We start from the raw sequence: 41,283 nt of genomic DNA on the forward strand, positions 1-41,283 counted from the left end.
AAGAATATGTGAAAAATCTAAAGTTTCCTTTGCCTTCTTTAGATGAACAAAAGAGAATTGCTGATGAACTTGACCGTGAGCTAACAGAAATTGATGAACTCATTTCAGACCAGCAGTGCCTGCTCAATCTGACTACCGAAAAATTTAATGCTGAGATTCGTAGTCTAACGTATCCTGAAGGCATTGAAACAGTTCCATTAAAGCGATTTGCTGACATTACATTAGGCAAAATGATTACACCTTCAGATAAAGGTGGCATGGAGGTAGCGCCATATATCAGAGCAGCCAATATCCAGCCTGGCGGTGTTTTCACCTATCAGTCGGATCAAAAGAAGATGTGGTTTTCTTCTGACGAGTTATCTTACTTGGATTTAAAAAAGGGCGATGTTCTGGTTGTCGAGGGAGGAGCTGGCTTTGGCCGCAGTGCTGTACTGGAAGAAGATTTACCAGGTTGGGGTTTCCAGAACTCCATTAACCGAGTACGTGTGAATAATGACTTAGCTGATGCACATTTTATTGATTTTTGCATCCGGGCACAGTTGCTATCTGGCGAGCTTGAGAAGCTGACAAATCAATCCACAATTCCTCATTTAACGGCAGAGAAATTAAATCTAATTCAAATTCCAAATATCGAAGTGGGTCAACAAACAGAGTTCGCAAACGAACTTTTCATCCTCAACCACAGAAATTCAATCCTAATAGCCGAAATGAAAAACCTTATTTCAATTTTACTTGAATTAAAACAATCAAAAATTATTTCGCTCTTAAATTGATTTCAATCCTCAAACTCCAATCCAGGAAGAATATAAATCTTGAAAAATAATATAAACACCCCTAAGAAAATAATAAATAATCCCTTAAATATCCCGCTACAAAGGTTGAATATCAGTACTCAAAACATCCATCACCTTACTTACACTGGAAAATTTCACTGGGGCGAAGAAAGCACAACATCCGCATTATTAGCTTCGATTTATGGAGACGAGTATGGAATTGATGGATTTTGCACACAGTGTGGAACACATTTAAAAAAATGTCAAAATGGATACAAATCTCCACTTAAAATTAGCGGAAGGATTGCTTCTTTTAATAAAAAACAAGAAAGCAGGTATTCAGGAAGTGATTTCCTACTATCTTTTAAAGATGGTAAGCAAAAAATAACATTCAACTTTCAAGCTAAATCGATAGCACTTAACAAAAATATGGACAAAGCTGCATGGGATAAAATTTTTTATATATATAAAAAGAATTCAGGGTTTCATCAATATAACACTTTATTAAAGTATAGTAGGAAACATGGTTTTGAACCTTTCTATATTTTTTACACAGAAAAAAATAACCCGCACTTAACCTGTGATACAAAGTGTAAAATTGCTGGGCATAACGGGCCGCATGATACTTTTTCATTAGTTATTCCTGCTCAAACATTACGCAATATCTATAATAAATGGTCTACTCAAAGTTCAGTAAATGGCACATTTATGGATATCGTTGCAAAAGAGTCAGTTCCACTACCATGTCTTTTTAAACATCATTTTTCACAAAAAAATTTAGTTAACTCATTACATAAAAACATTAAACTGTTTTTTCCGGATCTGGAAACTAGGGTGCACTCGATTGGAAATTCTGATTACCCTGGCACAATAATCGACGAAGAAGTTCCCCATCTACAAATAGAACAACCTCTTATACACGCAGCGAAAACCAAAATTGAAACTTTTTCAAAGGTTGAACAACAAGAAATAAAACAAATTTCAAACCGAGAATTTGTCTCCTTGATCCTTGAAACTCTGAACTACAACGAATTTACAACATTTCAAGATATTGCCAAAACTATAAAACATTTTATAGGCGGAGATATTAAAGCCAATGCTGTTAGCAAAATTATCAAATCCAAATATATTTACGCAAATAAAGCAGTAAAAGTTGTCTCACAAAAACAATTAAATGTAGGGCATTCAGTTGATGTCTCTGGGAATTTTGATAGCCATTTTGGATACAATAATCGAGAAGAAGTTCTCAAGGAGTTCTATCCTGAAATTGAAGTTCTTAACAATCACGTTTCAATTGACGGTGAAACCGGTGTAAAATATATTGCAGACGATGCATTGATTGCTAATGTTAATAGATTGATGAAAGTTTCAATTGAGGAAAATGGGGAACGACTACCATCGTAGAACGATTTTCAAATTACAGGAAAGGAATTGATATATGTTTGAACGACCAGTAGATTATCCCTGTGCTATCGCTGATCAAACTGACGAAGGTATGTACGCAGCTCTTGATTGGGTACTTGAACGAAAGAAAGATAATGAAGAAGTTACTTTATGGGTAGTTCAAAAAAGAATTCTTGGAAACAACGAATTTTTAAAAGAACTGTCAAGGTATGAAGGTCGGGGTCTTAAAATTGTCGTCAAAGACCCGATTTATCAAGCTAATGGCCCAGTTCTTTCCATGTATCCAGACATTAAAAATTTATCCTATTCTACAGGAGCAAGAGGAATAACAGCACTAGCAGTTGTTCAGTGGGCAGATAAATTGGATACATGGGCACATGAAGTTAATGCAGAAGTCATACATACATTTGAGTCTGAAAGCGACAGGTTTTCGATTTATTACGAAGAGGAGCCTGAATTAACGCCAGAAATTATTCAGGGACTTAAGCATATTACGTCAGCAATTAATCATAACAACACGATTGCAGCTTCTGGTTATGATAAAGATTCCACGATAAGAGTACTGCTTCAATTAAAGGATGATGGGCATGAACTCCCTCCGAATCGTATGGCTGAATGGGCTATTGCTAATGGATGGTTGAGGGATAATCCAAAAGAATTAATAAACTGGGTACGCAAAATTAATTCAGGTGTTCGTCCACGAATATCAAGATATTAGAGGATTTTATTTTTCAATAGAATTGAACTGTTTTCTACGCAAAATATGCACTCACGTCTGTCTAAAAATCTGCAAGCCAGAATCCCGAAAAGAATCTCTTAAGTCAATTTTTTGCATTCCCGCAGTAAATGCGAGTATTAGTCTCTATTTTTATAATCTATCCGTTCAGGAGCCCTAGCCCATGCCCCGCACCCACCTCGAACGTCCTCTCCAGCAAGACATCTGCGCCCACCTGGCCGCTCACGGGTGGCAGCACTCCCCCAGCTCAGACGGCTACGACCCCGTAAACGCGCTCTACCCGCAGGACCTCTTTACCTGGCTAGAGATAAGCGACCCCGTAGCCTACCGCTCCCTGGTAAACCCAGATGAACCCGCATCCGCCCAAGCCGCCGCGCAGGAACGCATCATCACCGCCCTCACCAAAAAGCTCAGCCTGCCAGAAGAAAACGGCGGTGGCCCCCTCAACACCCTCCGCAAAGGCTTCCGCGTGCTCGGTGCCCGCCGCGACTTCAAGCTCCTAGCACCCCCACCCCAAGACAACCGCAACCCAGAAGTCGCCAAGCTCTACCAGGCCAATATCCTGCGCGTTGTCGAAGAAGTCCGCTACGACCCCCACAACCAGCTCAGCCGTATCGACCTCGTCCTCTTTGTTAACGGGCTGCCCATAGCCACCATCGAAATCAAGTCCGAGTACGCCCAAACCCTGGCCCACGCCACCCGGCAATATCGCGAAGACCGCGACCCCAAAACCTCCCCGCTCTTACAAGAACACCGTGGCGCCCTGGTCCACTTCGCCCTCACCCAAGACGAAATCGCCATGACCACCCGTCTGGCCGGAAAATCCACCGTCTTTCTCCCCTTCAACCGAGGGCACAAAGGCGGCGCTGGCAACCCACCGGTAGAAGGCGACCTGGCCACCAGCTACTTCTGGCATGAAATCCTGGACCGCGACACCTGGCTGACAATCCTCACCAAGTTCATCTACACCAACCACCAAAAAGTCAAAGATCCGCTCACCGGGCGCACCCTCACCAAAGCCTCAACCCGTTTCCCCCGCTACCACCAGTGGCGAGCCGTCACCAGGCTCCTTGCCGCCGCACGAGCCGAAGGCGCAGGCAACAAGTACCTGGTTCAGCACTCGGCAGGCTCCGGCAAAACTGACTCCATTGCCTGGCTGGCCCACCAGCTCTCTAACCTGCACTCAGCCACCGGCGAGCGCGTTTTCGACTCCATCATCGTGATTGCCGACCGGCAGGTACTCGACAGGCAACTGCAAGATGCCATTGACCAGCTGGTCACTATTCCCGGTGTCTTCATGCCCGTTACACGTGGTAATGGGGAATCCAAATCTAAGCAACTGGTGGAAGCGCTGACCAGCGGCACCCCTATTATCGGTGTGACCCTGCAAACCTTCCCCTTTGCTATGGAAGAAATGACCAAGGAAGGTAGCCAACTAGCGGGGCGCCGCTTTGCCGTTATTGCGGATGAGGCTCATTCCTCCCAGTCAGGTGAGGCCACCGATTCTATTAAGAAAATGCTCAACACGGAGGTTTCTGTTGAGTTTGAAGAGGGCGATTCGGAGGCTGACCAGGAGGCCATGACCCGCATGGCTCAGCGTGTGGTGGGGTCAGGTGAACAGGTTTCCTTCTTTGCCTTTACGGCAACGCCCAAAGAGAAGACGCTTGAGGTGTTTGGCCGCCGCCCGGCTGACGGTGGCGCGCACGTGCCCTTTGACCTCTACTCCATGAAGCAGGCCATTGAAGAGGGCTTCATTCTTGATGTTCTTCAGAACTACACCACCTACGATATGGCCGCGCGTATCGCCCAGCGCAACGAGTCCACCGGGGCCGATGACGAAATTGATATTCGCAAGGGTACCCGCGCACTCATTGACTTTGTTGACCTGCACCCCACCAATGTGGCCTCTAAGGTCGCTGTGATTCTGGAACACTACCAGGGCACAGTACAGAAGGAGCTCGGCGGCAAGGCTAAAGCAATGGTTGTTACCAGCTCCCGGGTAGCAGCCGTCAAGTACCAGCGTGCCTTCCAAAAAGCTATTGCAGAGAAAAAGCTACCGCTCAAAACCCTGGTCGCTTTCTCCGGCGAACTACCAGACCCAGACATTCGCCCTCTCAACAATGATGCTCCTGTGCCCACCGTAACCGAGGCCAGCATGAACCCGGAGCTACGCGGGCAAGACCTGGCGGCCTTCTTCAACCAGCCCGACCAGAACATCCTGGTGGTCGCCAACAAGTACCAGACCGGCTTTGACCAGCCGCTCCTGGTTGCCATGTACGTGGACAAAAAGCTCTCCGGCATCACCGCCGTGCAAACTCTCTCCCGGCTCAACCGCCGAGCCGAAGGCAAGCAGAACACCTATGTCCTCGACTTTGTAAATGACCCCAAACAGATTCTTGAAGCCTTCGCAACCTATTACGAGGACGCCACCATTGAGACTGAATCCGACCTCAGTCTGATCGATAGCCAGATCGATAAACTAGAGGCCACCGGAATCTATACCACGGCTGATGTTGAGCAGTTCTGGCTAAAGTGGTGCAAGCCCGGTGCCCGCCAGGCCTCCTATGACTCTCTGTTGGCCGTGCCGGTAGACCGTTTCAAGCGGCGCTGGTTCAACGCCCAGCAGGATGCCAAATCCCCCGGTAGCAGTGCTGACGCCGCCGCTGAACTTGAGGTTCTATTGGAGTTCCGGGCTACCCTGCAACAGTATGTGAAGTCTTACGCTTTCTTCTCGCAGATTTTCAATTTCGGGAACCCCTACTACGAGAAGCTATCGGCTTTTGCGGATTTGCTCGCCCGCCGTCTGCGCGGCTTCACCCTGGACGCGGCCTCCCCCGACGTTCTCGATATCGACGATATCGTGCTCACCCACTATAAACTCGAAAAGATGAAAGAGAACCAGAACCTGGGGCTTTCATCAGCCCCCAAGGTAGGGCTACGAGGTATGACCGAGGCCGGTCTAGCCACCATCAAGGAACGGGAATCAAAAGCTAGGTCAGCCTTGATTGACCTGGTCAATGATTACTTTAAGGGCTTGAGCCTCTCGGACGAGTACCAGGTTGCTTTCGCCACGACCTTTGTAGCTGAGGCATCCAGGGACGAGGGCCTGCGCCAGAGCGCCGCCGCTAACACCAAGGACGACTTCGCCCATTCCAAGAAGGCCCGCAACGGCCTAGCCACCATGCTCTGGTCCTACGGCTCCGACACCAACGAGCTGCTGGATTTTGTGCGCAAAATGCCGGCTGATAAGTTCATGAGCCTCATGTTGGATCTGGGCCTCTACGAGCGCCTGCGCGACCAGGCAACCGGCCAGGACGGCGGGGCTCAGCTCACCGTGGTCTAAGCCCCGGTAGCCCCTGCTGAGCACTTAGAGCAGTTGCTCCGCAAGTTCCACATCTACCACCAGGTCGGTGATAGCCCCGGTGGTCAGTGCCCCACGCAGGGCGGCGGCTCGGTGTTTGCCGGCAGCGGCGCAGACCCTGCGCCCAATTTTTGCCAGCTCGGCCGGGGTCGGGCCGCTTGCCCGCCGGTTGACGTCAAGGTCGGCCCAGGTGCCGTCCTGACGCACCATCACGGTACACACGTCCCCCACAATCCCCTGTGCCCGCAGGTCCGCTAATTGCTGGGTGTCAAAGTAACGGCCGGCGTAGACGTGGGAGGGAATGGCCCCGCCAAAGGCGCCCACCCCAAAAAGTGCCACATCCGCCTTACGTTGAACGGCCAGCACGCCGCGAATACTGCGCTCGCGCCACATGGCGGCCTTGGTGTCGGCAAAATCAAAGAAGGCCGGGACCGGGAAGTGAACCATCTGCGCCCCGTAGGCCGCTGAAACCTGCCCCAAAATGGCGCCGGAATAGGGGATGCCGGTGTGGCTGGCGTTACCTGCCCCGTTGAGCTGGACAACGGTCACGCCCTCTAGGTGACGTTTGGGTAGGTACTGGGCTACCTCCGTGACGGTAGAACCCCAGGCCACTCCCAAGGTGGTGCCCGCAACCATGAGAGAGTCCACCAGCTGGGCGGTAGCGATAGCCACTCGGCGCATCCTGACCTGTTCGGTGGCGTGATCGGGTGGGCGCACCACCTGCACCCGCACCCGGTAGAGGTCCGCTAGGCGTCGTTCCAGCGGGTGCCCCCGGTGGGGCTGTTCCTTGATGTGGATGGTCACCACCCCGGTGTCACGGGCGGCTTTAAGCAGACGGGACACCGTGGGCCGGGACACCCCGAGGTGGCTGGCTATAGCCGCCATGGTCTGCTGTTCGCCGTAGTAAAGCTGGGCTGCTTCAACCAGCAGATTTTCACTTTTGTTCACCATCTTTTTATTCTAAATGAAATTTTGTTCAGCTTGCTGGCTTCTGGGCAACTGTGGGCGCTCAAATGGTCTTAGACACTTTTACCGGCACCATCGTCAAAGGAAAACCTCATGACAGCCACCTTCACCACCCAATCCCAGCTGAGCGCTCAGTCCCGTAGCCAGGCTCTCGACGCCATGACCGATGAGGCCGGGGTCGATATCCTCGTCATTGGCGGGGGCGTGACCGGCGCAGGTATCGCCCTGGACGCAGCAACCCGCGGGCTTCGCACCGCCATTGTCGAAGCTGGCGACTGGGCTGCTGGAACCAGCGCCTGGTCCTCCAAACTGGTTCACGGTGGCCTGCGCTACCTCTACAACCTAGACTTCAAGCTGGTAGCCGAAGCTCTCAAAGAGCGCGGCCTGCTCCTGGAGCGCACCGCCCCCCACCTGGTCAAGGCTCAACCCTTCCTCTGGCCCCTTAAAATGCCGGTAGTGGAACGAGCATACTCGGCTGTGGGCATCGGCATGTACGACACCATGGCCTTCCTAGGGGCCGGTGGCCACCGCGCTGTACCGGCCCAGCGTCACTTCAGCAAGGAAGGAACCAAGAGGGTTTTCCCCGGTATCAAGGACTCAGCCTTTAGCGGCGCTATCCAGTTCTACGATGCCCGGGTTGATGATGCCCGCCTGGTAATCGACCTGGTTCGCACCGCCGCAGGCTACGGCGCTCTGGCTGCTTCCCGCACACAGGTAACTGCCATTGAGAAAGATGCCTCGGGCCGTGTTACCGGTGCCCAGATTGTTGACCTAGAGACCGGCCAGGAAAAGACCGTGCGTGCAGGCCACATTATTAACGCCACCGGCGTGTGGACCGAAGAAACCGAATCTATGGCCACCTCAAACAAGGGCTTGGAAGTCCTAGCCTCTAAGGGCGTTCACATTATTGTTCCCCGTGAGCGTATCAAGGCCAGTAGTGGCATCTTCACCAAGACCGAGAAGTCTGTACTGTTTATCATTCCCTGGCAGCGCTACTGGATTATCGGCACCACCGACACCCCCTATACCGAGGACCGCGAGCGCCCCGTGGCAACCAAGGCCGATATCCGCTATGTGCTAGATCAAGCCAACAAGCTGATTGCAGATGAGCTGACCGAGGACGACATCATCAGCACCTACGCGGGCCTGCGCCCCCTGCTACAGCCGGTTGCCAAGAAGGGCGAGGCGGCCGCTTCTACCAAGGTCTCCCGTGAGCACACCGTCATGGAAATTGCCCCCGGCATGAGCGCGATCGCCGGTGGTAAGCTGACCACCTACCGGGTCATGGCTCAGGATGCGGTGGACTTTGCTCTAGGGCGTCGTGCCAAGAACCTGCCATCGGTGACCGAAAACATTAAGCTGGTCGGTGCCGAGGGCTATGAGGCTCTTGCCTCCCGGTCAGAGGCTTTGGCAGGCAAGAACGGTTGGGGTGCCGACCGCGTAGAGCACCTGCTGGAGCGCTATGGATCTGAGCTAGCAGATATTATTGCCCTCATTGAGCAGGATTCGTCCTGGGGCACTCCCCTGGCTGAAGCCCCCCAGTTCCTGCGGGCCGATGTGCTCCAGGCGGTGCGGGCCGAAGGTGCCCTGCACCTTGAGGACGTCCTGGTCCGCCGTATCCGCCTGGATCTGGAGGCAAAGGACCGGGGCCTGTCAGCCGCCGATGAAATTATCGAGATTATGGCGCAGGAGCTGGGCTGGGACGAGCAGACCTGCCAGCAGGAGAAAAAGCTCTATGGTGAGCGGGTCCAGGCTATTGCCGCCGCCCAGCAACTGACCACAGATTCTGAGGCAGCCGCAGAAGTTCTGGGGGCGACCCCGGTGGCTCCTCGCCAAGCGGTTGAACAAGCTCACTAGCTTTTGGCTTGAGCTAAACCACCTATTTATATCCAATCATGGGTGCAGCCCTCCGGGGTTGCGCCCACCACAATGACGTGAAAGAGGTCAATGATGAGCTCATTACTGGTAGCTGGCGCTGAGGCCACTGTCCAGGCTACTGCCCAGGCCAGCGCCCTGGTGACCGCAGAGGGTAACGCCACCTTGTTAGGCGCCTTCTTTTCGGAGATTTTAGGAACCGCAACCCTCATTTTGATGGGCGCTGGAGTCTGCGCGGCGGTCACCCTACCCAAGTCGGCGGCCAAGAACACAGACTGGCTGACTATTGCCTTTGGTTGGGGTTTTGCTGTCTTTGCGGCGGTCTACATTGGGGCGCCTTCTGGGGCCCACCTGAACCCGGCGGTCACTCTGGGCCAACTCGTGGCGGGTAATGATTTTGCCCCCGGAATCGCTCCCTCCATGAGCGCGCTACTTGTTTATGTGGCTGGCCAAATGATTGGTGCTTTCCTGGGTGCCTGGGGTGCTTACCTGGTCTACAAGAAGCACTTTGATGAGGCTGAGCCGGGAACCACCCGGGGGATTTTCTGCACCGCACCTGCCATCCGCTCCTACGGCTGGAACCTGCTAACCGAAGCCGTCGGCACCTTTGTCTTGGTGGGTTTCGTAGTGGCCTCCGGTCGCACTCCCTCGGGTCTGGGGCCTTTGGCTGTTGCCCTGATCGTTGTGGCTATTGGCCTGTCCCTGGGTACCCCCACCGGCTACGCTATCAACCCCGCCCGTGATTTAGCCCCCCGTATAGCCCATGCCCTGATGCCTATCAAGGCTAAGGACTCTAGTGACTGGGCCTACTCCTGGGTTCCTGTTGTTGGCCCCCTCCTTGGCGCTAGCCTAGCGGCCCTGATTATCCCCGCCATCCTGGCTCTCTAAAACCACCCCTATACACCCGGTAAGCCCAAAGAGGGGTTTACCCTCACAGAAAAGGTTGGACTATGTCACAGCTTCCAGAACGCAAGAAATACATCCTTTCCATCGACCAGGGAACTACCAGCTCCCGCGCCATTCTTTTCACCAAGAAGGGTGAAATTAAGAGCGTCGGTCAGCACGAGCACGAACAGATCTTCCCCAAGGCCGGCTGGGTAGAGCACAACCCCATGGAAATCTGGGAGAACGTCCGCAAAGCCGTGGGCGAGGCCATGAGCAAAGCTGAGGTCAACCATCACGAAATCGCTGCGGTAGGCATCACTAACCAGCGCGAGACCGCTGTGGTCTGGGATAAGACCACCGGTAAGCCGGTCTATAACGCTATTGTCTGGCAGGACACCCGCACCCAGAAAATCTGTGATGAACTCGGTGGTGAAGCTGGCCCCGGCAAGTACCACGACATCGTGGGCCTGAATCTGGCCACCTACTTCTCCGGCCCCAAGATCAAATGGATCCTTGATAACGTCGAAGGTGCCCGCCAAAAGGCTGAGGCAGGAGACCTGCTTTTTGGTAATACCGACACCTGGGTTCTCTGGAACCTAACGGGCGGTGTGGATGGTGGCGTGCACGTCACCGATGTCACCAATGCTTCACGCACCCTGCTCATGAACATCCGCACCCTAGAGTGGGACGAATCCATCGCAGCGGATATGGGTATCCCCCTGAGCATGCTCCCTGAGATCAAGTCATCCTCGGAAATTTACGGCTACGGCCGGGCCCAGGGCTTGCTCAACGGCACCCCCATCTCCGGTATTTTGGGTGACCAGCAGGCGGCCACCTTTGGTCAGGCTTGCTTTGAGAAAGGCATGGCTAAGAATACGTACGGCACCGGCAACTTCATGCTCATGAACACTGGCAACGAGCCTGTTATCTCTGAGAATGGCTTGCTGACCACTGTGGCCTATAAGCTGGGGGACGCCGCACCTGTCTATGCCTTGGAGGGTTCTGTAGCGGTCTCCGGTTCACTGATCCAGTGGTTGCGCGATAACCTCAAGATGATTGATGATGCCGCCGAGTCAGAGAAGCTGGCTACCAGCGTTGAGAACTCCGGCGGTGCCTACGTTGTGCCTGCTTTCTCCGGTCTTTTTGCCCCCCACTGGCGCTCAGATGCCCGTGGTGTGATTGTGGGCTTGACCCGTTACGTCAATCGGGCACATATTGTGCGTGCGGCCCTGGAGGCTACCGCCTTCCAGACCCGCGAAGTCCTGGACGCTATGAACGCCGATGCCCAGGCTGCAGGCTCCAAGGTTTCGCTGGAAGAACTGCGTGTGGACGGCGGTATGACAGCCAATGAATTCCTCATGCAGTTCCAGGCTGACCTGCTGGGTGTGCCTGTTATTCGCCCAAAGGTCATTGAAACCACTGCCCTCGGTGCGGCCTATGCCGCAGGTATTGCGGTGGGCTTTTGGGAGGGCGAACAGGACGTCATTGATAACTGGGCCGAAGATAAGCGCTGGACCCCGCAGATGGACCAGGCAGAAGTGGACCGCCAGTACCGCCTGTGGAAGAAAGCCGTCTCTAAGACCCTAGAGTGGGTAGATGAGGATGTAGAAGAGAGCTAAGAAACCGCCAGATTCCTCAACCCATTTATTTTTTTGAAGGAAGTACCTCTGCCCGCCACATATGCTGTGTGGCGGGCAGAGCTTTTAAGAATACGAGTATGACAAGATAGTTCTATGACCTACCATGCCCATACTCTGACTCCGCTGGGTCTGATGATTCTAGCCTCCGATGGTCAGGCCCTTACCGGTGCCTGGTTCATGGGTCAGGCTCACTTCCCGGCAGAAGATCAGCTGGGGCAGGAGGTTGAGATCAGTGATTGCCACTTGCTCACCAGGGCGCAGGCCCAGCTCCTTGACTACTTGGAGGGGGGCCTCACTGATTTTGATCTTCCGCTGGCTCCTGATGGCACTGACTTTCAGCTGGCGGTCTGGCAGGCTCTGAGGGATATCCCCTACGGCTACACCACTAGCTACGGTGCTATCTCTAAAATCGTGGGCCCTGGTGCTCCCGCTCAGGCCGTCGGCCAGGCGGTAAGCCGTAACCCGATTTCTATCTTTATCCCCTGTCACCGAGTGCTGTCTGCCGACGGCAAACTGACCGGGTATGCTGGCGGTTTAGAACGCAAGCAGTTCCTCCTGTCCCTGGAAGCCCCTAGCGCCCAGGAAGAGGGGCGACTCTTCTAAGGCCCCTTGGCAGGGTAAATGACCGGCACACTCAATGGTAAGGGGCTCTGTGAGCTGAGGTTCTGCCATGAGAGCCGCCCGGCGCATAGCACCCAGCACCTGCATCCTGTACCTGCACCCAGGTCAAGCTATCTTCCGTTACCGGGCAGAAAAGAACCCGCCCTCCTGGTCGGTGGGCGGGCTCTCTAGGCTCTAGGGCTTATGCTCATTAGGCTGCAGGCATGACCAGGGACAGGACATAAACCCAGATGCAGAGGATGACTAAGAAGGCTAGGGAGAACTTGATGGCTGCGTTGGTGATCTTTGACTCTTGACCGGACATGTTCACGGATGCGGCCGCAATAGCAATCGACTGCGGTGAGACAGCCTTGGCTGCTACGCCACCGGCAGTATTAGCGGCTACCAGCAGGCTGGGTGCGGCACCAATCTGAGTTGCAGTGGTGGCCTGAAGCCCAGCAAAGAGAGTGTTGTTATTGACCACAGAACCGGTAACAAATACGCCGATCCAGCCGATGACGGGTGAGAGCAGCGGGAAGATTGAACCGGCAGCGGCCAGAGCTAGCGCCAGGGCTGAGGACATGCCGCCAAAATTCATAACGTTTGCAACGGCCATGACCAGGCAGATCAAGAGGATGGGCTGCCAGAGCTGCTTCCAGGCTCCACCGAGCTCTTCAAAGGCCGCAGACCAGGAGATGTTGGAGAGAGCGATAGTAATCAGCGCTGCGATCAAGATAGCTGTGCCGGAAGCGCCCAGGAGGTTCCAGCTCCATACCGCCTTCATGGGGGTTTCTTGGGCCACGATGGGAGCGACTTGGGCGATCTGACCGTGGAGGGCAGGCATCTGAAGCGGGATAGTGGTGAAGTTCAGTGCGCCAGCTGCAGCATCAGCGGTCTTGGCCTTGACCAGCCCCTTGATGAGCGGGGTTGACCAGAGCAGAATCATCATCGAAAGAATGATGAAGGGGCTCCATGCCTTGACGATGCCAGAGAAGGTAAACCCGGTTGAGTTTTTCCCCAGTTCTTCAAGGCTCGGTGCGCCGGGTTCGCGGTAGATGTGGGCAGGTTGCCATTTCATCATGACCAGCGCCAGGACGACAAGGCCCAGCAGGTAGGGAATGATGTCAACGAGTTCAGGGCCCAGAATCACCAGAACACCAGCCTGACTTGCAGAAACAAGCAGGCCAAGACCCAGGGCTACCAGACCGGTTTCTTTAAGGCCCCGCAAGCCATCCAGCACCATCACCAGCAGGAGGGGAATGAAGATGGTAATAACTTGAAGCACCCAGACCATCATGCCGTTCAGGTCAGCCTGCGGAATACCGGATACGGTGGAGCCGGTCAGAACCGGAATACCGATAGCTCCGTAGGCACCGGAAGCTACATTGGATAGCAAGGCAACAAGACATGCCTTGACGGGGTCAAAGCCCAGGGTCACGAGCAGGGCTGCGCAGATAGCGATGGGGATGCCAAATCCGGCGGCGCCTTCTAAGAAGCCCCCAAAGCAGAAAGCGATCAGGAGGACCTGGATGCGCTGGTCAGCAGAGATAGCGGAGACTGAGCTACGAATGATTTCGAAGTTACCGGCGCGAACGGTAATGCGGTAGAGCCAGACTGCCATCAGAACGATCCAGCCGATGGGCCACATGCCGGAGAGGAAGCCGTAACCGATAGCGGAGATGGAGGCCGCAAAAGGCATACCGAAAACTAGTACGGCCAGCGCCACAGCCGATGCCAGAGAGATCAGGGCCGCGTGAAGGCCCTTGAGCTTGAAGACGGTGAGTCCCAGTAGGAAAGCGAGAATAGGGACGGATGCTAGGAGTGCTGAGAGTGCTTGATTGTTCAGTGGGTCATAGACCTGCTGCCACATGTGTATGGTTCCTTAGGTACGGGGCCTAGCCCCATGGTTGGTTTTGTGTGCTTTTTGCACGATTCCTCTTCTAAATTACCACTTAATCAAACATAAAAATTACATAAACAATGTGTGGGCTCACAGCCGTCTTAGGGTCAATAAACACTAAAGTCTATGACTGAGCTCTATCCCCGAGCAGACATGACGCTGTTCGTTTATTGCCGCTTGTCAGAGCTGCTTTGGGGTCTTTATGTCACAGCAGAGGTAAGGTTTTTTCCCTTTACACCCTAAGTCAGTGGACTTGCTTACATTTTTTCGCCTAGGCCTACCCCTCTATGTTTCAGTAGCCCGCCAATGTTGCCTCAGCCACTCCTGGCTGGTTTTCAGGCAGCAGAAGTCCCTGCCCAAGGTCTATCAGTCCGGTGCATTGCTGAACAGACAGGAGCAACCTGGTCAATTGCTGATTGGCACGTTCAGGATCACGAAAAACCTGATAGTTAAAATCTTTTAGAGGGGCAAATATATTTGCCCCTCTAAAAGACTTTATTATTACCACCATATACTAAGTTTGAACTCCAGCCCTTCTTCAGCCAGGATCTCCGCTAGTCTGATATATTCGCGGTCAATTTTTGCCCGAACTTTTTGTGATGAAAATGTAAAATGACCGTTTTCATCTTCCTTAAATTCTTTTTCGAAGTTTTCAGCCCACTCAATACACTGCTGATATATTTTTCTAGGAATTTTATTTATATATTCTTCAAATTCCTCATAGTTCGAGAATCCGTTACTGTGGTATATAGGCTCATTGAATGGAAAATATGTATGGTAGAAACTGAACTCCGGCAGATATTTTCTTTCCATGATGAGTTAGCACCTATGGTTATTTGCTGGATAGGAGGTAATGACCTTTTTATTATTTATAGAAATCATGACAGTCGGGTTGATTGTCTTTTTCTTGACCGGCGCTCCGTTGATAACCTCATACACTTCTATTGGCCTAGTGTAGCAAGGTTTTTGGCTTGGTTTTTCTGCAGAGTAAGCGGGAGATTCTAAAGAGGCTTGGGTGGCTAAAACCATGTAATCATCCCAACAACCTTCGAACCCTCCCTGCTAACTTTCCCCTAGAGATTCACGCCTTTCCCTAACATATATATCCACTATCTGAATCGCCACAATATAGGTTTATTTCCCCATCATTCTTTGATTTAAAAGTTCTAATTTTTTGTCCCCAAAGCCAGCATCACACAGGCCGATAGTTACCGGATTTAGATACACAGTTACTCCATTATCTATATCCGTCGCTGTTTCTCTTAAAGATTCACCCGATACCACTGTTTACCTTCAGGGGCTTTCAATAAGAATCTGCTATCCGTCGCCGGGAGGTTGACGCTAGAAGCTCATCTTCAGTCAATATTCTCTTCCTGAGATAAGCCGCAGGAGTCGCCCTCTTCGGCCATCCCTGTAACAAGAATACCTGTAGCATTACCTGCTAAAATTTTCCTCAATATATACATAACTTCCTTTCCTTCTAGGACTCCCTTGCCCTAGCGATTGGCTGTGTAATTTATATCATAATAAGAGTAAATACAAGAATCAACTGAATACCTAATAATTTATTGCATCAGGGGAAGCCAGCCAACCTCAAGGCCCCTTATGAATGTCGAATCTCTGCCCTCAAGGCTCGGCCCATTCACCCCGTCAGGAATGGGGGGGGCAATATCAGACAGGAGGTGACGCTAGAGCCGAACTAGGGTTCGCCGGGGTTCAGAGGCCTCCACGACCATGTCATCAAGAGTCCGCGCCAGACTTGTCGCTCGGATCCCCGGTCTAAAAACGGTGCTGTCAGTGGGCAGGTGCAGCTCACCGTGATGGACGGTAAAGTCCCGCACCCGGGTGCGGTAGGGGCTGTAGATATGCACGCTTGCTGGGATACTAGCCAGAGGCAGTCCGTGGAGTACAGCCGCAGTCTCGTGGCTGAAAATTATCCCCTGGTTCTGTAGGGCCAGAGCAAGCACACGGGCCAGGTAGCCTTGCTCACCGGTAAGTTCCTCCCAGTCGCGCCGGTGCATGTAAGCGCCCCGGGTTACCCGGCTATAGCACCCCCGTGCAATGGCTCTTTCCAGCTGGTAGCGGCTACTATAGCGGGCGCTCAGTTCACGAATAGTCAGTAGTTTCTGGGCGAGAGTTTCTAGCTGTGTCATGGCATCAAGCTAGCAAGAGCCGCTATGACTGATCGCTTCATCCATGCCTGTGGATTGGGTGAGGCAGGCTTCTACCCCTCGATTCCCTAGAAAGATAGGGGGATGCCTGAGAAGAAGGCATCCGTAAGTGGTGAAGAAGGTAGGCTCTGTGACCTAGCAATCCACAGCCAAAGAATGTGATGGGTTTTTGGTGGAAGATGGCACATACAGGGCGCATGGCTTGAAAAGTAGGCACAAAAAAGCCCCGGTTACTAGGTGTTTACCCTAGTAACCGGGGCTTTGTCTGTCGGGTTGACAGGATTTGAACCTGCGACCCCTTGACCCCCAGTCAAGTGCGCTACCAAGCTGCGCCACAACCCGATTGTCTCTGGTGAATCTTTCGATTCTCCCGAGCACTCAGATAACTATACACAAGATTATTTATCAGCGCAAAATCGAAGAAGCTCTTTGTGCCCATATTTTCGGTGTTATACATCACCCCAGGTTCTGCTGGTGCTTGCTACTGGTCAGCGACCGTGCCCATAGCATGTAGCTTCATATACCAGGCGACCAGAAACTAAGCGCAAGAGTCCTCAGACTTTGCCTGCCTCTCCCCCGCACACAAGGACGCCGGTGGCTGGAACCGCTGGCGGCCAGCTACCGGCGTCCTTGCATATAGACCAGGGAGGGCTCCCTCCCTAGCGGCGGCTCCCCTTAGCGGACTTACCGCTCTGGCGCTCCCCTAGACTGCGACGCTCACGCACACGCATGGTGATATCAATCGGTGTACCGGTGAAATCAAAGGTCTCGCGCAGACGGCGAACAATGAAACGGCGGTAGCCCGGGTCCAAGAAACCCGTGGTAAAGAGCACGAACTTGGGCGGGCGGGACGATACCTGGGTGCCGAAGAGAATGCGGGGCTGCTTACCGCCACGCAGAGGGTGCGGGTGGGCCGCAACAATCTCGCCCAGGAAGGCGTTGAGCTTACCGGTGGGAATACGGGAGTCCCAGGACTCCAATGAGCGCTCCAGGGCTGGCACCAGCTTGTCCTTATGCCAACCGGTCCTGGCGGAGATATTCACGCGCGGTGCCCAAGTCACGTGGGCTAGGTCGCGGTCAATTTCGCGCTCCAGCATTTCCCGGCGGTCCTCATCGAGAGTGTCCCACTTGTTGAAGGCCAGCACCATAGCGCGACCAGCATCAACGGCCATCTGGATAATACGGACGTCCTGTTCCGAGATAGGTTCTGAGACATCGAGCAGGACAACAGCAACCTCAGCGCGCTCAATAGCGGTCTGGGTGCGCAGGGATGCGTAGAAGTCAGCCCCCTTAGCCATGTGGACGCGGCGGCGAATACCGGCGGTATCCACAAAGCGCCAGGGGCGGCCACCTAGCTCAACGATTTCGTCAACAGGATCTCGGGTGGTACCGGCCAGGTCGTTAACCACGGCACGTTCCTCGCCAGCCAGCTTATTCAACAGGGAGGACTTGCCCACATTGGGTCGGCCGATCAGCGCAATACGTCGAGGGCCCCCCAGAGCTTCAGGCTCAGCGTACTGAGAATGCTCGGGCATGACCTCAAGCAGGGCATCCAGCAGGTCAGCTAGACCGCGCCCGTGCAAGCCAGAAACGGGATAGGGCTGGCCCATGCCCAGCGACCAGAGGTTGTGCACGTCGGGTTCCTGGTGGGCGTCGTCAATCTTGTTGGCAATCAGCAGAATGGGCTTATCCACGCGGCGGAGCATACGAACAATAGCTTCGTCGGTAGCTGAGATGCCGACCAGGGCATCAAGAACCAGCAGAACAACGTCAGCGTGAGCCACAGCGATTTCGGCCTGAGCCGCAACCTGAGCGTCAATGCCCTGAGCATCAGCTTCCCAACCACCGGTATCAACCAGAGTGAAGTCCTTACCGGACCATTCAGCCTTGTAGGAGACCCGGTCACGGGTTACGCCGGGCTTGTCCTCAACAACAGCTTCTCGGCGGCCCAGAATACGGTTGATAATGGTGGATTTGCCGACGTTGGGGCGGCCCACGATAGCTACGACGGGGTCAGCCTCACGGTCCTCGTCTTCATCGGCGTCAAAGCCCCAGGAGGCCAGCAGCTCCCGGTCTTCTTCATCCAGTGCGTAGTCTTCAAGACCGGCGAGCAGCGCTTCAGCGCGCTGGTTGGCGGTTTCATCGTCAATTTCAGCCAGGCGGTCTGATACATCATCAGCGCCGCCGGCTAGGAATTTAACCTCATAGTCGTCTTGGGGTGCGAGTTCTTCGCTCATAGGCGATACCTCCTGTGGTGGTTTCCGGCTAGCGCCGGTGCATTGGTTGATAAGTCTAGTTGATGGAGTGGCAGTAGCCAGTGGTTTAGCGGCCTAGTTGCTGGTCAACTGCGGAAATAACGGCAGCAACAGTCTCTTCAAAGTTCAGCTCGGAGGAATCCACCAGGGTGACGCCGGCAGCTGCCTGGGTAAAGCTGGTGACCTGTGCGTCCTTTGCGTCACGGGCCGAGACCTGTGCGGCTAATTGTTCTTTATTTTGGGTACCGCCAAGCTGAAGGCCCCGGCGGGCCAAACGAACTTCTTCGCTAGCGGTCAGCAGGATTCGAGCATGGGCCTCGGGAGCAACAACGGTGGTGATGTCACGGCCTTCTGCGACCATGCCAGCCGGTGCCTGGGCAATAAAACTTCGTTGCAGGTCAATCAGAATCTGGCGTACGTCCCGGTTTGAGGCAACGGCAGAAACCGCCTCGGAGATTCGTGGTTCACGGATAGCATCGCGTACATCAATACCAGCGACCTGGATCACTTCCTGATCGGGGCTGGTGCCCTGAAGGTAGGGGAAGGCACGGGCGGCATCCACCAGGGCATCCGCATCTGAGGTGTCAACCTGCTGATCCAGGCAGTACCAGGTCAGGGCGCGGTACATGGCTCCGGTGTCAAGGTAGTCCAGGCCGTAGTGGCGGGCCACCGCCTTAGACACCGAAGATTTACCGGAGCCGGAAGGGCCGTCAATAGCAATAACGAGCTTCTCAGTCATGTGTTCTCCTTTATGTGACGACTTTCCAGCCGCGGCTGGTGAGGTCTTCAATCAGTTTTTCGTGTTCGTTGGGGTTGACCGATAGCTCAGCCATACCCACCTGAGCGCCGGGTGAATGTTCCAATCTGAGGTCTTCCAGGTTGACACCCAGTTCCCCGATCTCAGCCAGTAGCCGGGCAAGGGTACCTGGGGTGTCATCTACCAGCACGGTGAGCTGGGCAAAAGCGCCGGGTGATCCCCCGTGCTTACCCGGAATACGGGCAACGCCGTGGTTGCCTTCGCTGATCAGCTGGGCAATATCGAGGCGTGAGCCTGGCTCGGTGGGAGCTTCAAGAGTGGCAATCAGTCGCTCCAGGTCTTCTCGCACACCGTAGAGGCTCTGGACGACAGGTTGGGCGTTGGCCGCAAGAATCTGCACCCACAGGCCGGGATCGGAGGCCGCAATACGGGTGGTGTCCCTCAGGCCTTGACCAGCCAGCCCCAGGGCGTAGAGCGGGGTATCTTGTAAGCGGGAAGCTAGCAGTGAGGACATCACCTGGGGCACGTGTGAAATGAGGGCGACGGTTTGGTCATGTTCTACCACGTCAAGATGGGTAATGGTAGAGCCCAGCTCGGTTGCCACCTGCTGGGCAAGCTTGACCAGTTCGGGGCGCACCAGCGGGTGCTCGCACAGAACCCAGGGGCGGGCAGAGAACAGCTCGCCACGGGCGGCCACCGGGCCGGACTTTTCACGCCCAGCCATGGGGTGGGTGCCCAGGTAACGGCTAGAATCGGCCTTAGACGCCAGAACCCGGTCCAGGATTTCAGACTTCACCGAGGCAATATCGACGACGAAAGCCTTGGGATAACGGTTCAGCGCAGAGATGACCAGTTCTGCGGTCACGTCCGGGGGCGCGGCCACCACCACCAGTTGGGGTTCAAGGTCAGAGCCACTCCCCAGCTCTTGCCCTTCCAAGGAACGCAGGGAGAGCCCCGCTCCGATATCCTCGGCTACGGCTTCGGTTGTCGGCGAAATATCGCTGAGGTAGACCGTGTAGCCGTTCAGTCGCAGGCCCAAACCCACTGAGGCTCCCAGCAGACCGGTGCCGATGACCAGCACCGGCCCGTGCAGGTGAGAGTCAAAGCTACTCATTACATACCTACCGAAGCCAGCAGTTTGCCGATTTCAACCTTGGAGAGGTTACGGACGGTACCTTGCTTCTGCGAGCCGATGTGGATAGGTCCCATTTCTACGCGCACCAGCTTCTCCACGGGGTAGCCCACCTGCTCGAACATGCGGCGGATAATACGGTTTTTACCGGAGTGAATGGTAACTTCCACCAGAACGTGTCCGGGGGTTGAGTCCACCAGCTTGAACTCGTCCACGCGGGTCACACCATCTTCAAGACGCAGACCCTTCTTCATGGCCGCACCGATACCGGGTTCCATGGGGCCCGGCACCTGAACCAGGTAGGTCTTGGGAACCTCGTAGGAGGGGTGGGTCAGCCGGTTAGCCAGTTCACCGTCGTTGGTCAGCAAGAGCAGGCCCTCGGTTTCAACGTCCAGGCGGCCCACGTGGAAGACGCGTTCGGTCATGGAGGAACGCAAGAAGTTGCTGATGTTGGGGCGACCATCGGGATCATCCATAGCGGAGACGACGCCGGAGGGCTTATTTAGCACCATGTAGACCAGCTTGTCGTTGGTCTGGATTGTCATACCGTCAACCTGAATGGTCACAGCATCGGGGTTAACACGAACGCCCAGCTCGGTCACCGGTATATCGTCAACGGTGACGCGGCCTTCTTCAATCATTTCTTCGCACACGCGGCGGGAAGCGACACCGGCCTGAGCCATAACCTTTTGCAGGCGTACGCCCTCGTGGTCGTAGAAGGGGTAGTGATCTACGGGTGCGTTCTTGGGGCGACGGGGGCGGTGGGGGCCAAAGTTTTTGGTGCCACGATTAGCCGGGCGGAATTCGCCCATTTCCTTGGCGAAGGGGGTACCTGAACGGAACCTGGGGCCTTTGCCGGTTCCTGCCTTGCGGGGGCCACCGGGCGCACCGGGCTTAGCGCCACGGGCGTTCTTAGCACCAAAGCCTTTTTTACCGGCTGCCTTGCCTTTACCTGTACCCGGGCGGCCCGCGCCGGGGCGAGCGCCGCGTGAATTTGAGTTACCACGTGATGAATTATGTCCGTATGCCATCGTCTTGTATCTTCTTTCTGTCGTGTTCTGTCTTCGCCGTTTTAGCCGGCGTTTAGGTCAATGTTGTGGTGGTCGTTTACCTCTGCCGGGTCCGGCAGATAGGGGGCTAGAGCCGGGAGCTCATCGAGCGAGTTCAGCCCCAGTTTTTCAAGCAGGGTGTCGGTGGTGATGTACTGGGTAGCTCCGGTTTCGTCGGGTACTGTTTCGGCGATTAGGCCGCGGTGGAGCAGGTTGCGCACCGCCGCATCGACCGATACCCCTCGTACCTGAGCAAGATAGGAGCGGGTTGCCGGTTGCTGGTAGGCAATCACAGCTAGGGTCTCTAGGGCCGCCCTGGTGAGTTTGGTGCTCTGGGCACCCACCACGAAGCGCCCCACCCAGGGGGAAAAGTCCTGCCGGGAGTAGAGCCGCCAGCCCCCACCCACCTGGCGCAGCTCAAAGCCGCGTGGCTCGTGGACGGTTGTCCCATCGTCGTAACCCTTGTATTCGCGGTCCAGCTCATCGAGGGCTGTTTCCACGGCTCGTTCGGAGACGATCAGTGCGGCGGAAAACTCTCGTACGCTCACCGGCACATCGGCGACCGCCAAAATCGCTTCGATAGCCGCTTTGATGCCTCCGGGTTGGAGTTCCACCCGTGAGAAACCATCGGACGAAGCAGCCAGGACGGGTTCTTGCCGGTTTTTCCTTCTAGGGCTTGGGCTAGCTGTCTGCGGCGGTAAGGCTTCTTGGTCTTGGGGGGCTTCGGGGGTGGGAGTTTTCTTCCCTTGGACCTTATCCGCATCTGTTGTACCCTCGGCAGACTCGGGTGTGCTCTCCCCCGGGTCAAAGCTCCACGAGCCTGAGGTCAGGAGCCTCAGGTCATCATCGGTAAAGTCTGCACTACCCACGGTCTAACTCCTTCCCGTCAGCTGTTTGGCTACCACATTCTGTACCGGCTAATTCTGTGCTGTCATTCTCTGTGTCGTCATTTTCTGTTCCGTCATTTTCTGTGCCGTGGTTTCCAGCGCTGTCATTTTCTGGCTGGAGTTCCAGATATATAGGCCCCAGTGTTTCGGTCTGCTCTACCTGTAGCATCCCCTCCTTGTAGAGCTCCAGCACCGCAAGAAAACGCACCACCACAATCTCTACAGATGCGGTATCACGGCACAGATCAGTAAAGCTGATAGCTCCACCGGCTTGCCCCAGCCGCTCCAGAATCAGCGCTTCTTCCGCCGCAATAGTTGTTGCGGGCCGGTAGATATGATCGGTCTGTACCGTCTCCGGGAGCGGTTCTTGTTCTTGCCCCTTATCCAGCCGTAGGGCGCCGGCCGCAATACGGGCAAACTCCTCAGGGGTCAGGTCAAAAACAAGCTCCGGCAGTACCTTGGAGAACTTGGGTTCAAGGGTCACGGTACGGGCAAAACGCTGGGCTTCACCCGAGAATTTTTCATCGAACACCGCGGCTACCTCGCGGTAGGCGCGGTACTGAAGTAGACGAGCAAAGAGGAGGTCGCGGGCTTCTAAGAGTTCCGGGCTGGCCGCGAGCACGCGTTCGGGCTGCGGGAGTAACCGGGCTGTTTTAAGTTCAAGCAGGGTTGCCGCTGTTACCAAGAATTCACTGGCGGTATTAAGGGCAGCGTCACTGCCACTCTCAAAAGCGCTGTGAATGTAGTTGAGAAATTCGTCAGTGACCCGAGCTAGAGCGATGTCGGTAATATCCAGCTTGCGCCGGGAGATCAGGGTGAGTAGAAGGTCAAAAGGTCCTTCAAAGTTGCTCAGAGCCAGGGTAAAGGGCTCGGGGGGCCGAACCTGCGCAGGAGCGCTAGGGGCCTCTTGTGTCGGTACCATCACGGCAGCGATTCTCCATCCTTGGGGTCAAACCAGGTGCGCTCTCAGCCCTGTGCGGGGTAGGGGCACTCTTTCCATTGTCCCCTGCATGTTCCCGGCTTTCAAGGCCAGAGGGCAGAAAGTAGCCAAGGGCATAGAGAACGGGGCAGGTAGGGCTCATCGCCTAGCTTGTACCTACCCCGTTCTGTCCGCAGGTAACTCTGGTTAGGGTGCGCCGCCGCGGCTGATGAGCTCACGGGCAAGCTGACGGTAGGCCTCAGCGCCGGGGTGATTCGATGCGTAGGACAGAATAGGCTCAGCCGAAACGGTCGCATCGGGGAACTTAACGGTGCGCTTGATAACCGTATCAAAGACCCTATCGCCAAAGGCATCGATAATACGCGCCAGCACTTCTTTAGAGTGCAGGGTACGGGAATCGAACATGGTGGCTAGGACGCCATCAATTTCGAGCTTGGGGTTCAGGCGATCCTGAACCTTCTCAATCGAATCCACCAGCAGGGCCACCGCACGCAGGGCAAAGAACTCACAAATCAGAGGAATAATCACACCGTGGCTTGCGGTCAGGGCGTTGACGGTGAGCAGGCCCAGCGATGGTTGGCAGTCAATAAGAATGACGTCGTAGTCCTTCTCGACCTTGCGCAGTGCGCTGGCCAGTACCTGTTCACGAGCTACTTCGTTAACCAGCTGGACTTCTGCGGCTGAGAGGTCGATGTTAGCCGGTAGCAGGTCGATGTTCTCAAAGTCGGTGCTCTGGATAACGTCGCGAATCTCAACCTTACGGTCCATCATGACGTTGTATACGGTCAGGTCTAGCTCGTGGGGGTTAGCCCCAAAGCCCGCTGAAAGTGCTCCCTGCGGGTCAAAATCAACCAGCAGAACCTTGCGTCCTGCCTCGGCCAGGGCGGCGCCCAGGTTAATGGTGGAGGTAGTTTTACCCACACCACCTTTCTGGTTCACCATGGAGATAATACGGGCAGGCCCGTGGCTCGTCAGGGGCGCGGGATCCGGGTAGATGCGCAGGGGTCGGCCTGTGGGGCCAAGCTGCTCAGCTCCTGTTTCAGTCACTGTACGTCACCTTTTGCAGTTCGGTTATAAAAGACTTTTACCTAACAGTCTACTGGCTCAAAGGAGGGCAAGCACACACGGGGGCCTCTTCCTCCACACCAAAAGGGGGAACAGTGCCCCAGGGCAGCTGATAAATAAGGTTCTTTGGTCCTGGCTCCGCACAAAAAGGGGGGGTGCCCCCAACCGCCCGTATCAGGAGGAAGTCAGGAGCACCCCAGGCTGGGCTTAGCCCTTGATGATCTTGGCTATATCGTCAAGTACGCCCATGTCTTCAATGGTTGAGGGCACCTTGTATTCCTCACCATCGGCAATTTGGCGCATGGTCTTTCTCAGAATCTTGCCGGAGCGGGTCTTAGGCAGACCCTCAACGATTTTGACATCCTTGAAGTCAGCAACAGCGCCGATGTTTTCCCGCACGCTCGCAATCAGCTGGGCAGCTAGCTCTTCTTCGGTAATATCCACCCCGGCTTTGAGAACCACGTACCCAGCGGGTCGCTGGCCTTTGAGTGGGTCAGCAATACCGATGACGGCGCACTCGGCTACTGCTGGGTGCCCGGCAAGAACCTGTTCCATGGCACCGGTGGAGAGCCTGTGCCCCGAAACATTGATCACGTCGTCGGTTCTACCCATGACAAACACGTAGCCGTCTTGGTCAACATAGCCGGAGTCACCGGTGGCGTAGTAGCCTTCGAAGGCTTCGAGGTAGGAGGCGATGTAGCGGTCATCATCGCCCCACAGGGTGGGCAAGGTGCCGGGTGGGAGCGGTAGCTTAATAGCCAGGTTGCCTTCCTCCTCCGGCCCAACCGGCTCGCCCATGGGATCGAGCACCTGCAGGTTATAGCCGGGCGAGGGCACCGAGGGGGAACCGGGCTTGAGTGGGAGCGCTTCAAGCCCGCGCGGATTAGCCGCAATCGCCCAGCCGGTTTCGGTCTGCCACCAGTTATCAATCACGGGGACACCCAGTTTCTCGGTAGCCCAGTGGTAGGTTTCAGGGTCAAGCCTTTCGCCAGCCACAAACAGAAGCTCAAGGGAGGAAATATCGTAGGATCCCAGTAGCTCTGCTTCGGGGTCAGCTTTGCGGATAGCCCTCAGTGCGGTGGGCGCGGTGAAGAGTGACTTTACCCCTGCATCCTGAATAACTCGCCAGAAGGCACCGGCGTCAGGGGTACCCACAGGCTTGCCTTCATAAAGCACGGTTGTTGCACCGGCCAGCAGGGGCCCATAGACGATGTAGGAGTGGCCCACAACCCAGCCAACGTCCGAGGCGCACCACATGACCTCTTGCTTGCCAACGTCGTAGATATTCTTCATGGTCCAGGTCAGGGCAACGGCGTGGCCGCCGTTATCGCGCACTACGCCCTTAGGAGAGCCGGTCGTTCCCGAGGTGTAAAGGATGTACAGGGGGTCAGTTGCAGTGACGGGTACCGGCCCATGCGGGCTAGCCTGCTCTGTAGCCTTTCCCCAGTCCTGCCAGGTCACGTCCGTGCCTTGCTTCTGGGCGCGTACTGCGGCATCGTCTACCGAATGTTCAAAGCCTTCGCGGGCAAAGACAAAGACCGTGTGAGGCTTAGCTTCTGCTAGTTCCAGTGCTTTTTCAACTGCCGGGATGTATTCAATGTGACGGCGGGGTTCAATGCCGCCGGATGCGGTAAGTACCACGCCGGGTTGACAGTCATTGATACGACTGGCTAGTTCGTTGGGAGCAAAGCCACCAAAGACCACGGAGTGCACAGCGCCCAGCCGTGCCACAGCCAGCATGGCCACAGCAGCTTGCGGAATCATGGGCATGTAAATGAGGACGCGGTCCCCTTGAGCTACTCCAGCCGATGCGAGCGCTCCCGCCAGCTGTTCGACCTGCTCTTTGAGCTCGGCGTAAGTGATCTGTTGGCGGGTACCCAGCATGGCTGAGTCGTAAATAATAGCGGTTTGGTCACCCTTGCCCGCTTGGACATGCCTGTCTACAGCGTTGTAGCAGGTGTTGAGTTGCCCATCGGGGAACCAGCGGTAGATAGGTTCAGCTGAGCTATCCAGGGCTGTGTGCGGAGGACTATCCCAGTGGATGGCTTGCGCTTGGGTTAACCAGAAGCCCTCTGGGTTGTCGATACTGTCGCGGTAGGTTTCACTGTAGGTTGTCACCAGGGGCACTCCTTCAGGACTGTGGGACTGTTTGTTGTGGAGGTAAGTGACTCCAACCTAGTGCTGAGGGTCACACTTAAGCAAGAGTTTGTATACAAAAAATTGCCCTAGACCCAAAAATGACACAAATATTTCGCCATAAACCATATTTTTCAAACTTTATGTATACAAAATCCCCGGCGGTGTTTTAGAGTAATCCCATCTGCACACCAGTGCTAGAAGTCATAGTTGAGCTGGAGAGGTAGCCATGAAAGCAGGCGAGCTTGCCTATCAAAGTTTGCGTAGCAACATCATGGAGGGAATGCTGGCCCCCGGCTCTGTGATTGCTGAAGTCGAGCAGTCTGAACGGCTGGGAGTCTCACGCACCCCTGTCCGGGAAGCAATTTCCCGGCTCCTTGCTGAGGGGTTAGCTGAACCTGCCCCTGGGCGGGGCGTAATTGTTGCCCCAATTTCTCTGGCCAATGTCTACTCCCTCTTTGAATTGCGGACCAGCTTGGACTGTACTGCAGCAGCCCTAGCCGCCCGCCGCGGTAACCCTCTAACTTTCCGTCGGCTTGCCAGCGCCTTTGAGCAAGCTGCCCTTGAGCTACACCAAGGCAGTAGCCAGCTGGCCGAATACTATGCACTCGTTGATGAGCTTGACAGCGCAATCGACAGGGCTGCGGATAACCGCTACCTGCACCAGGCCCAAGCCTCCCTGCGAACCCAGCTGACCCGCATCCGCAAGCTCTCCAAGGCCAACCCTATTCGGCTGGCCCAAGCAGCTGAGGAACACGCGCAGATAGCCCGGTGCATCGCCTCAGGAGATCAGCAGTTAGCCGAGGCCGCCGTCCGGCTCCACCTGGCCAAGGCTCTCTATGCCATTGAGGAGGCGGCAAACTCACAAAACCAACAGATCCAGTTCGAGCAGTCCCCGCCTCAGCCTTCGACTATCACCGCAGGATCAGCCACCACAGCCTAAAACCAAGTAACCCACTGTTGTTGAAAGGATCATTCCATGACCGTTACACACGAAGTTCGTGTCTACCGTTCCGATGAGAACCTACCCCGCGAGGACCAGCTAGCCTATAAGCTCGCCCAGCTAGCAACCGACCCTGTTGAGGTGCTCCCCGAGGTTGAAGAGATGGTCATTAACCGCATCATCGATAATGCATCGGTGGCTATCGCTTCGCTCAATCGCGGCCCCATTATCTCTGCCCGCGACCAGGCGCTCACTCACGCCCACTCCCCCAACGGTAGCGGCGCGACAATTTTTGGTGTCCCCGCCACGACCAAGGTTTCCCCCGAGTGGGCAGCCTGGGCCAACGGTGTTGCCGTGCGCGAGCTGGACTACCACGACACTTTCCTGGCTGCTGAGTATTCCCACCCCGGCGACAACATTCCGCCCATACTGGCTGTTGCCCAGCACACCGGTCGCAGCGGGTACGACCTTATTCGTGGCATCGCTACCGGCTACGAAGTTCAGGTAGACCTGGTCAAAGCAATCTGCCTGCACAAGCACAAGATTGACCACGTTGCCCACATCGGCCCCTCCGCTGCCGCAGGAATCGGTACCCTTCTGGGGCTGGATACCGAGACTATCTTCCAGGCCATTGGCCAGGGTTTGCACACCACCACCGCTACCCGCCAGTCACGTAAGGGCGAGATTTCTACCTGGAAAGCCCACGCTCCTGCTTTCGCCGGAAAAATGGCTGTTGAAGCTGTTGACCGTGCCATGCGCGGGCAGACCTCCCCGGTTCCCATTTACGAGGGTGAAGACGGCGTGATTGCCTGGATGCTAGATGGCCCCGATGCCCGTTACCAGGTTCCGCTCCCCGCACCCGGTGAGCCCAAGCGCGCTATCTTGGATACCTACACCAAGGAACACTCCGCCGAGTACCAGGCCCAGGCCTGGATCGATTTGGCTCGCAAGCTCCACAAGGAACACCCGGAACTTACCGACCCGCAAAATGTTGAGTCCATTGTTCTGCATACCTCACACCACACCCACTACGTCATTGGCTCAGGCGCTAACGACCCGCAGAAGTACGACCCCAGCGCAACCCGCGAAACCCTTGACCATTCGATTCCCTACATCTTTACCGTCATGCTCCAGGACGGCCAATGGGATCACCTAGCCTCCTACGCCCCCGAAAGGGCCCAGCGCCCCGACACCGTAGAGCTCTGGCACAAGGTCACCACCGCAGAAGATGCTGAGTGGACCCGCCGCTACCACTCCAAGGACCCGGCAGAAAAGGCCTTTGGCGGGCGTGCAGAAATCAAGCTAACCAACGGTGAAACCCTGATTGAGGAAATCGCGGTAGCCGACGCTCACCCGCTCGGAGCCCGCCCCTTCGCTCGCGCCGACTATATCAAGAAGTTCCGTACCCTAGCCGCAGGTCAAGTCTCTGAGGAGGAGCAGGACCGCTTCCTCACCGCCGTAGAAAACCTGGCCCAGCTAGGTGCCGGTGAACTTGATGCCCTCAACATCACCGCCTCCCTTGACCTTCAAACCGGTGCGAAAGGTATCTTCTAATGCTTTACTCATCGAAAACCGCCACTCAAAAACGCCAGGATTTGCGCGCCATGCTGGCAAGCAACCAGATTCGCCAGTTCCCGGGAACCTACACCCCTCTCTCAGCCCGCCTGATTGAAGAGAAGAACTTTGACGGCATCTACATCTCCGGTGCAGTGCTGGCCAATGAGCTAGGTTTTCCCGACGTCGGGCTGACCACTCTGACCGAGGTCGCTCAGAGGGCCGGGCAGATTGCCCGCGTCACCAACCTACCGGCTATCGTCGATGCTGACACCGGTTTTGGCGAACCCATGAACGTGGCCCGAACTATCCAAGAGTTCGAGGAACACGGGCTGGCCGGTTGCCATATTGAGGATCAGTTCAACCCCAAGCGGTGCGGCCACCTGGATAACAAGAACATGGTTGACCTGGAAACCGCGACCAAGCGAATCCGGGCGGCAGCCGAAGCCCGCAGGGACGAGAACTTCCTGATTATGGCCCGGACCGACCTGCGTGGCACCTCTTCACTGGCAGAGACCATCGACCGCATCAAGGCCCTGGTCGATGCCGGCGCCGATGCAATCTTCCCCGAGGCCATGAAGAACCTGGACGAGTTCAAGGCTGTCTGCGATGCCGTCCAGGTGCCGGTCTTGGCCAATATGACCGAGTTCGGGAAGAGCCAGCTCTACACCAAAGACCAGCTTGCTCAAGCCGGTATTTCTCTCATTATCTACCCGGTTACTCTGCTCCGCTCCTCACTGGGGGCCATGGAACGGGTACTGGAAACCATCGAATCCGATGGAACCCAAGAAGCCGCTGTAGACCAGATGCTCACCCGTTCGCGTCTCTACGAACTGGTCGATTACGAAGGCTACAACCACTTTGATACCGGCATCTTCAATTTCGAGGTACCCGGAAAATTTGGGGAATCAACGAACTAACCCCGCCTCAGGGCAGGGGTCGGGTAGTTTTTGCTCGGCCCCTGCCCAGACCAAACATAGTTCGGGTGCATCGTTTCACCCCATCACAAGGAGATACACCATGACTGACAAAGACGTCGCTAAGGGTCTTGCCGGTGTTGTTGCCGACTACACCGCGATCTCAAAGGTCAATGCCCAAACCAACTCCCTGCTCTATCGCGGCTACCCCGTCCAAGAACTTGCTACTCTTCCTTTTGAGCAGGTAGCCCTGCTTCTCTGGAACGGCGAGCTACCCACCGATGAACAGCTTGCAGAGTTCACCGCTTTTGAACGCTCCCACCGAGCACTGCCACCGGCCCTCAAAGCTGTTATCGATGCTCTGCCTCTGGACTGTCACCCCATGGACGTGTGCCGCACAGCCGTCTCTTTCCTGGGGGCCTGCCACCCGGAGAGCGAAGATTCAGCCCCTGAGGCTGAGCTGGGCAAAGCCTGGGAGCTTTTTGCGGTCATGCCCGCTGTGGTCTGCTACGACCAGCGCCGCCGACGAGGTCAGGAACTCCTTGAGCCCCGCGATGATCTGGACTACTGCGATAATTTCCTCTACATGGCCTTTGGCCAGGTCCCGGCCCCCGAAGTCAAAACCGCCTTCAACGTCTCGATGGTCATGTACGCCGAGCACTCTTTCAACGCTTCCACCTTCACAGCCCGCGTGATTACATCGTCCCTGGCTGATCTGCACTCAGCTGTCACCGGCGCAATCGGAGCCCTCAAGGGTCCCCTGCACGGCGGCGCTAACGAGGCAGTTCAGCACACCTTCGATGAAATCGGTGTCATTGCTGGCGAGTCCCAGGCCGCTGCCAAGGCACGTGCCAAGGAATGGATGGAGGCCGCTCTGGCCCAGAAAAAGAAGATTATGGGCTTTGGCCACCGCGTCTACAAGAACGGAGATTCCCGCGTACCCACCATGCAGAAATCGTTCTTTGACATGGTGCAGTACTATGACCGCTCAGATGTCATTGGCCTCTACCAGGGCCTGGCAGAAGCAATGGACGAGGCAAAGGGGATCAAGCCCAATCTGGACTACCCCGCTGGGCCTACCTACCATCTGATGGGCTTTGATACCCCCACCTTTACCCCCATCTTTGTGGCCTCCCGACTGACCGGGTGGACCGCCCACATTCTGGAGCAGCGAGCCGATAACTCACTGATTAGGCCGCTCTCAGCCTACCGGGGTGTCGATGAGCGCCACCTCTAAACCCGCACCATAGCCCGCCGACCTGCCCGGGAGCTAGTTATAGCGCCCGGGCAGGTGCCTTTTATCGGGCACGCGGGTGACTGGCGGCAAAAACTTCACGCAGGGTATCTGCGGTGACCTTGGTGTAGACCTGGGTGGTGGTCACGGAGGCATGCCCCAGAAGCTCTTGTACCACCCTGATATCTGCCCCGCCTTCAAGCAGGTGAGTGGCAAATGAGTGCCGCAGGGTGTGCGGTGAAATCTCGGCCCGAATTTTTACTCTTTGGGCGTGCTTCTTGAGGACCAGGTAGGCCCCCTGCCGGGTTATCCGCGCGCCGTCCCGCCCATTCAGGAACAGGGCAGGGGTGCCCTTACCCTTAGCAGCCAGGGCGGGTCTGCCGCGCACCAGGTAGTCTTCAATGGCTCTGCTTGCATAAGAGCCCACCGGCACCACCCGTTCTTTACTGCCCTTACCAAACAGGCGCACCACAGCGGGCAGGGCTGAGTCTGACTGGTTTCGGTCTATCACAACATCATCGAGGTCCACGTTGATGGCTTCGCTAATGCGGGCCCCGGTGGAGTAGAGAAACTCCAGGAGTGCCCTATCCCGTAGCCCCGCAGGCGTGGCCGGGTCAGGGCTTTCCAGTAAACGTGTAATGTCGCTCAGCGGTACCGCTTTGGGGAGCCGGGCACCCGGTGTGGGTGGCCGCACGGTAGAGGCAGCGTTAGTGGCTGTCATGGCCTCAAGCAACCAAAATTTGTGAGCGCCTCTGACAGCACTAATCACCCGGGCGATAGACCTCTGGGATAGCGGATTCCCGCCCCCAGCAGGTGGAGTGGCACAATCAGCGACAAAGTCACGCACGTGCTTTTTGGTGATGTTCTTGGGGTCGATAATTCCGACGCTATCAAGGTAAACACTGTAGCGGATTAGGTCTCGCCGGTAGGAGGCCAGCGTGTTGGCGGCCAGGCCACGCTCAATGGCCAGGTGGTTGAGGTAGGCCTCCACCGCCTGGTCGAGTGGGGTCAGCGCTTCTGGCTCCTTGCGCGTTCTTCCCCCCAGGTTGCGGGGTTGCTCCATGCCTAGAGGCCCTCTGCCGGTCGGATCTCACCGCGATAGTTAGGCTCGCGCAGGGCTGGGTGGGCGGTGAAAGGAGCATCGGTGGAGTATAGGGTTTCAAAGTTCCGCCGGGCCGCTGCATCCAGCGCCAGGATAGCATTAGTTGAGGCCGCGTTGTGGATACGTCCGGCGAGGACAGCCTCCACGGCTTGGTCCAGAGGCACCCAGCGCAGCACGATTTCTGACTCCTCGTGGACGCGGTCTTCGCGCTCTTCGGCGGGAATCTGACTCAGGTTCCGGGCCAGGTAGATGCGGCAGGTCTCCCCCATACCCCCGGGCGAGTTGTAGAACTCCATGAGGGTGTCCCACCGTTCAGCACGAAGGTCTGTTTCTTCAGCCAACTCACGGGCGGCGGCTTCAAGCGGTGGCTCACCGTCAATATCGAGCAGGCCCGCCGGGATTTCCCACAGGTTAGCCCTCACGGGATGACGGTACTGGTTAATGAGGAGCACTTCCTTAAGGTCATTGAGTGCAATCACAGCCACCGCCCCGGGGTGGAGCAAGAAGTCCCGTTCAAAGGGAGTATCGCCAGGAGTCAGTGCAATTCCTTCGCGTACAACATCCCAGACATACCCCTCAAATTTGGTCGTACGACTGGTGACATAACGGGGGTTAGCAATATCCGCAATGCCCTCCTGCCCGGCTGCGAGCGCAGCGGCATCGATCCGGTCAGCTGTTCCGATGTCATAGTTAAGGTTCTTTTGCATGGGTCTGCCCTTCTGCCGTGTTCAACCCGTTTTGTTCTCTTCAACCCTACCCGGTCGGTGGCACCGACCCAAGGGCGGGTCCAGCTGGGTTCTTTTGAAAGCAGTCCCTGGTAGCGGGATATGTTCTGCAAGGCTCAAGGCCCCGGCTATTTTCTGGGGAAAAAATAACCGGGGCCTCTTCTAGTACCTAGGCAAGAGTGGCAGTTAGGCCTTGCGTGCTTGCAGCGCCGCCTTTATCAGCCCGGAAAAGAGCGGGTGCGGCTTGGTCGGGCGTGAACGGTACTCGGGGTGAGCCTGAGTTGCGATGTAGTAGGGGTGCTCGCTAACAGGTAGTTCTACGAACTCAACCAGGGAGGAATCCGGGGAGGTACCCGAAATAACTAGACCTGCTTCTTCAAGCTGGGCGCGGTAGTCGTTGTTGACTTCGTAACGGTGGCGGTGACGTTCCGACACTTCGGTCGCACCGTAGACGCTAGCAGCCAGGGAGCCCTCAGCCAGGTGCGCAGGGTAAAGGCCCAGGCGCATGGTTCCACCCAGGTCGCCTGCACCCTCAACGTAGGCTTTCTGCTCTTCAATGGTGGCAATCAGGGGTGAGGCAGTCTCGGGGTCAAACTCGGTGGATGATGCATCGGTAATGCCCAGGACGTTGCGCGCATACTCTAGGACCATGGACTGGAGGCCTAAGCAGATACCTAGGGTGGGAATCTTGTTCTGGCGGGCATGACGCAGGGCACCGATCTTGCCATCCAGGCCACGGATACCGAAGCCACCGGGTACGAGCACAGCGTCTATGCCGCGAAGCTGATGGGCGGCGTCCTCGGGGCTTGAGCAGAGGTCTGCGGCTACCCACTTGATGTTTACCTTGGCGTCGTTAGCGAAGCCACCGGCACGCAGGGCCTCAGTCACCGACAGGTAAGCGTCGGGCAGGTCAATGTACTTACCAACCAGCGCGACGTGGACCTCGGTCTTGGGGGTGTGTACCGCGCTCAGCAGCTTATCCCACTGGGTGAAGTCAAGGGGCTGAGCTTCGATGCCCAGGTAGTCCAAGATGTAGGTGTCCAGCTTCTGGCTGTGCAGGGTCTTGGGAATGTCATAGATGCTGGGCGCATCGGCGCAGGAGATAACGGCCTCGGGTTCTACGTCGCAGGCGTTACCAATCTTGACCTTGTGCGATTCGGGAACTTCGCGTTCACAGCGCAGAATCAGGCCGTCGGGAATGATGCCCAGGCCGCGCAGGGCCGCAACAGAGTGCTGGGTGGGCTTGGTTTTTAGTTCGCCGGAGGGCCCGATAAAGGGCACCAGCGATACGTGCAGGAAGAAGACGTTACGGCGGCCCAGATCGCGGCGGACCTGGCGTGCGGCTTCGAGGAAGGGCAGCGATTCGATATCACCTACAGTGCCGCCAATTTCGGTGATGATGATGTCGGGGGCGTTCTCGTCTTCAGCAGGCAGACGCATGCGGCGTTTAATTTCGTCAGTGATGTGCGGGATAACCTGTACGGTGTCGCCCAGGTATTCGCCGCGGCGTTCCTTGGCGATCACGTGGGAGTAGACCTGGCCGGTTGTGACGTTAGCGGACTGGCTGAGATTTTCGTCTAGGAACCGCTCATAGTGACCGATATCGAGGTCGGTTTCAGCGCCGTCGTCGGTCACAAAGACTTCACCGTGCTGGAAGGGGTTCATGGTGCCGGGGTCGACGTTGAGATAGGGGTCAAGCTTCTGCATGGTCACAGAAAGACCACGGGAGCGGAGGAGCCGGCCTAGAGATGAGGCGGAAAGGCCTTTGCCGAGAGATGATGCCACGCCACCGGTCACGAAGATCTGGCGGGTGACTTTACCGTTGTTTGATGTCTGAGTATCTACCACGGAATTCCAGCTTATCACCACTTTGGCCTGAATGGTTTCGCGGGACTTATCTTTATGTAAAATCACGTTTTCCCGTTCAGGAAAATCCGCGAAAACCGCACTAAGAAGAGCGGTTAAGGCGGATATTTTGTGGCCTCTACCCTGGCTGACTGCCAGCAATCTCTCGTAGCAGTTCATTGTTCCTGCAGCTAAAGTTCTGAGGCCGGTACTCTCCTTTTAAAGCTGGCCAGCGTTCTGTAGTAGCTCGCGGGCGTGTTCTTGTGCGGCCGCCGATTGGTCGTGTCCAGAGAGCATACGGGCAAGTTCCACTACCCGCTCCTCGGACGAAAGTACCTGGACCTTAGAGAGGGAACCGTCATCGTTTTTACGCACCAGAATGTGTTGGTCGGCAAAGGCCGCGACCTGGGGCAGGTGGGTAACCACCAGTACCTGCACGTTCTTGGCAAGCATGGCAAGGCGACGGCCGATCTCGATAGCGGCTTTACCGCCCACGCCTGAGTCCACCTCGTCAAAGATAAAGGTGGGTACGGGGTCTACCTCAGAGAGTACAACTTCTAGTGCCAGCATGACACGGGAGAGCTCACCGCCCGAGGCCCCCTTACCCAGCGGCCTGGGAACAGCCTGCCGGTGGGGAGCCAGCATAAAGGTCACGGAGTCTTTGCCAAACCGGTGGAACTTCTCGGTTTCTTCTACCTGCACGACCAGTGAGGCGTTGGGCATGGCCAGAGCTGTCAGTTCTTCGCTCACCGCCAGGGCCAGCTTACGGGCGGCCTTGGACCGTAGCTCAGTGAGTTGGCTAGCCTGATTCCCCAGCGTTTCACGGAGCTGGCGGAGTTCGCTCTCCAAAGCCTCTTGGCGGGCCGGGTCATCGGTGAGAGTTGCAAGTCGGGCGCGTGATTCCTCAGCCCAGGCAAGGACCTCAGCAATATCGGCCCCATATTTGCGGGTCAGGGTTTTGAGCGCGGCACGGCGGTTCTCTACCTCGGCCAAGCGCTCGGGGCCTTCGCTATCTAACCCAGAAGTGTAGGCGGAGATTTCCTCGGCAATATCGGTGACATGAATCAGAGCCTCGTTCAAACGCCCTGCTAGCGAGGCTAAATCTGCGTCAGCTTCAGCCTCAGCGGCCAGGGCAGACCGGGCCGCATCGAGCAGTCCCAGCACATTTGGGGCATCGGCGTCTGCGTACTCACTGCCGGCCAGAGCTCTTGATGCTGTGCTTGCGGCCAGCCGCAAAGACTCCACATTGGTTAGCTTCTGGCTCTCAATTCTTAGGGCTTCGTCTTCGCCGTCGGTAGGCGCGACCGAATCGATTTCGGCAAGTGCACCTTGAAGGGTCTGAGCTTCGAGAGCACGCGCCCTGGTGTTTTCGCGGACGTCACGCAGTTCTCCGGCGGCCTTGCGGTAGCGCTCATAGTTGAGTGTATAGCTTGCTAAGAGCTTTTCCAGTTTCTTACCGGCATAAGCATCTAGGGCAGCCCGCTGTTCGGCGGCATCTTTAAGCCGTAGTTGGTCTGACTGACCATGGACCGCGACCAGGGTGTGCCCAATATCAGCCAGCGTCCCGATAGGGGCAGAAACCCCACCAACGTGAGCGCGAGAACGCCCCGTGGCGCTCACGGTTCGGGCTAGCAGTAACTCCGAGCTACCGCCGTCGAGCTCTTCGACCGCTCCCCCAGCTTCTTCTGCCAGGTGGAGGGCTCGGTGCCCCTGTGGCAGACGGATAACGGCTTCAGCCAACGCATTTTTTGCACCGTTGCGCACGCTAGAAGCATCGGAACGAGCGCCCAGAAGCATGCCGAGGGCGGTCACGACCATGGTCTTACCGGCACCGGTTTCGCCGGTGAGCACCGAGAACCCCGGTTCAAGGGGTAGGCGAGCATCGGTGATCACGCCTAAGTCACGCAGATGGATTTCTTCAATCACGGGTGTGCATCTCTTCCGGGTATAGTTACTGAGCGCTGACTTGGGGCAGTGTACTGGTGGCCGGGCCCAGGGAATGGGGGCCACGCCAGCCGGCGATAGGCAGTTCAAATTTTTTGACCAGGCGCTCCGAGAAAGGCGCCGGGTGCATACGGGCCAAACGTACCGGCTTAGCAGAGCGGGTTACTTCAACGCGGGCACCCGGGGGCAGGTCGCTGGTTCGGCGGCCGTCGCACCAGAGCACGCCCTCAGCACCGTTGGTGGATACCAGCTCCACGGCCATCATGGAGGTGGGCGCGGTAACTAGGGGGCGGGCAAAGAGCGCGTGAGCCGATAGGGGAACCATCAGCATAGCTTCAACGCTGGGCCAAACCACGGGTCCACCACCGGAGAAGGCGTAGGCGGTGGAGCCTGTTGGCGTTGCGAGCACCACGCCATCACAGCCAAATGACGAGAGTGGGCGGCGGTCCACTTCAACGACTACTTCGATCATTTTTTCGCGGTTGCCCTTTTCAACGCTGGCCTCGTTGAGGGCCCAGGTATCAAGGATCTTAGTTCGCCCGTCCCACACTTTGACGTCAATAGCCATGCGTTCTTCAACGGTGTAGGCACCGGATACGACACGTTCAATCGTCTCGGCGAGGTCTACTTCTTCGGCTTCGGCCAGGAAGCCAACATGGCCGAGGTTAACGCCGATCAGAGGAATCTGGGTATGCCGAATCATCTCGGCAGCTCGCAGAATTGAGCCATCACCGCCTAAGACCATGCCAAGCTCAATGTCTTTGAGAGCCACGCTTTCGTGGGCTACCGCTACAGGTACGGGGTTCTCCCACTTTTCAGTCAGAGCCTCTAAGTCGGCACGGTTCATTACGGGAACCAGGCCGGCTTGGTAGAGCTGGGTACAGGTTGCGCGGGCGGCATCACGGGCCTCAAGACGACCGGTGTGGGCAAAGACCAGTATCTTGCGTTCACCGGCCAGGGGCTTGGGAGCTGAGTTTGCTGTTTCCTTCACCTTTTTAGGCTAACTGACAGCCCGAGGTTTTAGGGGCTTTTAAGCCCGGCAACACACATTTTTTCGAATATTTATTCGATTCCTGGTGTCAGGTTAGTATTCTAGAGGCTTACGGCACCAGAGGAAGAACTCCACATTACCGTCCTGCCCGGGCAGAGGGCTGGTTTCTTCCCCAAGAACTTCCAGACCCACAGCTTGAGCTGAGGCGCGGACACGGGCCACTGCTTCGGCTCGCGCGGCTGGGTCTGTTACGACACCACCTTTGCCAATGCGCGCTGGTCCTACCTCAAACTGGGGTTTGACCATCAGGAGCAGGTCACCGCCAGCAGCGGTTGCTCCTGCCAGCGGCCCAAGAACCTTAGTCAGGGAAATAAAGCTGAGGTCAGATACTGTGAGGTCCACCTGCCCGCCAATATCTTCAGGGCTCATGTGGCGCACGTTCATTCCCTCATAGACGGCAACATCCGGGTGGTTACGTATCTCAGGAACAAGCTGGTCGTGGCCTACGTCCACCGCGGCAACCCACGATGCCCCCCGGCGCAGCAAAACATCGGTGAAGCCGCCGGTCGAAGCACCTGCGTCAAGGCAGCGCTTACCTACTACGGTCAGCCTGGGGAAAGCATCGAGAGCACCGGCAAGCTTGTGTCCAGCTCGGCTGACGTACTCGGTGAGCTCGCTCCTGCGGACGCTGACCGTATCAGCTTCGTGCACCTTGTGGGAGGCTTTCTGCACGGTTTGCCCGTTGACGCTAATGTGCCCGGCGTTAATCATTTTGACAGCCAGGGTGCGTGAACGGGTGATGCCTGCTTGTACCATGTACTGGTCTAGCCGCACGCTACAGTTCCTTGCTCTCTGGTGCCCCGTGCTTATCCAGCTCGTCTTGCAGGCTCTGGACCAGGCGGCTTAACCGCTCGATACGTTCGGTGGGGTCGCAGGCAAGAGTCGCGGCAAGTTCTGCCTCAAACTCAGGGTCTAGGCTCACATCGGTCGTCGAGTCTTTAGTCGAATCGGCAGATATTGTTTCGTCCTGGAGTTTAGCCACGGTGTATATCCTTGGGGGAAGTGGGTTCACTCGCATGGGGGTGCTTGGCCCACCATGCCGCGCAGGCTACTCGCCAGCTATCGAGGTCGCTCCCCTGCCCCTGCAGGTGAATTTCCTCATCTCTTGCTAGAGCGGTCCAGCCAGCGCCTCGAGCCTCAATGCCGGTTTCGGTTTCTTGAAGCTGGATATGGGGGTAGGTCTCAAAGAAGCCGTTGAGGTCTTCCAAGATATAGGTTGGGCGTTCTCCTGGGATGGCGGCCAGAATGGTCTGGAAGGTCTCAACACCGGTCATCACAACAGCGGTTGCCATACCCGCTCGGTTACCGCCTTGGATGTCAGTGTCCAGGCGGTCCCCTACTACTAGGGGCTTGTGGGCGCCGAGTTTCTGGGCAGCTGTTTCAAAGATGGGGGTCTCGGGTTTACCGGCGACCAGGGGCTTGCGTCCGGTGGCTCTTGCTACCGCTGCAACCAGTGTGCCGTTGCCGGGAGCAAAACCGCGTTCTTTAGGGATAGTGAAGTCGGTATTAGATGCCACCCAGAGCACCGAATGATCAGCAAGGGTGTAGGAGGCCTCAGCCAGGTCTTCCCAGCACATCTTGGGGTTGAAACCCTGGGCCACGGCAAGGGGTTGATCGGCCTGGCTGGTCACGGGCCTTAGACCCTCTGCAGCTACACAATCTGCTAGAGCCTGTGCACCGGTAATTAGAACCTTAGAGCCTGCCGGTAGCTGGGTAGCCAGTAGGTGAGCGGCTGCCTGGGCTGAGCTGACCACGTGATCAGCATCGGTTTTGACTCCTAGCTCAACCAGGTGGTCGGCAACTGTTTGCACGCTACGGGAGGCATTGTTGGTGACAAATGCAAGGGCGATGCCCTGCTCCTGGGCGCGGTTAAGCGCTTGGGGTGCTCCCTCAATGGCGTAGGGGCCAGCGTAAACTACGCCATCAAGGTCGGACAGGATAGCGTCGTATGCGGCTAGCAGCATTAGGCTTCGTCCTCTATGGGCGCTTCATGGTCAGCGGAGACTTGGTGGAGGTTTTCCTCTTCAGCCTCTTCTTCACTGACCACGGCTTCAGCTGTGGTGAGCCCTTCTTGAGCGTCATCAAGGCCGGCTACTGAGTCTTCTGCTTGGCTAGTTTCCTGATCGGAAGGTGCCGATTCCTGGCTCTGGGCTTCAGCGGCTTCAAGGTCTACTGAAACTTCCTCAGGTTCAAGCAAATCTTCTTCGGTGAAGATGTCAAAGATTTCGGGCTCCACGAAGTCTCCCTGGCCCAGTGCGGCCTCAGTCATGAGCGCTAGACGGGCCCAGCGGGCCGCTTCTTTGGTTCGGCCATCCTGCTGCAGCAGTTCAGCGTAAGCCTTGAATAGGCGGGGTGAGTAGTCATAGCCGCGCTTGGGGTTAAGCTCGGGAATTTCGAGTGCAGAGATAGCCTTTGAGAGTTCGCCCCGGTCAAGGTAGATACCGGAGACAACAATTGCTACCTCTGAACGTACGGCTGCGGGTACTTCCTCTTGGTTGGCCTCATCGGCCAAGGTAAGTGCCTTATCAACCCTACCCAGGGCGCGTTCGCAGTCCACTAGCAGGGCAAGGTGGTCATGAGAACCGGAGATACGGCGGTGGGTGCGGAGCTCACGCAGGGCAAGCCCAAAGTTTTCTGCTGCGTAGGCGGCAATGCCTACGACTTCGCGGACGACGCCGATACGGCCTGCTCGTTTAGAGGCAGCGATCGCGTGTTCGAGTGCGAAGTCGGGGTCAATATCGAGGTAACGCCCAACCATGACCAGGTGCTTAGCTACGGTCTCTGCGTTCTGGGCTTCGAGCTGGCGTAGAGCACGCAGAGTCCAGTTCTCTAGCTCTTTCCCGGTAACGTCTGTGTCAATCTCGGGTGCCTTCTTGGAAGGCCTGTAGTCGGTTTTTTCAGCCTCTCGGTCCTTGTAGCCTTGCTTCCTATCGCGGTCAAAGTCACGGCGGGGGCCGTTGGAGTTGCGATCTTTGGAGAATCTGTCCTTCCTTGGACCGTTGGAGTTGCGGTCGTCGTAGCGCTTTCCGCCACGCTGTGAGTCAAAGGGTTTCTTCTTCTCGCCGCGGAAGGGGCTCTCACCCTCCTGCTTGCGGTAGCCGCCTTCGGTGCGGTCTCCGTAGCTACGTTTACTGTTAGAGGAGTTCTGGGGCCTGCTCTTCTTGTATCCACCTCGGTTAGATTCTGAGTGGTTGCGTGAGTAATCAGCCAAGTGTTCTCCTCTATAGTGTTCTGTTATCAGGGCTAACTGTCTTGCCCTGTGCTGGACGCTGGCTTCTAGTTTATCGGGCTTAGTATCTACTTGCGTAGTGGGGTAGACAGGTTTGGGGTGCGTTTTCAGGCACATCCGCTGTCAAGATAGAGCTTGGGTATAGCTGGACACTGTTTTCTTATTAAACAAAAAGGGGGGGTGAGGTCACCAAACCCCACCCCCCCA

At 56.2% G+C, this 41,283-nt stretch carries 33 protein-coding genes and 1 tRNA gene (1 of these 34 running past the window's edge); 12 read left to right on the top strand and 22 right to left on the bottom strand.

Translation table 11 applies throughout. From position 1 onward, the window contains the following. The 4 genes from ACN08Y_RS09230 to ACN08Y_RS09245 form a co-directional block, all read left to right on the top strand. Positions 1-773 carry the 3' portion of a restriction endonuclease subunit S gene (locus tag ACN08Y_RS09230; protein WP_419112490.1) on the top strand. 415 nt of this gene lie to the left of the window's left edge, so only the last 773 of its 1,188 coding nucleotides appear in the window; the start codon falls outside the window, past its left edge; its stop codon occupies positions 771-773. 39 nt (positions 774-812) lie between these two features. Then, entirely contained in the window at positions 813-2,177 is a 1,365-nt protein-coding gene (locus tag ACN08Y_RS09235; protein ID WP_419112491.1) for a hypothetical protein, read from the top strand. A gap of 34 nt (positions 2,178-2,211) precedes the next feature. Beyond that, positions 2,212-2,895, top strand: coding sequence for a hypothetical protein (locus ACN08Y_RS09240; protein ID WP_419112492.1), 684 nt, complete (start codon positions 2,212-2,214; stop codon positions 2,893-2,895). Positions 2,896-3,076: 181 nt separating this feature from the next. Continuing rightward, positions 3,077-6,256, top strand: a complete 3,180-nt coding sequence (locus ACN08Y_RS09245) for a type I restriction endonuclease subunit R (RefSeq protein ID WP_419112493.1) — start codon at positions 3,077-3,079, stop codon at positions 6,254-6,256. Positions 6,257-6,280: 24 nt separating this feature from the next. On the opposite strand, the gene ACN08Y_RS09250 is transcribed toward ACN08Y_RS09245, so the two are convergent. Continuing rightward, positions 6,281-7,225 carry a sugar-binding transcriptional regulator gene (locus ACN08Y_RS09250; RefSeq protein ID WP_419110671.1) on the bottom strand — a complete coding sequence of 315 codons (945 nt, stop codon included), beginning with the start codon at positions 7,223-7,225 and terminating at the stop codon, positions 6,281-6,283. Between the two features lie 108 nt (positions 7,226-7,333). On the opposite strand from ACN08Y_RS09250, the gene ACN08Y_RS09255 reads away from it, so the two are divergent. The 4 genes from ACN08Y_RS09255 (at position 7,334) to ACN08Y_RS09270 (ending at position 12,243) form a co-directional block, all read left to right on the top strand. Further along, positions 7,334-9,097, top strand: a complete 1,764-nt coding sequence (locus tag ACN08Y_RS09255) for an FAD-dependent oxidoreductase (protein ID WP_419112494.1) — start codon at positions 7,334-7,336, stop codon at positions 9,095-9,097. Between the two features lie 93 nt (positions 9,098-9,190). Then, a complete protein-coding gene (locus tag ACN08Y_RS09260) occupies positions 9,191-10,003 on the top strand; it encodes an MIP/aquaporin family protein (RefSeq protein WP_419100118.1) in 813 nt (270 codons plus the stop codon). A 62-nt stretch (positions 10,004-10,065) separates the two neighbouring features. Next, entirely contained in the window at positions 10,066-11,619 is a 1,554-nt protein-coding gene (gene glpK, locus ACN08Y_RS09265) for a glycerol kinase GlpK (protein ID WP_419105471.1), read from the top strand. A gap of 114 nt (positions 11,620-11,733) precedes the next feature. Further along, positions 11,734-12,243, top strand: a complete 510-nt coding sequence (locus ACN08Y_RS09270; RefSeq protein ID WP_419100020.1) for a methylated-DNA--[protein]-cysteine S-methyltransferase — start codon at positions 11,734-11,736, stop codon at positions 12,241-12,243. 208 nt (positions 12,244-12,451) lie between these two features. On the opposite strand, the gene ACN08Y_RS09275 is transcribed toward ACN08Y_RS09270, so the two are convergent. The 12 genes from ACN08Y_RS09275 to ACN08Y_RS09330 all read right to left on the bottom strand — a co-directional run bounded on the left by ACN08Y_RS09275 (position 12,452) and on the right by ACN08Y_RS09330 (position 26,517). After that, positions 12,452-14,110 (bottom strand): L-lactate permease, encoded by a 1,659-nt coding sequence (locus ACN08Y_RS09275; RefSeq protein WP_419112495.1) that lies wholly within the window; start codon positions 14,108-14,110, stop codon positions 12,452-12,454. Positions 14,111-14,641: 531 nt separating this feature from the next. Next, positions 14,642-14,953: a hypothetical protein gene (locus ACN08Y_RS09280; protein ID WP_419112496.1), complete on the bottom strand. Its 312-nt coding sequence runs from the start codon at positions 14,951-14,953 to the stop codon at positions 14,642-14,644. Between the two features lie 875 nt (positions 14,954-15,828). Further along, the gene (locus ACN08Y_RS09285) at positions 15,829-16,293 is read right to left on the bottom strand and encodes a hypothetical protein (protein ID WP_419112497.1); all 465 of its coding nucleotides are present in this window, start codon (positions 16,291-16,293) and stop codon (positions 15,829-15,831) included. Positions 16,294-16,579: 286 nt separating this feature from the next. Then, a tRNA-Pro gene (locus tag ACN08Y_RS09290) sits at positions 16,580-16,653 on the bottom strand. Positions 16,654-16,970: 317 nt separating this feature from the next. Further along, positions 16,971-18,548, bottom strand: coding sequence for a ribosome biogenesis GTPase Der (der, locus tag ACN08Y_RS09295; protein ID WP_419105410.1), 1,578 nt, complete (start codon positions 18,546-18,548; stop codon positions 16,971-16,973). Positions 18,549-18,633: 85 nt separating this feature from the next. Continuing rightward, positions 18,634-19,305: a (d)CMP kinase gene (gene cmk / locus ACN08Y_RS09300; protein ID WP_419112498.1), complete on the bottom strand. Its 672-nt coding sequence runs from the start codon at positions 19,303-19,305 to the stop codon at positions 18,634-18,636. A 10-nt stretch (positions 19,306-19,315) separates the two neighbouring features. After that, positions 19,316-20,437, bottom strand: a complete 1,122-nt coding sequence (locus ACN08Y_RS09305; RefSeq protein WP_419112499.1) for a prephenate dehydrogenase — start codon at positions 20,435-20,437, stop codon at positions 19,316-19,318. Further along, complete coding sequence (locus tag ACN08Y_RS09310) at positions 20,437-21,486, bottom strand: pseudouridine synthase (protein WP_419112500.1); 1,050 nt, start codon at positions 21,484-21,486, stop codon at positions 20,437-20,439. The genes ACN08Y_RS09305 and ACN08Y_RS09310 overlap by 1 nt, the downstream gene beginning before the upstream one ends. Before the next feature lie 41 nt (positions 21,487-21,527). Then, positions 21,528-22,373: an SMC-Scp complex subunit ScpB gene (gene scpB / locus ACN08Y_RS09315; RefSeq protein ID WP_419112501.1), complete on the bottom strand. Its 846-nt coding sequence runs from the start codon at positions 22,371-22,373 to the stop codon at positions 21,528-21,530. Next, positions 22,366-23,313, bottom strand: a complete 948-nt coding sequence (locus ACN08Y_RS09320) for a segregation and condensation protein A (RefSeq protein WP_419112510.1) — start codon at positions 23,311-23,313, stop codon at positions 22,366-22,368. Before ACN08Y_RS09320 ends, scpB begins: the two co-directional genes overlap by 8 nt. A 204-nt stretch (positions 23,314-23,517) precedes the next feature. Further along, positions 23,518-24,378: a ParA family protein gene (locus ACN08Y_RS09325; RefSeq protein ID WP_419100011.1), complete on the bottom strand. Its 861-nt coding sequence runs from the start codon at positions 24,376-24,378 to the stop codon at positions 23,518-23,520. Positions 24,379-24,603: 225 nt separating this feature from the next. After that, entirely contained in the window at positions 24,604-26,517 is a 1,914-nt protein-coding gene (locus tag ACN08Y_RS09330; RefSeq protein ID WP_419112511.1) for a propionyl-CoA synthetase, read from the bottom strand. 244 nt (positions 26,518-26,761) lie between these two features. On the opposite strand from ACN08Y_RS09330, the gene ACN08Y_RS09335 reads away from it, so the two are divergent. The 4 genes from ACN08Y_RS09335 to ACN08Y_RS09350 all read left to right on the top strand — a co-directional run bounded on the left by ACN08Y_RS09335 (position 26,762) and on the right by ACN08Y_RS09350 (position 31,183). Next, a complete protein-coding gene (locus ACN08Y_RS09335) occupies positions 26,762-27,475 on the top strand; it encodes a GntR family transcriptional regulator (protein WP_419112502.1) in 714 nt (237 codons plus the stop codon). Positions 27,476-27,511: 36 nt separating this feature from the next. Beyond that, the gene (locus ACN08Y_RS09340; protein WP_419112503.1) at positions 27,512-29,029 is read left to right on the top strand and encodes an MmgE/PrpD family protein; all 1,518 of its coding nucleotides are present in this window, start codon (positions 27,512-27,514) and stop codon (positions 29,027-29,029) included. After that, positions 29,029-29,949 carry a methylisocitrate lyase gene (gene prpB / locus ACN08Y_RS09345; RefSeq protein ID WP_419100008.1) on the top strand — a complete coding sequence of 307 codons (921 nt, stop codon included), beginning with the start codon at positions 29,029-29,031 and terminating at the stop codon, positions 29,947-29,949. The genes ACN08Y_RS09340 and prpB overlap by 1 nt, the downstream gene beginning before the upstream one ends. A 100-nt stretch (positions 29,950-30,049) precedes the next feature. Then, positions 30,050-31,183 carry a bifunctional 2-methylcitrate synthase/citrate synthase gene (locus tag ACN08Y_RS09350; protein WP_419112504.1) on the top strand — a complete coding sequence of 378 codons (1,134 nt, stop codon included), beginning with the start codon at positions 30,050-30,052 and terminating at the stop codon, positions 31,181-31,183. A 61-nt stretch (positions 31,184-31,244) separates the two neighbouring features. On the opposite strand, the gene ACN08Y_RS09355 is transcribed toward ACN08Y_RS09350, so the two are convergent. The 9 genes from ACN08Y_RS09355 to ACN08Y_RS09395 all read right to left on the bottom strand — a co-directional run bounded on the left by ACN08Y_RS09355 (position 31,245) and on the right by ACN08Y_RS09395 (position 41,058). Continuing rightward, entirely contained in the window at positions 31,245-32,243 is a 999-nt protein-coding gene (locus ACN08Y_RS09355; protein WP_419105416.1) for a site-specific tyrosine recombinase XerD, read from the bottom strand. Positions 32,244-32,245: 2 nt separating this feature from the next. Then, entirely contained in the window at positions 32,246-32,989 is a 744-nt protein-coding gene (locus tag ACN08Y_RS09360) for an NUDIX domain-containing protein (RefSeq protein WP_419110683.1), read from the bottom strand. A gap of 204 nt (positions 32,990-33,193) precedes the next feature. Then, positions 33,194-34,873 carry a CTP synthase gene (locus tag ACN08Y_RS09365; protein WP_419100115.1) on the bottom strand — a complete coding sequence of 560 codons (1,680 nt, stop codon included), beginning with the start codon at positions 34,871-34,873 and terminating at the stop codon, positions 33,194-33,196. A 198-nt stretch (positions 34,874-35,071) separates the two neighbouring features. Next, a complete protein-coding gene (gene recN / locus ACN08Y_RS09370) occupies positions 35,072-36,778 on the bottom strand; it encodes a DNA repair protein RecN (RefSeq protein WP_419112505.1) in 1,707 nt (568 codons plus the stop codon). Positions 36,779-36,803: 25 nt separating this feature from the next. Next, positions 36,804-37,787: an NAD kinase gene (locus tag ACN08Y_RS09375; protein WP_419100003.1), complete on the bottom strand. Its 984-nt coding sequence runs from the start codon at positions 37,785-37,787 to the stop codon at positions 36,804-36,806. A gap of 93 nt (positions 37,788-37,880) precedes the next feature. After that, complete coding sequence (locus tag ACN08Y_RS09380; RefSeq protein ID WP_419112506.1) at positions 37,881-38,621, bottom strand: TlyA family RNA methyltransferase; 741 nt, start codon at positions 38,619-38,621, stop codon at positions 37,881-37,883. A gap of 1 nt (position 38,622) precedes the next feature. Further along, positions 38,623-38,829, bottom strand: coding sequence for a hypothetical protein (locus tag ACN08Y_RS09385; RefSeq protein WP_419105420.1), 207 nt, complete (start codon positions 38,827-38,829; stop codon positions 38,623-38,625). Beyond that, on the bottom strand, positions 38,822-39,811 hold the full coding sequence (locus ACN08Y_RS09390; protein WP_419112507.1) for an HAD-IIA family hydrolase: 990 nt from the start codon (positions 39,809-39,811) through the stop codon (positions 38,822-38,824). Before ACN08Y_RS09390 ends, ACN08Y_RS09385 begins: the two co-directional genes overlap by 8 nt. Beyond that, positions 39,811-41,058, bottom strand: coding sequence for a hypothetical protein (locus ACN08Y_RS09395; protein ID WP_419112508.1), 1,248 nt, complete (start codon positions 41,056-41,058; stop codon positions 39,811-39,813). Before ACN08Y_RS09395 ends, ACN08Y_RS09390 begins: the two co-directional genes overlap by 1 nt. Positions 41,059-41,283 lie beyond the last annotated feature (225 nt).

The sequence above is a fragment of the Rothia sp. P5764 genome (assembly GCF_048512965.1).
Taxonomy (GTDB): Bacteria; Actinomycetota; Actinomycetes; order Actinomycetales; family Micrococcaceae; genus Rothia.

Excerpts from the sequence above, each read along its gene's own strand:
- prpB (WP_419100008.1), top strand. The coding sequence starts at position 29,029 with ATGCTTTACTCATCGAAAACCGCCACTCAAAAACGCCAGGATTTGCGC.
- ACN08Y_RS09285 (WP_419112497.1), bottom strand. The coding sequence starts at position 16,293 with ATGACACAGCTAGAAACTCTCGCCCAGAAACTACTGACTATTCGTGAA.
- ACN08Y_RS09305 (WP_419112499.1), bottom strand. The coding sequence starts at position 20,437 with ATGAGTAGCTTTGACTCTCACCTGCACGGGCCGGTGCTGGTCATCGGC.
- ACN08Y_RS09355 (WP_419105416.1), bottom strand. The coding sequence starts at position 32,243 with ATGGAGCAACCCCGCAACCTGGGGGGAAGAACGCGCAAGGAGCCAGAA.
- glpK (WP_419105471.1), top strand. The coding sequence starts at position 10,066 with ATGTCACAGCTTCCAGAACGCAAGAAATACATCCTTTCCATCGACCAG.
- ACN08Y_RS09335 (WP_419112502.1), top strand. The coding sequence starts at position 26,762 with ATGAAAGCAGGCGAGCTTGCCTATCAAAGTTTGCGTAGCAACATCATG.
- ACN08Y_RS09390 (WP_419112507.1), bottom strand. The coding sequence starts at position 39,811 with ATGCTGCTAGCCGCATACGACGCTATCCTGTCCGACCTTGATGGCGTA.
- ACN08Y_RS09320 (WP_419112510.1), bottom strand. The coding sequence starts at position 23,313 with ATGGTACCGACACAAGAGGCCCCTAGCGCTCCTGCGCAGGTTCGGCCC.
- ACN08Y_RS09340 (WP_419112503.1), top strand. The coding sequence starts at position 27,512 with ATGACCGTTACACACGAAGTTCGTGTCTACCGTTCCGATGAGAACCTA.
- ACN08Y_RS09360 (WP_419110683.1), bottom strand. The coding sequence starts at position 32,989 with ATGCAAAAGAACCTTAACTATGACATCGGAACAGCTGACCGGATCGAT.
- ACN08Y_RS09275 (WP_419112495.1), bottom strand. The coding sequence starts at position 14,110 with ATGTGGCAGCAGGTCTATGACCCACTGAACAATCAAGCACTCTCAGCA.
- ACN08Y_RS09350 (WP_419112504.1), top strand. The coding sequence starts at position 30,050 with ATGACTGACAAAGACGTCGCTAAGGGTCTTGCCGGTGTTGTTGCCGAC.
- ACN08Y_RS09260 (WP_419100118.1), top strand. The coding sequence starts at position 9,191 with ATGAGCTCATTACTGGTAGCTGGCGCTGAGGCCACTGTCCAGGCTACT.
- ACN08Y_RS09250 (WP_419110671.1), bottom strand. The coding sequence starts at position 7,225 with ATGGTGAACAAAAGTGAAAATCTGCTGGTTGAAGCAGCCCAGCTTTAC.
- ACN08Y_RS09280 (WP_419112496.1), bottom strand. The coding sequence starts at position 14,953 with ATGGAAAGAAAATATCTGCCGGAGTTCAGTTTCTACCATACATATTTT.
- ACN08Y_RS09240 (WP_419112492.1), top strand. The coding sequence starts at position 2,212 with ATGTTTGAACGACCAGTAGATTATCCCTGTGCTATCGCTGATCAAACT.
- ACN08Y_RS09245 (WP_419112493.1), top strand. The coding sequence starts at position 3,077 with ATGCCCCGCACCCACCTCGAACGTCCTCTCCAGCAAGACATCTGCGCC.
- cmk (WP_419112498.1), bottom strand. The coding sequence starts at position 19,305 with ATGACTGAGAAGCTCGTTATTGCTATTGACGGCCCTTCCGGCTCCGGT.
- der (WP_419105410.1), bottom strand. The coding sequence starts at position 18,548 with ATGAGCGAAGAACTCGCACCCCAAGACGACTATGAGGTTAAATTCCTA.
- ACN08Y_RS09310 (WP_419112500.1), bottom strand. The coding sequence starts at position 21,486 with ATGGCATACGGACATAATTCATCACGTGGTAACTCAAATTCACGCGGC.
- ACN08Y_RS09270 (WP_419100020.1), top strand. The coding sequence starts at position 11,734 with ATGACCTACCATGCCCATACTCTGACTCCGCTGGGTCTGATGATTCTA.
- ACN08Y_RS09255 (WP_419112494.1), top strand. The coding sequence starts at position 7,334 with ATGACAGCCACCTTCACCACCCAATCCCAGCTGAGCGCTCAGTCCCGT.